This is a genomic window from Paraburkholderia sp. JHI869, assembly GCF_038900775.1.
In the GTDB taxonomy this organism is placed as follows: domain Bacteria; phylum Pseudomonadota; class Gammaproteobacteria; order Burkholderiales; family Burkholderiaceae; genus Paraburkholderia.
The window spans coordinates 1-53,448 of record NZ_JAYMSC010000047.1; the positions used below are offsets into that span (position 1 = coordinate 1).

A 53,448-nucleotide genomic window follows, 5' to 3' on the forward strand; every position below is an offset into this window, starting at 1 on the left:
GTCCCGCCCCTGCCGCCCTCGTCGATCGACGACGGCCCCACCGCCGACTCCCACGACGACGATCACCCCGACCCCACCCGCTACCGCACGATCTGGCTCTCCGATATCCATCTCGGCACGGGCGGCTGCCAGGCGTCGTATCTGCTCGATTTTCTGCGCCACAACGAGTCGGAGTATCTGTACCTCGTGGGCGACATCATCGACGGCTGGCAACTGAAGAAGGGCTGGTACTGGCCGCAGGCGCACAACGACGTCGTGCAGAAGGTGCTGCGCAAGGCGCGCAAGGGCACCCAGGTCATCTACATTCCGGGCAACCACGACGAGAGCGCGCGCCAGTTCTGCAATCTCGCGTTCGGTGACATCCACGTGCGCGAGGAGGCCTTTCACACGACGCTCACCGGCAAACGCCTGTGGGTCGTGCACGGCGATCTCTTCGACGGCGTGATTCAGCACGCCAAGTGGCTCGCCTATCTCGGCGACTCGGCCTACACGCTGATCCTGTTGCTCAACCGCTGGTTCAACCGCGTGCGCGCGAAGCTCGGCTTCCAGTACTGGTCACTCTCGCAGTACCTCAAGCATCAGGTCAAGAACGCGGTGAACTTCATCTCCTCGTTCGAGCGCGTGATGACCGACGAAGCGCGCCGCCGAGGCTGCGACGGCGTGGTGTGCGGCCACATCCACAAGGCCGAGATCCGCGACATCGACGGCATTCTGTACTGCAACGACGGCGACTGGGTGGAGAGCCTGTCCGCGCTCGTCGAAACGTTCGAGGGCGAGTTGCGCATCGTCTACTGGACGGTGAAGCGCGCGCCGGAGGCGCAGGTCTCGACGCGCAAGGCGCGTGTGAGCGCCGCTTGAGTGTCAACTGATACCGCTACGCAGCAGCCATAACCGCAGCGATAACCGCACGACGGAACAACAAGAGGGCCGACGACCGATGAAAGTAATGATCGTGACCGATGCATGGGAGCCGCAGGTCAACGGCGTGGTTCGAACGCTGAAGAACACGACGCGCGAACTGATCGCGCTCGGGCATCAGGTCGAACTGCTCACGCCGCTGGAGTTCCGCACGATTCCGTGCCCCACCTACCCGGAAATCAGGCTCTCGCTGTTTCCGAAGCGGCATCTGAAGGAGCGCATCAGCGCATTCGGGCCCGATGCGATCCACATCGCAACCGAAGGTCCGCTCGGGCTCGCCGCGCGCCGCTACGCGATCGACCACGACCTGCCGTTCACGACCGCTTATCACACGCGCTTTCCCGAGTACGTGCAGGCGCGCTTCGGCGTTCCGCTTTCGGCGACCTACCGCTTCCTGCGCTGGTTCCACAAGCCTTCGCTCGCGGTGATGGCGCCCACGCCGGTCGTCAAGACCGACCTCGAGAAGTTCGGCTTCACGAACGTCGTGCTGTGGACGCGCGGCGTGGATCTCGACATCTTCCGGCCGATGGAGTCGAAGGTGCTCAACACCGCGCGCCCCATCTTCCTGTATGTGGGCCGCGTGGCCGTCGAGAAGAACGTCGAGGCGTTTCTCAAGCTCGATCTGCCTGGCTCTAAGTGGGTGTGCGGCGAAGGCCCGGCGCTCGCCGAGCTGAAGTCGCGCTATCCCCAGGCGAATTACCTGGGTGTCCTGAGCCAGCCCGAACTGGCGAAGGTCTACGCCGCCGCCGACGTGTTCGTGTTCCCGAGCCGCACCGACACCTTCGGTCTCGTGCTGCTCGAAGCGCTCGCATGCGGCACGCCCGTGGCCGCCTACCCGGTGACGGGCCCGATCGACGTGCTGGGCACGGGCGGCGCGGGCTCGATGAACGAAGACCTGCGCGAAGCGTGCCTCGAAGCGTTGAAGATCGACCGCGCCGAGGCGCGCGCCTGGGCCGAGCGCTTCTCGTGGCGCGCCGCCTCCGAGCAATTCGCGGCGCATCTCAAGCCGCGCTCGGGCGCGTCGATGGAGCCTTCCAGCGCCGCGGCCTGAGCACGAGGCCGGCGATGGTCCGCGCTTCGATTGTTCGCGAACGCGCCGGGGATACGGACGGCCCCGGCGCAACCACCTCCCACGCGTGCGATACTGGGGTTCTACCTGGCACCACCATGACGCCACGTCCTCCGTCACCGCCGCATAGCGCCCATGGCGCACGCAGTAACAGTCCGCCAGCCCGCCAGAGTGCCGGCGCCTCGACGCGCGCCGCACGCGCCGCCGAAGCGCTCGATCCGCGCGCGCCGGCTTCTACGACTGTGGTGCCTGGCGTCGCGCCGCAAACCGCATCCGCAAGCGAGCCCGCCAGTCCCACAACGCCTGTAGCGCCGAGAGCAGCCGCACAAGAGCCGCCCGAGTCGCCGCACCTGCACGAACCGCTCGGCCCCGACGATCCGCTCGCCCCGCTGCCCTTCAACCCGTACAAGGGCAACCGCGGCATCACGCGCGCGTGGAAGGCGCTCAAGTACTCGATCAAGGGCTTTCGCGCCGCCATCCGCGAGGAAAGCGCATTTCGCCAGGAACTCACGCTCTCGGCCATCCTCGTGCCGATCGGCGTGTTCATTCCGGTCGAGCCCGTCGAGCGCGTGCTGCTGCTCGGCTCGGTGATCCTCGTGCTGATCGTCGAATTGCTCAATTCGAGCATCGAGAACGCGGTGGACCGTATCGGTCTCGAGCGCAACGAGCTTTCGGGCCGCGCCAAGGACCTCGGCAGCGCGGCCGTCACGCTCGCCTTGCTGCTCTGCGTCTTGACGTGGGGGCTGATTCTCGTACCCCGTTTCGGGCCGCTGCTGCTGCACGGCATCGGCGTACTCTAGCGCCCCGCACCCCCGCGTAGAGCGGGGGGCCCGCCCTTCCCCACGTTCTTGACGGACGCAAGCTGTCGGTGCGTGCGGGCCGTCGGTTTATAATCGAACGACAGTCTTATAACGACCAACCGCGTCCGGGCCGCGCGCACCGCAACATACGAGCGGGCGCCTGCGCCCGGCACAGCATTTTCAGGGCCGGACGACATGGATGCCAAACCTCCCCGCCGTACACGCGAACGGATTCTTGAGTTGTCGTTGAAACTGTTCAACGAGATCGGCGAGCCGAACGTCACCACAACGACCATCGCCGAGGAAATGGAGATCAGTCCAGGCAACCTGTACTACCACTTCCGCAACAAAGACGACATCATCAACAGCATCTTCAGCCAGTTCGAGCAGGAGATCGAAAAGCGTCTGCGCTTTCCCGAGGACCATCGCGCCACCATCGACGAGATGTGGGCGTACCTGCAGTACATGGTCGACTTCACGTGGCGCTACCGCTTTCTGTATCGCGACCTGAACGACCTGCTCGCGCGCAACCGCACGCTCGAGATGCACTTCAAGCAGATCATCAGCCACAAGGTGCACTTCGCGAAGCAGTTCTGCGAGCAGCTCATGGAAGACGGCGACATGGTCGCCACGCCCGCCGAGATCGACGTGATCTCGACCAACATCGGCGTGATCGCCACCTACTGGCTCTCGTACCAGTTTGTGATGAACCCGCGAAAGTACAACGACCAGGAAGCGATTCGCGACGAGCTGCACCAGGTGAGCGTGCAGATCGTCTCGCTGATGGCGCCGTATCTGCGCGGCCGCGCGCGCGAGCTGTTCGACGACCTCGTTTCGGGCAAGCTGCCCAAGCGCGAGTTCTACGATTACCTGCCGCCGCGCGAAGGCGCGGGCGCCGCCAAGGACAACCGGGAATAAAGGCCGAAGCCGAATGAAAGCAGTCTGCGTGTATTGCGGCTCCTCGTTTGGAGCCAATCCGGTTTATACCGAAGCCGCCCAAGCCTTTGGCCGCGCGCTCCTCGACGCGAACCTCGCGCTCGTCTATGGCGGCGGCAAGGTCGGCCTGATGGGTGTGATCGCCGACACCGTGATGGCAGGCGGCGGGCGCGCCATCGGCGTGATCCCCGAGCTGCTGGTGGACAAGGAAGTGGGCCATGCGGGCCTCACCGAACTGCACGTCGTGCCCGACATGCACCACCGCAAGAAGATGATGGCCGACCTCTCCGACGCCTTCGTCGCCATGCCCGGCGGCGCGGGCACGCTCGAAGAGCTGTTCGAGGTCTATACCTGGGCGCAGCTTGGCTATCACCGCAAGCCCGTGGGCGTACTGAACATTAGCGGCTTCTACGATCCGCTCATGGCGCTGCTCGACCACACGGTGCGCGAAGGCTTCATGCGCGAGACCTACCTCGACATGCTGCAAACCGACAGCGACCCTGTCGCGCTGATCGCAAAGATAAAGCGCTATCACGCGCCCGAGAAAGACAAATGGGCGGACTTGCGCGAGAACGTTTGATCTAGCCGCAAGGCGCTGCCCCTCGACAAACCGCAGTCACTACGATGAGTGCATCGCGATGAGCAAGGTTGTCCTGATCACCGGCGCAAGCCGCGGCATTGGCCGCGCGACGGCGCGTCTGCTCGGCGCGCACGGCTGGACCGTGGGCGTCAACTATCTGCACAACGAACCGGCCGCCGACGAAACCGCCGCCGAAGTGGGCCGCGCAGGCGGCCACGCGCGCGTACTGCGCGGCGACGTGGCGAGCGAAGCGGATGTCATTGCGATGTTCGACGCGCTCGAATCGTCCTATGGCCGCATCGATGCGCTCGTGAACAACGCAGGCATTGTGGCGCCCGGCAGCCAGGTCGCCGACATGAGCGCAGAGCGTCTGAAGCGCATGTTCGACGTGAACGTGTACGGCGCGTTTCTGTGTGCACGCGAAGCGGCGCGCCGCATGTCGAAGGATCGCGGCGGCGACGGCGGCGCGATCGTCAACGTGTCTTCTGCTGCCGCGCGGCTGGGCTCGCCTAACGAGTATGTGGACTACGCGTCGTCGAAAGGCGCAGTCGACACGATGACGATCGGCCTCGCGAAAGAACTCGGCCCGCAGGGCGTGCGCGTGAACGCGGTGCGCCCCGGCCTCATCGACACCGAAATCCACGCGAGCGGCGGCCGCCCGGATCGCGCCGCCGTGCTCGGTGCGCAAACGCCGCTTGGCCGGCCCGGCAGCGCCGACGAAGTCGCGCAAACGATCGTGTGGTTGCTGAGCGACGCAGCGTCTTACGTCACGGGCGCCCTGCTCGACGTGAGCGGCGGACGCTGAACAAGCTCGCCGGTTTCAGCTAGAACGACGAACCGCGCTCGCGCAGGAACGCAGTTTCCTCGTCGGTGGACGCGCGGCCCAGTTGCGCATTGCGATGCGGAAAGCGCCCAAAGCGCTCGATGATGTTCGCGTGCCGCACCGCGTAATCGTAGTAGCCCTTTCCTTCCGGATCTTTCCCCAGCTCGCCGAAGAGACGCAGCGATTCGCGCTGCGCTTCGGCATCTTCGGCATGCTCGAACGGCAAATACGCGAATGAGCGATGCTGCAGCGTGGGTAGCCGCAGATCTGCGCCGCTCGCCACCATCGCCCGTGCGATGCCGAGCGCCTTGTCGTCCGCTGAAAACGCTCGCGGCGTGCCGCGATGGCAGTTGCGCGAGAACTGGTCGAGTACGATCAGCACTGCGAGCGCACCCTCGGGCGTCTCGCACCACGCGTCGAGTTCGCCCGCGCACGCGGCGTCGAGCAGCGCGCCGAAGCGTTCACGCAACTTCGCGTCGAACGCTGCGTTCTTGCGGAACCACATCTTGCGCTCGCGGCCGAACTCCTCCGAGCCCGGCTCGCCGAACCAGAAGTCGAGCACTTCGCGGGCGCGAGGATCCAGACTCATTCGGCAAGTTCCAGCACGAGCCGCCGCGTACGCGCGCTCTTCTTTTCGAGCTTCGCCACGCGCAGCGCGCCAATTTCCTGCGTGTTGCGCACGTGCGTGCCGCCGCAAGGTTGCAAATCGACGTTATCGATACGCAGGAGGCGCACACGACCCAAGCCCATCGGCGGCTTCACGCTCATGGTGCGCACGAGTTCGGGACGTTGCGCCATCTCATCGTCGGTGATCCATTCGGTCGCCACCGCGTGCGCGCCCGAAACGAGTTCGGCAAGCCGCGCCTCCACCATGTCGCGCTCGATCGGCTCGACTGTCGCGAAGTCGAGGCGCGCATAGTCGGTCGTGATGCTGCAGCCGTCCACGGGGTATGGGAGGACCGCGCACATCAGATGGCTCGCCGTATGCAGGCGCATGTGCCGGTGGCGGCGCGCCCAGTCGATTTCAGCGCGCACGCGCGCGCCCGCGGCGAGACGCGCGAGCAGCGCTTCCTGGCCGGGCGCAGGAACGTGCAGCGCGTCGTCGGGTGTCGCGCCCTCGAACTTCGCCTTGCGCGTGTCGGCAATCTCGATGCGCGTGCCGTCGGCGAGCACCAGCGCGCCGGCGTCACCGGCCTGGCCGCCGCCGAGCGGATAGAACACGGTCTGGTCGAGCCGCACGCCGTCCTCGCCAACGGCAAGCACGGTCGCTTCGCACTGCGTGAGATAAGCGTCTTCGCGAAAGAGCGCGCGGGTGGTCGTCATTGCGGGTGTCTCCTTGTTTTGCTGATGGCTGCTCACACGAGCCAAAGAAACATTATGGCCGCGAGCCGAAACACCCCGCCGGACGGCCGCGATGCGCGAGTGCCTGACTGTACTGGCTCACGCACCGGCACAATCGAGCGCAACAAGTCAGCCGGGGTGATTGCGCATCCAGTCGGCGGTATCGAAGAACGAGTGCAGCAGGCGTTCGCGCAGCGGCTCCGGCAGGCCCACGTCTTCCATTGCCCAGGCCATGCAGCGCAGCCACTGGTCGCGCTCGGACGAAGCGATTGCGAACGGCAAATGGCGTGCGCGCAGGCGCGGATGGCCGAAGCGCTCGATGTAGTGGTCCGGGCCGCCAAGCCAGCCGCAAAGGAACCAGAACAGCTTGTCGCGCGAACCGTCGAGCGTTTGCGGATGCATCGCGCGGATGCCCGCGAAATCGGCCTCGAGGTCCATCAGGTCATAGAAACGGTCGACGAGCTCGCGCACACGCGCCTCGCCGCCGACGAGTTCGAAGGCCGTGGGTTTTTGCGGCGCTTCGTCGGCTGGATCGGTCATACGGTTGAATCAGAACAAAAAGAGGGACGGCTACACGTGCAAACGCGCTGCCGGAAACCAACAATTCTCGCATAGCGGCGCGCGGCGGGTTGCCGCGGGTTGCGGCACTACGCGTCGCGCAGCGACTGCAGTGCGGGCCGCGCGAGCACGTGCCGCAGGCTGATCCACCCGCCCACGCCCGCGCACACCACGCCCGCCGCGATGCCGGCCGGCAGGAGCCACGGATCGAACGGCAGATAGAACAGAAACACGTGCGTGGCGAGCACGGAGCCCACGGCCTGCGCACCGATCGCCGCCATGAGCCCCGCGAGCGCGCCCACGGAGACGAATTCGGCCACCTGCACTGCGCGCACCTGCTGGTGCGATGCCCCCAGCGCGCGCAGCAGCGCCGACTCGCGCATGCGCTCGTCGCGCGTGCCCGCGAGCGCCGCGTAGAGCACCAGCACGCCGGCGGCGAGCGTGAAAATAAAGAGGAACTGCACCGCGCCGATCACCTGCTCCAGCACGCGCTCGATCTGCGCGAGAATCGGCGCGATGTCGATCGCGGTGACGTTGGGGTAGCGGGCCACGAGACCGTCCACGACCTCGCGCTGCCCAGGCGGCAGGTGAAAGCTCGTGATGTACGTCGCCGGAAAATCGCGCAGCAACTCGGGCGGCATCAGCACGAAGAAGTTCACCTTGAACGAGCCCCAGTCGAGCTTGCGCACGCTCGTCACCGGCGCCGTCACTTCGAGGCCCGTCACGTCGAACTTGAGCACGTCACCGGGCTTCACGTTGATGAGCTTCGCCAGGCCCTGTTCGATCGAGAGTTGCGGCGTGCTCGAATCGCCGTACCAGGCGCCCGCCTCGATACGGTTGTCGTCGGGCAGCTTCGTCGTGTACGAGAGATTGAACTCGCGATCGACGAGCCGGCGCGCGTCCTCGCTCTTGTACGAGTCGGGATTCACGGGCTTGCCGTTGATCGAAATGAGGCGCCCGCGCACCATCGGCTGAAGATCGCTGTCGGCGCCGCCAGCAATGCCATGCGTGCGCAGCCAGGCGGCTACGGCGTCGCGCTGGTCGGGCTGGATGTCGATGAGGAATTCGTTGGGCGCGTCGGGCGGCGTGGATTTGCGCCAGCCTTCGACCAGGTCGTTACGCGTCATCGCGATCAGCAAAAGGCACATGAGGCCGATGGCGAGCGCCGTAATTTGCAGCGCACTCGCGCCCGGCCGCCGTTCGAGCGACGCGAGCGCATAGCGCCACCCCACGCCCGCGCGCGCCTGGCCGGAGAGACGCCCACTGCGCGCCACGCGCGCCGCACACCAGAGCGCCGCGCGCGCCACGCTGGCGAACACGAGCAGGCCGATCGCGAAACCGCCGGCGACGATGCCGCCCAGCTTCAACTCGCCCGCCGCGAGCACGAGCAGCCCCGCGAAGAGCGCAATGCCAACGCCATACGCTGCCCACGCGGCGCGCCCCTCGTCGCCCCACTCGCGGCGCAGCACGCGCACCGGCGGCACACGCGTGAGCGGCAGGAGCGGCGGCAGCGCGAAGCCCAGCAGCAGCACGAGACCCGCGGCGATGCCTTCGAGCACGGGCACCGGGCCGGGCTGCGGCAACACGACGTCGATGAGATTGCCGAGCCACGCCAGTAGCGCGAGATGGCCCGCGTAGCCGAGCGCGACGCCAACCGCGCCGCCCACGAGCCCGAGCCCGGCGAATTCCAGCACGAAGAGCGTGCGCAACGTGCGTTGGCTCGCGCCGAGGCAGCGCATGGCAGCACAGGCGTCGAGATGGCGGCGCGTATAGCGATGCGCGGCCATTGCGATCGCCACCGCCGCGAGCAGCGCCGTAAGGAGCGAGACGAGCGTGAGGAAGTGCCGCGCGCGGTCGAGCGTCTGGCGCACCTGCGGCTGGCCGTCCTGGAGCGATTCGAGCGCGACGCCGCGCATCTTGCCGCCATCCACGCGCGCACGCGCCCAGGACGCGAACTGTGCGACGGCCGGATCGGGGCCCGCCACGAGCAGGCGGTAAGTCACGCGGCTGCCATAGCCGAGCAGCCCGGTCGATGCGACTTCGTCCGCGCGCATCATGAGACGCGGCGAGAAGTTTACGAACGAAAAGCCGCGGTCGAGTTCTTTGGTGATGAGCGCGTTCACCGTGAAGGTGCGCGTGCCGACCTTCACCGTGTCGCCAATATGGAGCTTGAGCGCGTCGAGCAGTTCGTCGTCCACCCAGACTGTGCCTGGCGGCGGAATGCCTTGCGCCGGGTGATCGGGCGCGCCGGGCGCCGCGGCGATGCGCAGCGCGCCGCGCAGCGGATAGTCCGCCGAGACGGCCTTGACGGCGGCAAGGCGCGTGGCTGTGGCGCCCGGGGCGGCGGAAGCGCCCGCCGCTGCCGCAGCTTGCGGCGCCCCCGAACTCACCATGCTCGGAAAGATTGCCGTGGTCGCCGTGCGCAGCGCGAGCGATTGCGCCTCGTGCGTGAACATGGGATCGACGGGATGATCCGCGCGCACGATGAAATCGGCGGCGATCATGCGCCTGGCGTCGCGTTCGAGGCCGCGTTGCAGGCGGTCGGCGAGAAAACCTACGCTGGCGAGCGCCGCCACGGCGAGCACGAGCGCGAGCAGCAGCATGGTTAGTTCGCCCGCGCGCCAGTCGCGCGCCGTCATGCGCGCGGCAAGATGCACGAGATCGGACCAGCCTGGCGTGCTGCGCAAGGCCGCAGTCCCACGCGGGCCGCCTTGCCCGCCGGCGGCACCCGTCGGCTCAGCCTCGACGAAGCCCGGTCCGCCTTCGCTGCGCGGAGGCTTTGCGTTGGAAGAAGGCGCGCCGCCGCTCAATCGTGACGACCCCGCAGTGAAAGGCGCGAAACCATGTGCGTCGCCATGCCGCGAAAACCGCCCTGCACGCCGCGCCACAGACGCGGCAGCGCCCAGGCCGCGAGCACGAGGAACGCCACGAGCATGACGAGAAAGAGCAGCGGCACGAAGAACGCGAGCAGCACGCCCACGAAGGTCATGCCGTCCTCGGCGCTCGAGGTGACGACATTCGACACCGGTTCAGGCGAAAGATTGATGAGCGCGCGCGTGCCCGCCTTGGCGAGATGCGCTGTGCCAGCGAGCGTGCCGCCCGCCAGCGCGGCGACGGTCAGCAGCGCCGGATCGGCATGGCCGAGCGCGCCGGCCGCGAGCACGGCCCCGGCCGGAATGCGGATGAAGGTATGCACCGCGTCCCAGAGCGAATCGAACGCGGGGATCTTGTCGGCGAGGAATTCGAGCACCGTGAGCGCGGCGGCGATGCCGATCACCCACGGCGAAGCGAGCACGGCAAGCGTGTCGGGCAGGTGAATCAGGCCGAGACGTTGCAGTACGCCGGCCATCAACACCGTGAGATAGAGGCGCAGGCCGCTGCCCCAGGACAGGCCCGCTGCTAGCGAAAGTGGTTCCAGCATGGCTGCCTCCTCGCGCGGCGCGGCCGGGGCGCCAGCGCTCCACGCGTGAAGCGGGAGAGCAGGCGCGCAACGCGCACACGCTCGCCGCTCATGCGGCGCGGAGTGTTATCGGGTTATGACCGTTCCATTATAGCCACGCTCGCTGCGGTGCCGCAGCGGTGTTGCGCGGCCGCGGCATAGGGTCCGGACCGATGTATGCGCAGCGAATTTAATCAGGCGGCCGAAGAAAGCTTGAGGCCGATGAGGCCGAGCACGATGAGCGCGGCGCTCGCCACCCGCGCGGCGCTCACGGCCTCGCCCATCATGACGATGCCGAACACGAACGCGCCGACGGCCCCAATGCCCGTCCAGACCGCATAGGCGGTGCCGAGCGGCAGTTGACGCATGGCCATGGCGAGCAGGACGAAGCTGCCAAGCGCCGTGACCACGGTGAACACCGAGGGCCAGAGTCGCGTGAATCCTTCGGAAGACTTGAGACCGGCGGCCCACGCCACTTCGAGCAGGCCTGCGATGAGGAGAAGAAACCAGGACATGGGGAACGCTCCATTTGAAAAAATGGGGCCGTCCCCGATGACATAAGAGTCTGCAAGGCCGTCCTTACAGACCTGTAATTATAGCACCAAGGTCGTGCACGCTTACTGTACGCCGACCAGCCGATACCCCACGCCCGTCTCCGTAATGATGTGCTCCGGCTGCGCGGGGTCGCGCTCCAATTTCTGCCGCAGATGCGCCATATAGATGCGCAGGTAATGGCTGCTTTCCACATGCGACGGTCCCCAGACCTCGCGTAGCAGTTGCCGGTGCGTGAGCACGCGCCCGGCGTCGCGCACGAGCGTGGCGAGCAGGCGGTACTCGATGGGCGTGAGATGCACCGGCGCGCCTTCGCGCGTGACCTGGCGCAGCCCCAGATCGACGTTCACGGCGCCGAAGCTCACCTGCGGCGCCTCGTTCGCCCCACCGCGGTTGCGCCGGCGCAGTTGCGCGCGAATGCGCGCGAGCAGTTCGGAGACGCCAAATGGCTTCGTGAGGTAGTCGTCGGCGCCGGCGTCGAGCGCGGCCACCTTCTCGCTTTCCTGGGTGCGAGCCGAAAGCACGATCACGGGCAGATCGCTCCAGCCGCGCAGTTCGCGGATCACGTCGAGGCCGTCGGTGTCGGGCAGGCCCAGATCGACGATCACGAGGTCGGGCTTGCGCGTGGCCGCTTCGACGAGGCCCTGCTTGCCGGTCTCCGCGTCGTGCACGACGATGCCCTCGCCCTCAAGCGTTGCGCGCACGAATCGGCGAATCTGTTTTTCGTCTTCGATCAGAACGACGGCGATGCTCGGGTCACTCATTGGCGGGTTTGGGATCGACGTTATTTTGGGGGGCGGCCGGCATCTCGAGCGGCTCGAGCGGCTCAAGCGCTTCGTGTGCCTCCGTGACATCCGTCACATCGGCGGGCAGCGGCGGCGGCGATTCCACGGGCAGCGCGAACCAGAAGGTCGCGCCTTCCACACGGCCGTCGGCGGCGACGCGATTCGCCGCGCCGATTGTACCCCCGTGGGCCTCGACGATCGCCCGGCAGATGGCGAGTCCGAGCCCGATGCCGGGCTTAGCCGACTCCTTCTCGCCGCGCGTGAACTTCTCGAACACGCGCTCGCCCATGCCCGGCGGCAAGCCGGGCCCGTTGTCCTCGATCGAGACGCGCACGAACGGCTGGCCGCCCTCCTCCACGCGGCGCGCGGCGATGGTGAGCGGCGTGTCGGCGGGCGTGTACTTGGCCGCGTTCTCGAGCAGATTCGAGAAAAGCCGCTCCATCAGCACGGCGTCGAGCTGGAGCAGCGGCAAGCCCTCCTCCAGCTTCACCTGCACCGGATGCCGCGCGAGCACGCGGCGGCAGGCGGCGAGCGCGGCGCCCACGGTTTCCTCGAGCAACGTCCACTGGCGATTGAGCTTGAGGCTGCCCGCCTGCAGGCGCGCCATGTCGAGCAGGTTCGTGACGATGCCCGTCATGCGCAGCGCCTCGTCGTGGATCGCCTCGATCAGCTCGCCCGAGTGCGGGTCTTGCGCATCCTCGGGCTCGTGGGTTTGCGCGAGCATCGACGAGAATCCAACGATCGCCGTAAGCGGCGTGCGCAGGTCATGCGAGATGGCCGAGAGCAGCGAGTTGCGCAGCCGCTCCGATTCCATGTTGACGAGCGCATCGCGCGCGATGTCCACGTAGTGCACGCGCTCGAGCGCGAGCGCGATCTGCGCGGCGAACGCGTCGAGCATGCGCTGCTGCTCGGGCACCTGCAGCTCGCGCGCGTCGCGCGTCACGACGGCCAGTACGCCGCGCGTGCGCATCGGCGCCTTGAGCGGCAGGTAGCGCGCCACGGCCGCCGGCAGCGTATCGGTGCCGTTGCCCGCGGGCTTTTGCTGGTCGTACACCCACTGGCCCACGTCGATGTCGAGATTTTCGGCGTCGAGCATGATTTTCGGATCGGGCTCCTCGATCTTCTGCTGCACCTTGTCGGCGCTATCGGGCAGCAGCAGCGCCACGCGCGCGCCGAACACCTCGCTCACGTGGCGGCTGCCGATCGCCACGATCTGCTCTGTGGTGAGCGCCGCGGCCAGCTCGCGCGCCATCGCGTACATCGCGCCGGTGCGCTGCTCGCGCCGCTGGGCGACGCTCGCCTCGCGGCGCAGGCTCGACGTGAGATGGCTGATGACGAGCGAGGTGAGCAGCATGCCGACGAAGGTCAGCAGATATTGCGTATCGCTCACCGAAAGCGACATGCGCGGCGGCACGAAGAAGAAGTCGAAAGCCGCAACGCTCGCGAACGAGAGCATCACGCCCGGCCCGCGCCCGAGCTTCGTCGCCGCGAAGATCACGCCGAGCAGATACAGCATGACGAGATTCGCGAGGTCGATACGGTCGATCAACTGACTCGCGATGAGCGTCACGCAAGCGCAGATCACGAGCGCGGCCGCATAGGCGCGTGGCGGCGAGCGCTCGGCGCCGCCCGCCGCGAGCGCCTCGCGCCACGCGTTGGCGGCGCGGGTTGCGGCGCTTGCCGCGCCAGGCTCGCTGCCCGAGCGCACCGCGTCGCCCGCGCTCGCGCGCACGAGCGTGAGATCGACGTCGCCGGCTTTTTCGGCCAGGCGCTCGCCGAACGGGCGCTTCACCCAACGCGAAAAACCCGTGCGCAACGAGCCGCCCGCCACGAGCTTCGAGACATTGCGCAGCCGCGCGTAGCCGACTAGCGTGGTGGCGGCGTCCTCGCCGGCAAGCGTCGTCGTTTCGGCGCCCAGTTCAGAGGCGAGCTTGAGTGCGGCAAGCGTGCGCTCGCGCGTCGCGTCAGGCAAACGCTGGAGCTTAGGCGTCTCCACATACACGGCGATCCAGTCGGCCTTCAGGCTCGCGGCGAGCCGCGCGGCGGCGCGCACCAATGCACTCGCCTCGGGCCCCGGCCCCACGCAGACGAGCAGACGCTCGCGCGCCTGCCACACATGCTGGATCGAGCGGTCGGCGCGGTACTCGCGCATCTGCGCGTCCACGCGGTCGGCCGTGCGGCGCAGCGCCAGCTCCCGCAGCGCGATCAGGTTGCCCTTGCGAAAGAAGTTGCGCACCGCGCGCTCGGCCTGCGCCGGCATGTAGACCTTGCCGTCGCGCATGCGGTCGAGCAGCTCTTCGGCGGGCAAGTCGACGAGCGTGACTTCGTCGGCGCGGTCGAACACGCGGTCGGGCACGGTCTCCCAGACGCGAATGCCCGTGATCTGCCCCACCACGTCGTTGAGACTCTCGAGGTGCTGCACATTGACGGTCGTGTAGACGTCGATGCCCGCGTCGAGCAGTTCGTACACGTCCTGCCAGCGCTTCATGTGGCGCGCGCCAGTCACGTTCGAATGCGCGAGTTCGTCGACGAGCACGAGTTGCGGCTTGCGTTCGAGCGCGGCGTCGAGATCGAACTCTTCGAGCAGACGCCCGCGGTAGGCAATGCGCTGGCGCGGCATGACGTCGAGGCCGGCGGTGAGCGCAGCGGTCTCGCTGCGCCCATGCGTCTCGACGATGCCGACCACCACGTCCACGCCCTCCTCGGCGCGGCGGCGCGCGGCCTGCAGCATTGCATAGGTCTTGCCGACACCCGCTGACGCGCCGAAAAAAATCTTCAGCTTGCCGCGGCGGCGTTTTTCTTCGTCGCGCTGCAGCCGGTCGAGCAGTTCGTCGGGATCGGGGCGGTTCATGCGGAAGTCGGAATCAATTTCACGCGGGTTGTACCTGGGGCACGAAAGATCGTCTCACCGCGGCGCGGAAATGGCAAACCGCACGCTCGGCGCACGAGGCGTCGAGCGTGCGGGGCGGCTCAACGCTCTCGCTTAGCTAACCTCTTTGCCGTCGAGCGCGAGGTTCAGTTCGAGGACGTTCACGCGCGGCTCGCCAAAAACGCCGAACTGGCGGCCCTTCGTGTAGCGGTCCACGAGCGCCTGCACGTCGTTCGCGCTCAGGTGGCGCGCTTGCGCCACGCGCGCTACCTGGTAGGCGGCCGCGGCCGGCGAGATCTCGGGATCGAGCCCGCTGCCCGAAGACGTCACGAGGTCGGCGGGAATCGGCTGCGAGACATCGGTGCCCGCGGCCTTCAGGGCGGCGATGCGGCCTTTGATCTCGTCGGCGAGCGCCGGGTTGGTCGGCCCGAGGTTCGAGGCGACCGAGCCCGTCGGGTTGTACGGCATCGGCGAGGTTGCCGACAGACGCCCCCAGAAGTACTGAGGCGCATCGAACTGCTGGCCAATGAGCGCGCTGCCCACCACCTTGCCATCGACTTCGACGAGGCTGCCGTTGGCCTGGCGATGGAACGCGGCCTGCCCGAACGCGGTCATCACGGCCGGATACACGAGGCCGGTGATGACCGTCAGCACGGCGAAGATCACGATCAGAGGACGAAACTGCGATTTCATTTTGGTTTCCTATGTATCTATCCGTGTCTGTCCGTACGGCTCAGACCCAGCCGAACGCGGCGAGCACCATGTCGATCAGCTTGATGCACGGGAACGGCAGCAAAATGCCGCCGAGGCCGTAGATCAGCAGATTGCGGCGCAGCAGCGTCGCGGCGCCGAGCGGCCGGTACTTCACACCCTTGAGCGCGAGCGGAATCAGCATCACGATGATGAGCGCGTTGAAGATCACCGCCGAGAGGATGGCCGACGACGGCGAAGTCAGATGCATGACGTCGAGCACGCGCAGTTGCGGATACGTCGAAGCGAACGCCGCTGGAATGATCGCGAAGTACTTCGCCACGTCGTTGGCGATCGAGAACGTCGTGAGCGAGCCGCGCGTCATGAGCATCTGCTTGCCGATCTCGACGATCTCGATGAGCTTGGTCGGGTTCGAATCGAGGTCGACCATGTTGCCCGCTTCCTTCGCGGCCTGCGTACCCGTGTTCATCGCCACGGCAACGTCGGCCTGCGCGAGCGCCGGGGCGTCGTTGGTACCGTCGCCCGTCATCGCCACGAGCTTGCCTTGCGCCTGGTGTTCGCGGATCGTCGCGAGCTTGGTTTCGGGCGTGGCTTGCGCGAGGAAGTCGTCCACACCGGCTTCGGCGGCGATCGCGGCGGCGGTCAGGCGGTTGTCGCCCGTCACCATCACGGTCTTGATGCCCATCTTGCGAAGCTCGGCAAAGCGCTCCTTGATGCCGCCCTTCACCACGTCCTTCAGCTCGATCACGCCGAGCACACGTGCGGTGCCGTCATGCATTTCGGCCACCACGAGCGGCGTGCTGCCACGGCGGGCCACGTCGTCCACGGCGTTATCGACTTCGCCGGGAAAACGGCCGCCGTGCGTTTCGACGTAGTGCTTCACGGCGTCCGCGGCGCCCTTGCGGATCTCGCGGCCCGGCATGTCCACGCCGCTCATGCGCGTTTGCGCGCTGAAGGCGAGGAACACGGCGTGCAGCGAGTGCATATCGCGCTGGCGAATGTTGAAGCGCTGCTTCGCGAGCACGACGATGCTGCGGCCTTCCGGCGTTTCGTCGGAGAGCGACGAGAGTTGCGCGGCGTCCGCCAGCACTTCTTCGGTCACGCCGGGCGCGGGCAGGAACGTCGACGCCTGACGGTTGCCGAGCGTGATCGTGCCGGTCTTGTCGAGCAGCAGCACGTCCACGTCGCCAGCGGCTTCCACCGCGCGGCCCGAGGTCGCGATCACGTTGGCCTGCATCATGCGGCTCATGCCGGCCACGCCAATCGCCGAAAGCAGACCGCCGATGGTCGTCGGAATCAGGCAGACGAGCAGCGCCACGAGCGCCGTGATCGTGACCACGTGGCCCATCTTCGCGGCTTCGACCGAGAACATCGAGAACGGCAGCAGCGTGGCGGTGGCCATCAGCAGCACGATGCTCAGCGCGACGAGCAGGATCGTGAGCGCGATTTCATTCGGCGTCTTTTGGCGCTTCGCGCCTTCGACCATCGCGATCATGCGGTCGAGGAACGCTTCGCCCGGGTTCGCCGTGACGCGCACGACGATCCAGTCGGAGAGCACGCGCGTGCCGCCCGTCACCGACGAAAAGTCGCCGCCCGACTCGCGGATCACCGGCGCCGATTCGCCCGTAATGGCCGATTCGTCCACCGACGCCACGCCTTCGATCACTTCGCCGTCCGCCGGAATCGTGTCGCCGGTTTCGACCAGCACCACGTCGCCGCGGCGCAGGTCGGACGCAGTCATGATGCGGATCGGCGCCTTCGGATGCGGCTCGTTGAGCTTCTTGGCCATGACGTCTTTCTTGGCCTGCCGAAGCGACGCCGCCTGCGCCTTCGAGCGCCCTTCCGCGAGGGCTTCCGCGAAGTTCGCGAACAGCACCGTGAACCACAGCCACAGCGCGACCGCGAGGATGAAACCCGCGGGCGCTTCGGCCTGGCCCATGAGCGCCGCGATCCAGAGGATCGTCGTGAGCACGCTGCCCACGTAGACGCAGAACATCACGGGGTTGCGCAACTGCGTGCGCGGTTTGAGTTTTCGGAACGAGTCCACGATGGCCGGGCGCACCAGCGCCGGATCGAACATGGACCGAGTTGCACTATGCTGATTCATTTTCGTTTCGCTCATGTTGCGAAGGCCCCCGTTCAATGCACGCCCATCATGATCAGATGCTCGACGCCGGGACCGAGCGCAAGCGCGGGCACATAGGTGAGCGCGCCGACCAGCAGCACCGTGCCGAGCAGCAGCACGACGAAGAGCGGGCCGTGCGTGGGCAGCGTGCCGCCCGTCACTGCAATGCGCTTCTTGCTGGCGAGCGAACCCGCGATGGCCAGCACCGGAATGATCGTGCCGAAGCGGCCGAACCACATGGCGATGGCGAGCAGCCAGTTATAGAACGGCGTGCTCACGGTGAGGCCGGCGAACGCGCTGCCGTTGTTGTTGGCGGCCGAGCTGAACGCATACAGGACCTCGGAGAAGCCATGCGCGCCCGGATTGAATATCCCGGCCTTGCCCGCGTCGGAAAGCACCGCGATCGAGGTGCCGAGCAGCACGAGCAACGGCGTGAGCAGCACGACGATCGACACCATCTTCATCTCGAACGACTCGATCTTCTTGCCCACATATTCCGGCGTGCGGCCGATCATGAGACCCGCCACGAACACCGCGAGCAGTGCGAACACGAGCATGCCGTAGAGACCCGAACCGACACCGCCGAAGATCACCTCGCCGAGCTGGATGAAGAGCATCGGGACGAGGCCGCCGAGCGGCGTGAGCGAGTCGTGCGCCGCGTTCACGGCGCCGCACGAAGCCGCCGTGGTGGCGACGACGAAGATGCCCGTTTGCGCGATGCCAAAGCGCGTTTCCTTGCCTTCCATGTTGCCGCCGGCTTGCAGCGCGCTCGCGTGCTGGTCGACGTTGAGCGTCGTGAACATCGGATTGCCCGACTGCTCGGCGGAGAGCACGCAGCCCACCGCCACGACGAACGCAACCGTCATCACCGCGAGGACGGCCACGCCCTGCCTGCGGTCGCCCACCATATTGCCGAACACGAGACACAGCGACGCCGGAATGATCAGGATCGACAACATTTCGATGACGTTCGAGACCGGCGTCGGGTTCTCGTACGGATGCGCCGAGTTCGCATTGAAGAAGCCGCCGCCGTTGGTGCCGAGCATCTTGATTGCGACCTGCGAGGCGACCGGGCCCATGGCGAGCGTTTGCGACGTGACCTTCGTGTCGACCGTTTCAGGATTACCCTTCGCGTCCTTCACGGGGTTGCCCTGGGCGTCGAGCTTCGGCGCGGCGTAGGTCGTGGTTTGCAGCACGGGCACGTCCTGATACGCCTTGAAGTTCTGGATCATGCCCTGGCTCATCAGGAGCGCGGCGATGATCGCCGACATCGGCACGAGGATGTAGAGCGTCGTGCGCGTGAGGTCGACCCAGAAGTTGCCGATGGTTTGCACCGAGTGGCGTGCAAAGCCGCGGATCAGCGCGATCACAACGACGATGCCCGTCGCCGCCGAAAGGAAGTTCTGCACGGTGAGGCCGAGCATCTGCGTGAGATAGCTCACCGTTTGCTCGGGCGTGTAGTCCTGCCAGTTGGTGTTGGTGACGAAGCTCACGGCCGTGTTGAACGCGCCGTCCACCGTCATCGGGCCGAACTGCTGCGGGTTGCCAGGCAGCCAGCCCTGGATGCGCAGCAGCACATACAGAAAGCCCACGCCGAGCACGTTGAATGAAATGGTGGCGAGCGCATAGCGCTTCCAGTTCATCTCGGCCTGCGGATCGACGCCGGCGAAGCGATAGAGCAAGTTCTCGAGCGGTGCAAAGAGCCGCACGACGCGCGAGCGCCCGTCGAGCACGCGCGTGATGTAGCCCGAGACAGGCACCGCGAGCGCGAGCAGGATGACGAGGAAAATCCCCGTCTGGAGCAGATTGTTGGTGTTCATTCGATATCCTCCGCGCGCAAGAGCGCATGGACGAGATAAACGAACAGCAACAGCGTTGCCGCCCCCGATAGCCAGAAGATCCAGGTCATGGGCGCACCCCATTCGCACCTTGATCGCGGCGGTACTGCATCAACTTCTCGCAGCCCGCGATCAACGCGTATGTGAGCGCGGCGAAAACCACCAGCCCCCCGATGTACAGCACATCCATTGTCGTGTTCTCCATTCGCGGATGACGGATGGCTGAAAGTTACCCGCTAAGGCATTAAATCCGGATCAAAGGTTTTGGCGCGCGTATAAAAAACGTGTAAACGCGCTGACGCGCCATGCTGCGCAACGAAAGGAGCGGAAAAGAAAAAAGGCGCGCAACATGAGCGTTGCGCGCCTTGGTGTACGCCGTGGCGACGTAGGGTAAAGCTCGAATCAATACACCGGTGTCGATGGCACACCGCCTGCGGCGCGGCGGTTCATCAACTCATCCGCGCTGATTCGACCTAAGGCAGCAGAACCGTCGAACCCGTGGTCTTGCGCGATTCGAGGTCGGCGTGCGCCTGGCCAACGTCCTTGAGCGCATAGCGCTGATTGATCGACGTCTTGACCTTGCCCGAAGCCACCACGTCGAACAGTTCGGCCGCCATCGCTTCGTAGTCGGCGCGCTTCGCGATATAGCTGAAGAGCGTCGGGCGCGTGAAGAAAAGCGAACCGCGTCCCGCGAACTCCGACGAATCGATCGGCGGCAGCGGCCCCGAAGCATTGCCGAAGCTCACGAACATACCGAGCGGCGCGAGACAGTCGAGCGATTTCGTGTAGGTGTCCTTGCCGATCGAGTCGTACACCACGGGCACGCCCGCGCCATTCGTGATCTCGCGCACGCGCGCGGTGAAATCCTCGCGCGTGTAGACGATCGGATGATCGCAGCCGTGTGCCTTCGCAATCGCGGCTTTCTCGTCCGAGCCCACGGTGCCGATCACGGTCGCGCCCAGCGCCTTCGCCCACTGGCACACGAGCAGACCCACGCCGCCCGCCGCCGCCTGGATGAGGATGGTGTCGCCAGCCTTCACGCGATACGTGCGGCGCAGCAGGTATTGCGCCGTGAGGCCCTGCAGCATGAGCGAAGCTGCCGCTTCGTCGCTGATCGCGTCGGGCAGCTTGATCAACTGTTCGGCGCGCAGCACGCGCTCCTGCGCATACGCGCCCGGCGGCCGACCGACATACGCCACGCGGTCGCCCACCTTTAGCGCGCTTACGCCCTTGCCCACGGCCGTCACTTCGCCGGCTGCCTCCATGCCGAGCCCGGCGGGCAGCGGCTGCGGATAAAGCCCGGTGCGGAAGTACACGTCGATGTAATTGAGGCCGCACGCGCTCTGGCGCAAACGCACCTCGCCCTCGCCCGGCTCGCTCACGTCGACGTCCACCCACTTCATCACTTCGGGGCCGCCAGTCTTGTCGTAACGGATTGCCTTGGTCATCACGTCTCCTTGGTGTTGTGCTGAATTCGGGCTACGAGGCGCGCACCGCCCGCGCGCTTCAGACCGCGTCCTTCTGGCGCAGCGTGAGCACGTCGAGGAGCATGCGCGCCGTCGAGATGTTCGTCGCGCACGGCACATCGTGCACGTCGCACGCGCGCACGAGCGCGTTGATGTCGGGTTCGTGCGGCTGCGGGGTCATCGGGTCGCGCAGGAAGATCACAATGTCGATGTTGCCTTCTGCAAGTCGCGCGCCGATCTGCAGGTCGCCGCCGTGCGGGCCCGACAGCATGCGCTCGACGTTCAGGCCCGTCGCCGCCTCGATGCGCGAGCCGGTCGTGCCGGTCGCGATGATCTCGCAGTGACGCAGCGTCTCGACGTACTCGCTCGCCAGTTTGACGATGTCTTCCTTCTTGTGGTCGTGCGCGATCAGTGCGACCTGGGTTGGCATGGCGTAAGTCTCCTTGATGTGTGGTTTGCGTGCGTGGTTGTCGCGGTGCGGCGCCCGGGGCGCCGCGGCTGACTGTTACTCAATAAGTGCCCGGATAAGCCCCGCCGTCGATCAGCCAGTTCTGCCCGGTGATATAGCCGGCGTGCACGCTGCACAGGAACGCGCAGGCGCGGCCGAATTCCTCGGACGTACCGAAACGTCCGGCCGGAATCGCCTTCACGCGGCGTGCGCGCGCTTCCTCTTCCGAAATGCTGCTCGCCTTCGCCTGCGCGACGATGGTGGCCTGGATGCGGTCGGTATCGAACGCGCCCGGCAGCAGGCTGTTGATCGTGACGCCCGTCGAGGCGACCTGGCGCGCCACGCCCGCGACGAAGCCCGTGAGGCCCGAGCGAGCGCCGTTCGAGAGGCCGAGCACGTCGATCGGCGCCTTCACCGAAGAACTCGTGATGTTGACGATGCGCCCGAAGCCGCGCGCGATCATGTCGTCGATGGTGGACTGGATCAGCGCGATCGGCGTGAGCATGTTCGCTTCGAGGGCCGCGATCCACGCCTCGTGCGTGTACTTGCGGAAATCGCCCGGCGGCGGCCCGCCCGCATTGTTCACGAGGATGTCCGGCGAGGGACACGCGGCGAGCGCGGCGGCACGGCCCGCTTCGGTCGTGATGTCGCAGGCCACGGCCTTGACGTCCACGCCCGTCGTCTTGCGGATATGCGCGGCGGTTTCCTCCAGCGTCTGCGCGGTGCGCGCGACGATCGTCACGTTGACGCCTTCGGCGGCGAGCGCCTCGGCGCAGCCGCGCCCGAGTCCCTTGCTGGCCGCGCACACCAGCGCGGTGCGTCCTGCGATGCCCATGTCCATCGTTTTCGTGTCCTTTTTGCGTGGATGACCGTCCTGTGACAGGGCGGACGCGGCCAAGCCTTGCGCCGCGCCGCCCTGCGACCTTTTTGGGATTCTAGAAGAATCGGACGAAGCGCGTGGAAGGCCAGTGGCGACGAGGCCAGGCAGCGGTCCGCGAAGTGGCGCCACAAGGCGCCGGCGCGCACCGCCACGCGCCATGCGCGCGCCGGTGCGCGCGTGCTTACCGTATACTTGCGGCTGTAGCGCGGCCCGGCGCCTTCGCAAGCCATGAGCGCTTGCCGCGCGCGGCGGGCCGTGCTCGCCGCAACCGCACAATCCGGGCACGCCGCTTCGGACTCGCGCGGCAGCGGCACGACCGATTTCCCGATTCCCTTGCAGCCTTGTGCGCCCCGCCATGAAACAGGACAGCCGTTTCCCGAATCTCTTCATCCTCGATCACCCGCTGATCCAGCACAAGCTCACGCATATGCGCGACAAGGACACGTCCACGCGCACGTTCCGCGAACTGCTGCGCGAGATCACGCTGCTGATGGGCTATGAAATCACGCGCGACCTGCCGGTCGCATCGCGCCGCGTGCAAACGCCGCTCGTCGAAGTCGACGCGCCCGTGATCGCGGGCAAGAAACTCGCCATCGTGCCGGTGCTGCGCGCCGGCGTGGGCATGTCCGACGGCCTGCTGGAGCTGGTGCCCTCGGCGCGCGTGGGCCATATCGGCGTGTACCGCGCCGACGACCATCGGCCGGTCGAATATCTCGTGCGCCTGCCCGACCTCGAGGACCGCACCTTCATCCTGTGCGATCCGATGGTCGCGACGGGCTATTCGGCGGCGCACGCCATCGACGTGCTCAAGCGCCGCGGCGTGCCCGGCGAGCGCATCCTGTTCCTCGCGCTGGTGGCTGCGCCCGAAGGCGTGGACGTGTTCCAGAAGGCGCACCCGGACGTGAAGCTCTACGTGGCTTCGCTCGACTCGCACCTGAACGAGCACGCCTACATCATTCCGGGTCTCGGCGACGCCGGCGACCGGCTCTTCGGCACGAAGAACTAAATCCCGCGCCATCTGCGGCGGATGAGCGGCCGGGAGCACCGGCCGCCTGCCCCACCTTCCCGGCCGTCCCCGGCGCACACGCGATCCCGCCCCCTCTCCAGCCGGTGCAAGCAGCAATTCCCGGCGTTTCGTCGCGTAGGCAGGCGAAGCCGGACGGTCCCGCCGTGATAAAATTCAGATCCACCTGACCGGGCGCTGCGTCCCGTCCTGCCGGCACATGGTGCCGCACAGGCATTACGCGCGAGGTCGCGCAAGTGACGCGCGCCGCGCGAACGACGCACGAAGGCCGCCCGGGAACATCGCACGACAACAGCACATTGCACACTGCACGCGCATGGCGCGTGAGACGGAGAAAGGTATGGCGGGTCATTCGAAATGGGCCAACATCAAGCACAAGAAGGCTGCTGCTGACGCGAAGCGCGGCAAGGTCTGGACGCGGCTCATCAAGGAAATCCAGGTCGCGGCGCGCATGGGCGGCGGCGATGCCGATACGAACCCGCGCCTGCGTCTGGCTGTGGACAAGGCGTATGACGCCAACATGCCCAAGGACAACATCAACCGCGCCATCCAGCGCGGCGTGGGCGGCGTCGATGGCGCGAACTACGAGGAAATCCGCTACGAAGGCTACGGCATCGGCGGCGCGGCCGTCATCGTCGACACGATGACCGACAACCGCACCCGCACCGTCGCGGAAGTGCGCCACGCGTTCTCGAAGTTCGGCGGCAACATGGGCACGGACGGCTCGGTTGCGTTCATGTTCGATCACGTCGGCCAGTTCGTGTTCGCGCCGGGCACGCCCGAAGACGAACTCATGAACGCCGCGCTCGAAGCGGGTGCCGACGACGTCGTGACGAACGAGGACGGCTCGATCGAAGTGGTCTGCCCGCCGTTCGACTTCACGAAGGTGAAGACGGCGCTCGAAGCCGCAGGCTTCAAGGCGGAAATGGCCGAAGTCACCATGAAGCCGCAGAACGAGGTCGAATTCACGGGCGACGACGCCGTGAAAATGCAAAAGCTGCTCGACGCCCTCGAAAACCTGGACGACGTCCAGGACGTGTACACCAACGCGTCGATCGCCGACGAATAAGGCGTCGGCGCCGGGAGGCCGTGCTTTGGCCCCGCTTCCCGAATGCGATTTTCACGGCCGGCGCACTGTGCGCCGGCCGCAACTGTTTCTGGTCTTGGTCTTTCGGGGATTCTCATGAAGTTACTCGTCGTCGGTTCTGGCGGCCGCGAACATGCGCTGGCGTGGAAGCTCGCGCAGGCGCCGCGCGTGCAGCTCGTCTACGTCGCACCCGGTAACGGCGGCACCGCGCAGGACGAGCGGCTCGCCAACGTCGACATCACGGACATCCACGAGCTCGCCGATTTCGCCGAGCGCGAAGGCGTCGCCCTCACCGTGGTCGGCCCGGAAGCGCCGCTCGCCGCGGGCATCGTCAACGTGTTCCGCCAGCGCGGCCTGAAGGTGTTCGGCCCGTCGAAGGAAGCCGCGCAGCTCGAAAGCTCGAAGGACTTCGCCAAGGCGTTCATGAAGCGCCACAACATCCCGACCGCGGCGTACGAGACCTTCTCCGACGCCACGGCCGCGCACGCCTACGTCGAGAAGAACGGCGCGCCCATCGTCATCAAGGCCGACGGCCTCGCTGCCGGCAAGGGCGTGGTCGTGGCGATGTCGCTGGAAGAAGCGCATCAGGCCATCGACATGATGCTCGCCGACAACAAGCTCGGCGACGCCGGCGCGCGCGTGGTGATCGAAGAGTTCCTCGCGGGCGAGGAAGCGAGCTTCATCGTCATGGTGGACGGCAAGCACGTGCTCGCGCTTGCTTCGAGCCAGGACCACAAGCGCCTGCAGGACGGCGACCAGGGCCCGAACACGGGCGGCATGGGCGCCTACTCGCCCGCGCCCATCGTCACGCCGCAGTTGCACGCGCGCGTGATGCGCGAAATCATCCTGCCGACGGTGGCGGGCATGGAGAAGGAAGGCATCCGCTATACGGGCTTCCTCTACGCCGGTCTGATGATCGACGCGCAAGGCAACCCGAAGACGCTCGAATTCAACTGCCGCATGGGCGACCCGGAAACGCAGCCGATCATGGCGCGCCTGAAGGGCGACTTCTCGAAGGTCGTGGAGCACGCCATTGCCGGCACGCTGAACCAGGTCGAGCTCGAATGGGACCGCCGCACGGCGCTGGGCGTCGTGCTCGCCGCGCACAATTATCCGGAAACGCCGCGCAAGGGCGACCGCATCAGCGACATTCCCGCCGAGACCGCCGATTCGGTCACGTTCCACGCGGGTACGCAGATGATCGACGGCAAGCTCGTGACCTCGGGCGGCCGCGTGCTGTGCGTGGTTGGTCTGGCCGATTCGGTGCGCAGTGCGCAAAACGTGGCGTACGAAACCGTGAACCGCATCTCGTTCGACGGCATGCAGTATCGCAACGACATCGGCTATCGCGCCGCGGGGCGCAAGCAGTAAGTGCAGCGCTTACCTGGGGCCGCCAGTATTGATGCGACCCCAAAGGAAGCGGCCATGTGCAGCCGCCTGGCTGCACGCCGTAACCGCCGCGCAACGGCGCGACCACGGTTTTTTCGCCTGGCCGCGTACACGCGCCGCAAAGCGGTCCATCGCGAGCCAGCCCGCGCGGCCGCCATTGGCGCCGGGCGCCGCGCCAATCGGCGCTACACTGCCGCTGTCATGCCGCCGGGCGGCGTGCCCGAATAACCCGACGAATAACCCGATTCCAGCGCCAACGCGCTGGCGTCCCCATTTCATCGATGACCGAAACCCCTAACAGCGTCTCCCCCGACAGCGCCGCCGTTCGCACGTGGCTGGCCAGCCTGCAGACGCAGATCGCCGACACGCTAGGCGCCTTCGATGGCAAGCCGTTCGCCACCGACAACTGGCAGCGCGGGCCCGGCGAGAAGCTGCGCGGCGGCGGTTGCACGCGCATCATCGAAGGCGGCGAGTTCTTCGAGCGTGGGGGCATCGGCTTTTCCGACGTGTCCGGCGACGCCCTGCCGCCGTCGGCGACGGCCGCGCGCCCGGAACTCAACGGGCGCGGCTTCGAGGCGATGGGGGTGTCGCTCGTGCTGCACCCGCGCAATCCGTACTGCCCGACCGTGCACATGAACGTGCGCATGCTGCTCGCCACCAAGGCGGGCGAGGCACCGGTGTTCTGGTTCGGCGGCGGCATGGACCTCACGCCCTACTACGGCTTCGAGGAAGACGCGCAGCACTTTCACCGCGTGTGCCGCGACGCGCTCGCGCCCTATGGCGCGGACCTGTACCCGCGCTTCAAGCGCTGGTGCGACGACTACTTCTTCCTGAAGCACCGCAACGAAGCACGCGGTGTGGGCGGCATTTTCTTCGACGACTACGCCACGGGCGGCTTCGACGAAGCGTTCGCCATGCTGCGCAGCGTTGGCGACGGCTTCCTGAAGGCGTATCTGCCGATCATCGAAAAGCGGCGCGTCACGCCCTACGGCGAGGCCGAGCGCGAATTCCAGGCGTACCGGCGCGGGCGCTACGTCGAATTCAATCTGGTCTGGGACCGCGGCACGCATTTCGGCCTGCAAAGCGGTGGCCGCACGGAATCGATCCTCATGTCGATGCCGCCGGGCGCGACCTGGCGCTACGACTGGCAGCCGCAGCCCGGCACGCCGGAAGCGCGCCTTTACAGCGATTTCCTGCCCGTGCGCGACTGGGTCTGACGCCGTGAAGCAAGCTTTCACCGTCCCGCCCAACGCGCTCGAGCGGCGCGTCGGGCTGCTCGGCGGCACGTTCGATCCGATCCACGAGGGCCACCTCGCGCTCGCGCGCCATTTCGCGCGCGTGCTGGGCCTGAACGAGCTGATCCTGCTGCCCGCCGGGCAACCGTGGCAGAAACCGGGCGTGACCGCGGCGCAGCATCGGCTCGCGATGACGCGCGCCGCCGCCGGCTCGCTCGCGCTGCCGGGCGTGACGGTGACGGTGGACGCCGACGAAATCGAGCACAACGGACCGACCTACACGGTCGAAACGTTGCGCCGCTGGCGCGCGAGGAGCGAGAGCAATGCGCAAGCGGCGCTCACGCTGCTAATGGGCGCCGATCAACTGCTGCACCTCGATTCGTGGCACGAATGGCGCGAACTGTTCGCGCTCGCGCATCTGGGCGTGGCGAGCCGCCCCGGTTTCGACTTCACGGCGCTGCCGCCCGAGGTCGCGCGCGAAGTCACTTCGCGCCGCGCGAACGCCACGACGCTTGCGGCAACGCCGCACGGCCATTTGCTGGTCGACGAAACGCTCGCACTCGACGTTTCGGCGACCGAAATCCGGCGCGACCTGCCGGCCTGCGTGGCGAGCGGGCAACGTCGCGGCACAGCCGCCGACAAGCTTCCCGCAGCCGTGTGGGACTATATCCTTCAACATCATCTCTATCTGCATCACGGGTAACTATGGACATCCGCAAACTTCAACGCGCTATCGTCGACGGTCTCGAAGACGTCAAGGCACAAGACATCCGCGTCTTCAACACGAGCCATCTGACCGAGCTGTTCGACCGCGTGGTCGTCGCGAGCGGCACCTCGAACCGCCAGACCAAGGCGCTCGCCAACAGCGTGCGCGAGAAGGTCAAGGAAGCCGGCGGCGACATCGTCAGCACGGAAGGCGAGGACATCGGCGAATGGGTGCTCGTGGATTGCGGCGACGCGGTCGTCCACATCCTCCAGCCCGCGCTGCGCCAGTACTACAACCTCGAGGAAATCTGGGGCGACAAGCCGGTGCGCGTGAAGCTCGCCGCCACCACGGGCTTCGTGGGCGCGCGCCCGAGCGAGCCGATGGACGACGAGGACGAAGACGAGGAAATCGCACCGGCCGTGAAGAAGCCCGCGCGCAAGGCCGCGGCTCGCAAGACCGCGAAGTAAGCGCGGCGCGCTCACGAATCGCAGTCGCTTAGCACGATGAAACTGCATATCGTCGCCGTCGGCCACAAGATGCCGGACTGGATCGCCGAGGGCTTCGAGGAATATACGAAGCGCATGCCGCCGGAGCTGCGCATCGAGCTGCGCGAGGTGAAGCCCGAGCAGCGTTCGTCGGGCCGCTCCGCGGAAAGCGTGATGGCGGCCGAGCGCACGCGCATCGAAGCCGCGCTGCCGAAGAACGCGCGCATTGTCGCGCTCGACGAACGCGGCAAGGACTGGACCACGATGCAGCTCGCCAAGGCATTGCCGCTCTGGCAGCAGGAGGGCCGCGACGTCGCGTTCCTGATCGGCGGCGCGGACGGCCTCGACCCCGAGCTGAAGTCGCGCGCCGACACGCTCCTGCGCCTCTCGTCGCTCACGCTGCCGCATGCGATGGTGCGCGTGCTGCTGGCCGAGCAGCTTTACCGCGCCTGGACCATCACGCAGAATCACCCCTATCATCGCGTGTGATGCAGGTGTGAAGCGGCAGGTGCAAAGCGCGTGCGCCTGCGCTTTGCTGGCAAGCGCACACGTCAACCCGAAGTCCGTAACGACAAAGACGCTCCGATGCCCACCAACGCGACCTATCCGTTCGTCTATCTCGCCTCGCAAAGCCCGCGCCGCCAGGAGCTGCTGCAACAGCTCGGCGTGCGCTTCGAGCTGCTGCTGCCGCGCCCCGACGAAGACGCCGAAGCGCTCGAAACCGCGCTGCCCGGCGAGCAAGCCGCCGTCTACGTCGAGCGCGTGTGCGCCGCGAAGGCCGACGCCGCCCGCGCGCGCCTCGTCGCGGGCGCGCACAAGCATGCGCCGATTCTCACCGCCGACACCACGGTCTCCATCGACGGCCATATTCTCGGCAAGCCGCATGACGCCGCCGAAGCCTATGCGATGCTCGAACGCCTCGCGGGCCGCGAGCACGAGGTGCTCACGGCGGTAGCCGTGGTCAACGCCGAAGGGGTGTGTCTTCCCGTCGCGGTCTCGCGTTCGCACGTGCGCTTCGCGCCCGCGCTGCCCGCCGCAATCGCGCGTTACGTGGCGAGCGGCGAGCCGTTCGGCAAGGCCGGCGCATATGGCATTCAGGGCCGCGCGGCGGAATTCGTCGAGCGAATCGACGGGTCCTATTCGGGTATCATGGGTTTGCCACTATTCGAAACGGCCGCCCTCCTGCGCGCCGCGGGCATCGACTTCTAGAACAAATCATGAACGAAGAAATCCTGATCAACGTCACGCCCCAGGAGACGCGCGTCGCATTGGTCCAGCAAGGCGCAGTACAGGAGCTTCACGTCGAGCGCACGCTGTCGCGCGGGCGCGTCGGCAACGTCTATCTCGGCAAGGTCGTGCGTGTGCTGCCGGGCATGCAGTCCGCGTTCATCGACATCGGCCTCGAGCGCGCCGCGTTCCTTCATGTGGCCGATATCTGGCACCCGCGCATTGCCGGCGAAGCGCATGCGAGCGTGCATCATCAGCCCATTGAAAAGACCGTGTTCGAAGGGCAATCGCTCATGGTGCAGGTCGTGAAGGATCCGATCGGCACGAAGGGCGCGCGGCTTTCCACCCAGGTGAGCATTGCGGGGCGCACGCTGGTCTATTTGCCGCAGGAACCGCACATCGGCATCTCGCAGAAGATCGAGAGCGAGGCCGAGCGCGAAGCGGTGCGCGCGCGCCTCACGGCCGTGCTGCCCGCCGATGAAAAAGGCGGCTATATCGTGCGCACGATCGCCGAAGACGCGACGAGCGAAGAACTCGCGGCGGACGTCGCGTATCTGCGCAAAACGTGGGCGACGATACTCGCTCAGGCGCAGCGCGTGCCCGCCACGAGCCTGCTCTATCAAGACCTGAATCTCTCGCAGCGCGTGCTGCGCGACTTCGTGAACGACGAGACCTCGCGCATTCAGGTCGATTCGCGCGAAACGTTCCAGAAGCTCACCGAGTTCGCCGGCGAATTCACGCCCGCCGTGCTGCCGAAGCTGCATCATTACTCGGGCGAGCGGCCGCTCTTCGACCTCTACAACATCGAGGCCGAAATCCAGCGCGCGCTCTCGCGCCGCGTGGACCTCAAGTCGGGCGGCTACCTCGTGATCGACCAGACCGAGGCGATGACGACCATCGACGTGAACACGGGCGGCTATGTCGGCGCGCGCAACTTCGACGACACGATCTTCAAGACGAATCTCGAAGCGGCGCATACGATCGCGCGGCAATTGCGTCTGCGCAATCTGGGCGGCGTGATCATCATCGACTTCATCGACATGGAGAACGTCGAGCATCGCGACCAGGTGCTCGGCGAACTGAAGAAGGCGCTTTCGCGCGATCGCACGCGCGTGACCGTGAACGGCTTCTCGCAGCTTGGGCTCGTGGAGATGACGCGCAAGCGCACGCGCGAGTCGCTCGCGCACGTGCTGTGCGAGCCGTGCCCGACTTGCCTCGGCAAGGGGCAGGTGAAGACCGCGCGCACCGTTTGCTATGACGTGCTGCGTGAAATCTTGCGCGAGTCGCGGCAGTTCAATCCGCGCGAGTTTCGCGTGGTTGCTTCACAGCAGGTCGTCGACCTCTTTCTCGAGGAAGAGTCGCAGCATCTCGCGATGTTGATCGACTTCATCGGCAAGCCGGTTTCGTTGCAGGTGGAATCGAATTTGAGTCAGGAACAGTACGACATCGTGCTGATGTAGCGCGACGCCGTTGCAGGCATCACCGGAGCATCGCAGTTGAATCACCAGCGCGTCACCATTGAACAGATCGGCGAATTCGACGAGATCGTCGACGTTCGCACGCCGCTCGAATTCGCCGAGGACCACGTTCCCGGCGCGATCAACGCGCCCGTGCTCAGCAATGAGGAGCGCGTGATCGTCGGAACGATGTACAAGGAATCGCCCTTCGAGGCGACGCGCGTGGGCGCGGCCATGGTGGCGCGCAACATCGCCATGCATCTGGACACGCTGTTCGCCGATCGTCCGAGCAACTGGCGTCCGCTCATCTACTGCTGGCGCGGCGGCAAGCGCTCCGGCTCGATGACGGCGTGGTTCAACATGATCGGCTGGCGCGCGCGTCAGCTCGATGGTGGCTACAAGGCGTACCGGCATACGGTCGTTGAGGCGCTTGGTACGTTGCCCGAAGCGTTTCGCTATATCGTGCTGGCCGGGCCGACCGGCAGCGGCAAGACGCGCCTCCTGAAGGCGCTCGGCAGCGCTGGCGCGCAGATGCTCGACCTCGAGGGTCTCGCCGCGCATCGAGGCTCGCTGCTGGGCGCGCTGCCCACGCGAGCGCAGCCGTCGCAGAAGTCGTTCGATACCGCGCTAGTACAAACGCTGAGCGCCTTCGACGCCGCACGCCCCGTGTTCGTCGAGGCGGAGAGCCGGCGCATCGGCGTCATTACGCTGCCGCCCGCGCTCGTGGAACGTCTGCACGCCGCGCCTTGCGTCGTACTCGATGTGGCGCGCGAGGAACGGATCGACTTGCTGCTCGAGGAGTACGGACATTTGTTCAGCGAGCGCGAGTATTTCCGCGAGCAACTGAACAAGCTCACGCCGCTGCACGGGCGCGAGCGTATCGAATCGTGGTGCAAGCTGCTCGACGAGGATCGAAGGGCGGAGCTTTACTCGATGCTCGTCGAGCAGCACTACGATCCCGCCTACACGCGCAGCACGCGGCGCAACTTCGCGAAGCTTGAAAAGTCGCTGCACTTCGCGTTCCAGCCGATGAAGAGCGACACGCTCGTGCAAGCCCGCACGCTGCTCGCGCAGCTCGAGGAAACGTCGTACGCCGCAGAACCGGCGGGCAACGAAGCCGAAGCGCCTCGCGCTGTCTGACGTATCCCCTTCCCTTCGCGCACTTCAAAAAAAAACACGCACGCCGCGATGGCTTAGCGCGAGTACATCGCGTTCCAGTCTTCAGGCGAAACCGTGGCGCGGCCGCCCGATTGCGAGGCGTTCGCCACGCCGCCGTAGCCGCTGTTTGCGCCATTCAATGCGGCGACCTTCGCCTGAGCGGCCTGGATCGCTTCGGGATAATGGGCGTTGTCGCCATCGCCAACGCGGTAGCCCACTTGCTGAAGCTGCACGAGTTCGGCGCGCACCTGGGCGCGGGTGATGGTCGAGTGCGACTGCGCGAACGACGCGGTGGGAAGAGCGGCAGCGGCAAGAGCGGCGGCGACGGCAACGGCCTGGATCAGGGACTTCATGGTTACGACCTCCAATTGGTTTCGGCGGTCGACGTGCGACGGTATGTGCATGCGACCGATGTACGCATCGTATGCTCATGGCTTCCAAGGGTTAACCCCTAGAAACCTAAGGCACTGTTCCAATTCGAGGCAAAGTCTGCGCGATCGGTCGCCGCAGGGCGCGGCCGGCGTTAGCGCGATGACTGGCGCGGCGTGGCGCTTTGCGTCACCGAAGCCGTGTGCTGAAGCTGTGCGGGCAGATCGGGCTCCCACGCTTCGAGATCTTCAGTCGGGTAAAGGCCGAACGCGTACATCACCCGCTTGAGACGGCTCATGAAGTTGGGCCGCGGCACGTTGGGAAGCGTGCCCGGCGCGGCGTCGGCCGTGCGGGCCATGTAGTTGTACTTGAAATCGCGCTGCGTCACGCCCCACTTCATGAGGAATTCGCGGCCGCCGCGATTGCGGCGGATGCGTCCCGTCGTACGGGTGCCGAAATGGTAGATCCGGCTCGCGCCAACCGAGCGGAACGTGCGGCAGCCGACCAGCCAGAGCTTCATCAGGAAGTCGTCGTCGCTGCTCATGCCCGGCCCGAACTCGATGCTGTAGCCGCCCACGCGCAGCCAGAGCTCGCGGCTCACGAGCGTCGGCTGCAGCGCGATGCCGTTGCGGTCGGCCGTATTCATCTTCGCGGCGAATTCGAGCAGCCCCGCCTCGTTGAAGTCCGCTGGACCGGTGCCGAAGTGCGCGACCGTCACGAGGCCGTTGCCGGTGTCGGTCGGCTCGATGATCTGCGAGGCGAGATACGCAGGCGCGCCGCCGATTTTGCGCAATGCGTCGACGAAGGCCGAATCCCAACCGGGCGTGCAGAACATGTCGTCGTTCATGAACAGGATCCACTCGGTCGAGGCGAGGCGCGCCACGTCGTTCACGGCGAGGCACACGCCTACGTTCCCCTTGCTCCACGTATGGCGGATGCCCTGTTCGCGGACCCAGTCGAGCGTACCGTCGCTGCCGTCGTTGACGTGCACAAGAATTTCGTGCTCGAACGCAGAGTGTCGCCGGATGCTGTCGACGCACATCTTGAGGTACGGCAGGTTATTCCAGGTCGGGATCAGGATACTGAACATGAAGGTTTGCCCTAGAAAGGGTCAGATTTGATAGGTCGAGAACCGCAATATTGTACGCATACATTCCCCCACCCGAACTTGCCGCAGAAGTTCGCATCGCGGAGTGCCCGCCGATATCACCGACCCCAATTCTTCGCGCGGCGCACGGGCCAGCTTTCATGTGATAATAAGAGGTTATTTTGAATCATAGCCAGACCCGTGTTTCAGCAGACCAACTCAAACACTTCGTGGGTTTCGCCAGCAAAGTGGCTCGAGCGCGCCGTTTCCCGGTCCTGCATGATCCCCTATCCGGGCGTGCCTTACGAGCCGGAGGCGTTTCTTCGCAGCACCAGCCGCCTCAAGATCGCGAAGAAATACCTGCACAAGCAGCTTCTTCTGAAGGCGCATGGTCAGTTGCGCCTCGAACAGGCGCATCTGGACCCTTCGCAGCGAATCCTGTGGGTCTATGCCAAACGCAACTTCGGCGACGCGACGATGGACATGGCCGGGCGCGCGCTGCTCAAGGGTCTGGGCATGCGCATCGATTTGCTCGCCCTGCCGTCGCTCGTCCCGCTTTTCAACGAAGACGACGTGTTCGGCAAGGTCTACGGTGACCCGCGCGAGGTCGACGCGAGCCGCTACGACGCGATCCTGCTCTCCGAGTACAACCTGCCCTCGATTCGCATCAAGACGGAGCACTTCGCGAAGCTGCCCTACGCGGGCCTCTTCCGTCACTTCAACGGCCCCGACCGCAATCAGACCTGCTTCAGCTTTGCGAGCGTCAACGACGTGTTCTCGCTCGGCCACGACGCCGACACGCTCGCCGCGATCAGCAAGCCTTATCTCGCCAGCAAGCCGGCCACGCGCGACTCGGTGCGCGGCCTCTTGCCCGCGCGTCCGTTCATCGCGATCGCGGCGGGCGGCGTGGACCCAGAACGGACCTACAACCACTGGTCCGAAGTCATCGAATTGCTGAGCAAGTACGACAGCGCAAGCGCCGCGAAGGAAGTCGTCGTGCTCGGCTCGGACAATGGCACGCAAATCGCGGATCGGTTGTGCGCGAGCGCGCCCGCCAACGTGCGCATCCGCTCGCTGACCGGCAAGCTCGCGTTCCTTCAGGCGCGCGAGATCGTTGCGCACGCCGAACTGTTCGTCGGCGCGGACGGCGGCCTGATGCACGTCGCCCATACCACCGGCACGCCCAGCGTCTCGCTCTTCAGGCGCGAGGAGCCGCCCTACCTGCGCTTGACCAAAGCCTGCCGATCCATCGGCCTGCGGGGCAGCGGCACCGTGGACACCATCGCCCCCGCGCAGGTCGTTGGCGCGGTGCTGCGCCAACTCGCGGCGCATGCCCCCGCGGCCGCGCCTGCGGCCGCCTGATCGCCCCTAACGCAGCTGCCTGAGCCCACGCCACGCGCGGGCCTGGCTTCACGACCGCGGCGCGCTTGAACTCGCGCGCCGCGTGATCGCCCCGAAGGATCAGGCCGCGCTCTGCTGATACTGGATCTTGTGCAGGTGCGCGTACATGCCGCCCTTCGCGAGCAGTTCCTGGTGCGTGCCCGATTCGACAATATGGCCGCCATCCATCACGAGGATGCGGTTCGCGCGCTCGATCGTCGAGAGGCGGTGCGCGATCACGAGCGTCGTGCGCCCGCGCATCAGCGTTTCGAGCGCCGCCTGCACATGGCGCTCCGATTCCGAATCGAGCGCCGAGGTCGCTTCGTCGAGAATCAGGATCGGCGCATCCTTGTAGATCGCGCGGGCGATCGCCAGGCGCTGGCGCTGGCCGCCCGAGAACTTCATGCCGTTGTCGCCGATCAGCGTGTCCACGCCTTCGGGCAGCGCCGAAATCGTCTCCCACAGGTTCGCGGCGCGCAGCGCGCGCTCCACGCGCTCGCGGTCGGCCGTCTGGCCATAGGCGACGTTGTTCGCGACCGTGTCGTTGAACAGCACCACGTCCTGGCTCACCATCGCGATCTGGTTGCGCAGCGCATGCACGTCGTAATCGGCGATCGAAACGCCGTCGACCATCACCTGGCCACCGCTCGGATCGAAAAAGCGTGGCAACAGATTCACGAGCGTGGTCTTGCCGCTGCCCGACGGACCGGCGAGCGCCACCATTTCGCCGGGACTGATGCGGAACGATACGTGGTCGAGCGTCACGCGATGGCTCGCGCCGTAGGCAAACGACACGTCGCGGAACTCCACCTCGCCGCGCGCGCGTTCGAGCGGCAAGCCGCCGCCCACGGGCTCGGGCGGCTCGTCGATCAGACCGAAAATCAGCTCAGCCGCGGTCATGCCGCGCTGCAGCGGCTGGTTCACGTCGATCAGGTGCTTGAGCGGCGAGATCACGAGCAGCATCGACGTGACGAACGCCACAAAGCCGCCCACCGTCGTCTGGTCGTTCGAGGCCTGCACGACCGCAATGGTGATGACGATCGCCAGCGCGATCGAAGCAAGGAACTGCGTGAGCGGCTGCGCGAGACCGCCCGACACCGTCATGCGCATCTGGTAGCCGCGCAGGCGGCGGCTCATTTCGCCAAAGCGATCCTTCTCGTATTTCTCGCCGTTGTGAACCTTGACGACCTTGTAGCCGCCAACCGTCTCCTCGACGATATAGGACAGGTCGTTCGTGAGCATCTGATGCTCTCGGTTCAGCCGGCGCAGACGCCGGTTGATCTTGCTGACGAGCCAGCCGATAGCCGGCAGCAGCACCGCGACGATCAAGGTGAGCCGCCAGTTCAGATAGAACAGGTAGCCGAGCAGGAAGATCACGGTGAGCGAGTCGCGCACGAGCGTGACCAGCACGCCGAGCAGCACGCCGAGAATCTGGTTGACCTCGAACACGATCGCGTTGATGACCGTGCTCGCGGTTTCGCGCTGGAAGAAGCCGACGCTCGCGTGAATCATGCGCTCGAACATCTTGAGCCGCAGCGCGAGCAGCACGCGGTTCGACACGTATTGCAGCAGGTAACCGGAAGCGTATTGCGCGAGGCCGCGCACGAGCGCGAGGCCAATCACCGCGATCGGCACCAGCCATCTCGCTTTCGGGTCGCCGCGCGTGCCGAAGCCGTGATCGAGCAGCGGCTTGAGCAGCGCGGGAATGCCGGCTTCGGTGGCGGCCACCACTGCCATGGCTAGCACGCCTGCGAGGAGCACCCACATAAGCGGCTTCACATACGGCCACAGCCGCCGGCCAATGACAACCGGCGACGACTTGGTGTCGGAGCCGATCGGCTTGCTCAAGGTTGATCTCTCGCCCAAAATTTCCTCGAAAAAAATGCGGGTAATCTGCCCGCCCCCTGGCAAACAGGTACGCCATTGTAAACGTTCGGCCCAGGAGGCGATGTATCCGCCCCGCCGGGCCTTCCGCCGGGGCGGTTTCGTAGCCGCCGGCGTTTTTGTATATACTCAGCGATTCGGCTTCGGGGCTCGAACGCGTGCGCATTCAGTTCACTGCGAGCTTGCGCGCGAAGTGCGCTCCGAAAGCAAGGCCAGCGCCAGCCGGCTCCCACCTTCTTCACCTTCTTCCAGCCATCGCGAGCCAGCGCCGATGAACGACAGCGCCAAACCCGATGCGATCAGTGTCATCGTCATCGTCAAAAACGAAGCACACGATATTCGCGACTGCCTCGCATCCGTGCACGGCTGGGTCGACGAAATCGTCGTGCTCGACTCGGGCAGCACGGACGGCACTCAGGCCATCTGCCGCGAGTTCGGCGCAACGGTCGTCGAAACCGACTGGCCCGGCTTCGGACCGCAAAAGCAGCGCGCGCTCGACACGGCCCGCGGCCCCTGGATCCTCTCGCTCGACGCCGACGAACGCGTCTCCCCCGCGCTGCGCGACGAGATCCTCGCAAGCGTGAAGGCGAGCGGCGCCGACCTGTTCCGCTTGCCCCGCCAGTCGAATTACTGCGGCAAGTGGATCCGTCACTCGGGCTGGTCGCCCGACTATGTGACGCGGCTCTTTCGCCGCGACGCGGCGCGCTTCTCAAATGACCTCGTGCACGAACGCGTGATCGCCGCGCCCGAGGCGCGCGTCGGCACGCTCACTCAGGCGCTGATTCACTACAGCTTCCGCGACTTCTCGGAAGTGCTCGGCAAGATCGACAGCTATTCGACCTACGGCGCGACCCAGGGCGCGGCGCGCGGCAAGCGCGGCGGCCTGCGCAAGGCGCTGCTCCACGGCTTCTGGTCTTTCGTGCGCAGCTGGATCATCCAGCGCGGCTTTCTCGACGGCAAGATGGGCTTCGTGCTGGCGATCTCCAACGCCGAAGGCACCTACTACCGCTACCTGAAGCTCATGCTCATCGAGACACAGCAGACCGCCGCCGCCAAAGCCCGCGACGCCGCACCGGAGAGCCGATGAACGCGCGCCGCGACATGCTGGTTTCGGTGATCGTCAGCACCTATAACCGGCCCGATGCGCTCGAACGGGTGCTCGCCAGCCTGAGCGCACAGTCCGACACGCACTACGAAATCATCGTCGCCGACGACGGCTCGGCCAACGCGACCCGCGAGACCGTGGAGCGCTGCGCGGCGTCGAGCCCGGTGCGCATGGAGCATGTGTGGCACCCGGACGATGGCTTTCGCCTCGCCGAAATCCGCAACAAGGGCATCGCGCAGACCCGCGGCGATTACCTGATCTTTCTCGATGGCGACTGCGTGGCGCAGCACGATTTCGTTGCGCGCCACCGGCAGCTCGCGAGCGAGCGCGCCATCATCACCGGCAGCCGCATCCTGCTCGACGAAGCGCTCACGCAGCAGGTGATCGGCCAGACGATTCCGCTTGCGGACAAAGGCTTCGGCTTCTGGGTGCAGCAACGCCTCGCTGGCCACGTCAACAAGATCGCGCCTCTCTTCGTGAAGCTGCCGGATCGCAACTGGCGTGTGATCGAGCAGTTCAAGTGGCGCGGCATCAAGGGCTGCAACATGAGCGCCTGGCGCAGCGACGTCGAGCGCGTGAACGGATTCGACACTAGCTTCACCGGCTGGGGGCACGAGGACGCCGATTTTGTGGCGCGGCTCGCCAATGGCGGCGTGCACCGCAAGCTCGGCGCCTATGCCACGGAAATCTTCCACCTGTGGCACCGCGAGCAACCGCGCTCGCAGGCTAGCTCCAACGAGGAACGGGTGAAGGTGCGCATCGCGGATGGCACCGTGCGCGCCGAACGCGGTCTGGCCGAACTCGCGAGTTGAACGCGCACTGCGGGCACGGCGGCACGAAAACCTCCATGCCGCCCGCCACCCTTTCCCGTCAGTAAACGATCTCGATCTCGCTGCCCGCAAATTCGCCGCGCAGCGCGGCGAGCAAGTCATCGGTGGGCTTGACGCGCCAGGCGTCGCCCAGACGCACCTCACCTTCCGCCCGATCGTTGCGGTAAGCGATCTGCACCGCGAGCCCGTTCGGAATGACCGCTTGCGCACGCTCGCCGCGATCGCGACCGAAGCCGCCGCGGCCGCGCGTTTCCGTGGCAGGCGCCGGCAGCGAGTCGTCGGGCTTCGCGCGATACGCTTCGAGCACCGAGCGCAGTGCGCCTGCATTGGCATTGCCGTTCATCTGCAGCTTCACGGCCTGCGCGTAGCGGCTGCGCGCGCGCTCAAGATCCATCACCGTATCCACGGTGAAGCGAATGCCACCCGTGAACGCGTCATTGCGCGCCCCGCCCTGCACGACGAGCAACTCGTCTTCCTTGAAGAGCGCCTTGTGCGCTTCGAACTGCTCGTTGAACACGGTCACCTCGCACTGGCCGGTACCGTCGTCGAGCAGCGCGATCAGCATCTTGCCGCGCTGGGTCATTTGCGTGCGCAACGAAGCGATCACGCCCGCAATCAGCTTGTCGCGCCCTTCCTTCAGCTCGCCGATCTTCTGGCGCACGAAGCGGCGCACTTCGTCCTTGTAGGCGTCGAAGAGATGGCCCGAAAGGTAGAAACCGAGCGCCGCCTTCTCTTCCTGCAGCTTGCGCTTTTCGCCCCACGCGGGCTCATCGACCAGTTCGTGCGCGGCGAGCGGCGCGTCGCCCATATCGAAGAGGCCCGCTTGCATGGCGTTGGCGCTTGCCTGATCGGCGGCTTCCATTGCCATCGGTACGGAGGCGAGCAGTTGGGCGCGGTTTGCGTGAATCGTGTCGAACGCGCCCGCGCGAATCATCGCTTCGATCGTGCGGCGATTCACGAGACGGCGGTCGATGCGCTCGCAGAAGTCGAACAGGTCCTTGAACGGACCACCCTCTGCACGCGCGCGCAAGATTTCTTCGATGGCGTTCTGGCCGCTGCCCTTGATCGCGCCAAGACCGTAGCGGATCGTGCGCGAGCGCTTGCCTTCGGCCACGTTAGCGTCGGGTACCGGCTCGAAGCGGTACGCCGAGGCGTTCACGTCCGGCGGCAGCACGACCATCTTGTTGGTCAGGCAGTCCTCGAAGAGGATCTTCACCTTGTCGGTGTCGTCCATGGCGAGCGACATATTCGCCGCCATGAATTCCGCCGGATGGTGCGCCTTGAGCCACGCCGTGTGATAAGCGAGCAGCGCGTAAGCGGCCGCGTGCGACTTGTTGAAGCCGTAGCCCGCGAACTTCTCCATCAAGTCGAAGGTCTCGTCCGCCTTCTCGCGCGTGAGGCCGTTCTTCGCCGCGCCTTCCGCGAAAATCTCGCGGTGCTTGGCCATTTCCTCGGGCTTCTTCTTGCCCATCGCGCGACGCAGCAAGTCGGCGCCGCCAAGCGAATAGCCGCCGATGATCTGCGCCATCTGCATCACCTGCTCCTGGTAGACCATGATGCCGTAGGTCTCTTTCAGAACAGGTTCGACGCGCGGATCGGGATACTCCACCACTTCGCGGCCGTGCTTACGCGCGCAGAAGCTCGGGATCAGGTCCATCGGGCCCGGACGATACAACGCCACGAGCGCGATGATGTCCTCGAAGCGGTCGGGCTGCGCGTCTTTCAGCATGCCCTGCATGCCGCGGCTTTCCAGCTGGAACACGGCGACCGTATTCGCTTTCTTGAGAATCTGGAACGACGGCGCGTCGTCGAGCGGCACTTGCGCGAGCGACCAGTCCTTCTTCGACGGATCGAGCATGCGGATATAGCGCTCGGCCCAGTCGAGAATCGTCAGCGTCGTCAGTCCCAGGAAGTCGAACTTCACGAGGCCGACGGCTTCCACGTCGTCCTTGTCGTACTGGCTCACGACGCCGCTTTCGTCGCCCTGCGTGTAGAGCGGGCAGAAGTCGGTGAGCTTGCCCGGCGCGATCAGCACGCCACCCGCGTGCATGCCCACGTTACGCGTGAGACCTTCCACGAGCTGCGCGAGGTCGAGCAGCTGGTGCACTTCGTCTTCGTTGTCGTAGCGCTCCTGAAGGAGCGGCTCTTCCTTCATCGCGTCAGCAATCGTGACGTGCTTGCCCGGCTTGAACGGAATGAGCTTGGCCACGCCGTCGGTGAAGTTGTAGCCGAGGTCGAGCACGCGGCCGATGTCGCGCACCGCGGCCTTCGCGGCCATGGTGCCGAAGGTCGCGATCTGTGAAACCGCGTCGGCGCCGTACTTTTCCTTCACGTACTGAATGACGCGGTCGCGCCCGTGCTGGCAGAAGTCGATGTCGAAGTCGGGCATCGACACGCGTTCCGGATTCAGGAAACGCTCGAACAGCAGGTTGTAGCGCAGCGGATCGAGGTCGGTAATACCGAGCGCGTACGCGACCAGCGAGCCCGCGCCCGAACCCCGGCCTGGGCCCACCGGCACGCCGTTGTTCTTCGCCCAGTTGATGAAGTCCGCAACGATCAGGAAGTAGCCCGGGAAGCCCATCTTGATGATGGTTCCGCACTCGAATTCGAGACGCTCGTTGTAGCGCGCGCGCTCCTGCTCGCGTTCGGCCGCGTCCGGATAAAGCTGCACGAGGCGCTTTTCGAGGCCTTCTCGCGAAAGCTGCACGAGGTAGTCGTCGAGCGACATGCCGTCGGGCGTCGGGAAGAGCGGCAGCTTCGGCTTGCCGAGTTCGAGCGTGAGATTGCAGCGCTTGGCAATTTCAATGGTGTTCGCGATCGCCGAGGGAATGTCCGCGAAAAGCGCGGCCATTTCTTCCTGCGTGCGAAAACGCTGATCGGTCGTGAAGCGCTTCTGGCGGCGCGGATTCGCGAGGATATCGCCTTCCGAGATGCACACGCGCGCTTCGTGCGCGGTGTATTCCTCGTCGGTCATGAACTGCATGGGGTGCGTGGCGACGACCGGCAGCTTCAGTTGCGATGCGAGCGCCACCGCCTGCTCGACATATGGCTCGCCGCCGGGCTGGCCGCAGCGCTGCAACTCGATGTAATACGCGTTCGGAAACAGCTTCGCCCAGCGCTGCGCATGGCGCTTTGCGCTTTCGGCGTTGCCTGCCGCGAGCGCGAGACCCACGTCGCCCTGTTGCGCACCCGAGATCGCGAGGAGACCCTCGGCCAGACCTTCTTCGAGCCACGCAACGTCGACTTCCGCGCGGCCACGATACTGGTTCGTGAGCCACGCCTTGGAAAGCAGCTCGCACAGATTCAGGTAGCCGCGCTTGTCCTTCACCAGCAGCAGAAGGCGCGAAGGCTTGTCGCGGTCGTCGGGATTCGTGATCCAGACGTCGCAGCCGGCAATGGGTTTGACCCCTTTGCCACGGGCTTCGGTGTAGAAACGGACGAGGCCGAATGCGTTGCCGAGGTCGGTGAGCGCGAGCGCGCCCTGGCCGTCTTTGGCCGCCGCCTTGACGAGGTCGTCGAGGCGCACGATGCCGTCGGCAATCGAGAATTCGGAATGGACGCGGAGATGGACGAAGCGGGGATCTGACATGGCCGTCATTGTACCTTCAGGGGCACGCGATTTTCGGCGCTCGCTCGCGACGTTAGCTGTCTGGACAAGACCTTGAGCGAGCGCAGGGCCGCTGCACAGCGTGTCGACTACGCCGCAGGCGGCGCGAGGCGCGATTGAGGGATAATAGCGGATTGCGCCCGCCGCGCGCCCTGCCCCAATTGCCGTTTTCGTGGGGCCGGAAGTTGCCAGCTAGCACGCGCGCCCGGCTCCGGTTTCACGCGCTTTTTTAGCGCCTTTCCAGTTGCACCATGCGTATCCTCAATCTCTCCGCTTACCAGTTCGCCACGCTCGAGAAGACCGCCGAGTGGCGTCCGCTCGTGCTCGAGCGCTGCCAATCGCTCGATTTGCGGGGCACGATCCTGCTCGCGCCGGAAGGCATCAACCTGTTCGTTGCCGGCGATGAAGGCAACGTGCGCGCCTTCATGGACTACATCAACCACGATCCGCTCTTCGAGGGCAAGTTCGCGACGCTGCGGTTCAAGGAAAGCTTTTCCGAAACGCGGCCCTTCAACCGCATGCTCGTGCGCCTGAAGCGCGAGATCATCACGATGAAGAAGCCCGCAATCCGCCCCGAAGAAGGCCGCGCGCCTTCCGTGGCGCCGGTCGTGCTCAAGGAATGGCTCGACCGCGGCTTCGACGACGATGGTCGCCCCGTCGTCATGCTCGATACGCGCAACGCGTTCGAAATCGACGTCGGCACGTTCGACAAGGCGCTCGACTACCGCATCGACAAGTTCAGCGAATTCCCCGGCGTGATCGAGGCGAACCGCGCCGACCTCGAAGGCAAGACGGTCGTGTCGTTCTGCACGGGCGGCATTCGCTGCGAAAAGGCGGCCATCCACATGAAGGAAGTGGGCATCGAGCACGTGTATCAGCTCGAAGGCGGCATTCTCAAGTACTTCGAGGAAGTGGGCGGCGCGCACTACAACGGCGATTGCTTCGTGTTCGACCAGCGCACCGCGCTCAATCCGCAGCTCGAAGCGACGGACACCGTCCAGTGCTTCGCGTGCCGCGCCGTCGTCACGGCGCAAGAGCAGGCTTCGCCGCTCTATGAGGCGGGCAAGAGCTGCCCGGCGTGCCATCCGGAGCGCGCAAGCGCGGCGGGTGCAACGCCAGCGGCCCAGGCTGCCGCTTAAGCCGCGCGCGTGAGCGCATCGCTGCAAGGGTATCGCGGGCGCTTCGCGCCCTCGCCCACTGGCCCGCTGCACTTCGGCTCGCTCGTTTCGGCGCTCGCGAGCTGGCTCGATGCGCGAGCGCATGGCGGCGCATGGCTCGTGCGCGTGGAGGACATCGACGGCCCGCGCACCGTGCCGGGCGCGGCCGGGGACATACTCGCGACGCTTGCGGCCTTCGGCTTTCACGCCGACGAAGCACCCGAATGGCAGAGCCGCCGCACCGATCTGTACCGCGCGGCGCTCGACCGGTTGATCGCTTCCGGCCACGTCTATCCGTGCGGCTGCACGCGCAAGGAAATCGCGGATTCGCAACTGCGCGTGCACCAACGCAATACCACGCTGATCTATCCGGGCACCTGCCGCGACGGCCTGCACGGCAAGCCCGCGCGCGCGTGGCGGCTGCGCGTGCCTGATCACGAAAACGCGGACGAGCCTGCCGAAGCGCATGGCCATTCCCCACTGATCCGCTTCGACGATCGCTGGCAAGGCCCGCAGCACCAGGACCTCGCGACCGAAGTCGGCGATTTCGTGCTGCTGCGCGCGGACGGCCAGTGGGCCTACCAGCTCGCCGTAGTCGTGGACGACGCCGAACAGCGCATCACGCATGTGGTGCGCGGCGCGGACCTGCTCGACTCAACGGCGCGGCAGATCTGGCTCCAGCAGTGTCTTGGCGTGCCAACGCCCGCGTATCTGCACGTGCCTGTCGTCACGAACGCGCAAGGGGAAAAACTCTCGAAGCAGACCGGCGCGCAGGCGCTTGACGCGTCACGCCCGCTTGACGCGCTGATGGCCGCGGCGCGACACCTGGACCTCGAATTGCACGACCGCGCGCCCACGACGCTCAAAGCGTTCCAGCTAGACGCGATCGATGCGTGGAAGCGGCGGCTCGCGCAATTGCATAAATTGCCGGCCGCATAAACAAAAACGGCATGCCGCCAGGAGCGACATGCCGTTTTTTCTGTGTTGCGCGACGATCTCGCGCTCAAACTCAGCTCGACGAAGACGACGTCGGCTTGTTGCGCCACGACGCGCCGAGTCCGCCGAGCAGCGCCGCGAGCGGCTGCTTCGACTGCTGTTTTTGCGGCGCGGCGTTAGCGGGCTTGTCTTCGGCCTTGCTACGCGCATTCGCCGAAGGCTCGTAAGGCTTCAGGAAAAAGTCGTCGACGGGCTGCGAACGATGATGATGCGGGCGGTCGAACGACGCCGCGCGGCGGTGCGTGCCGCGCTCGCCACGTTCACCGCGGCCTTCGCGGCTTTCATGGCCGTCGCGCTCGCGGCGGCGGCTGCCACCTTCGTGATGCGGCACCGGCACGTCGACCACGAGGCGCTCCACGGTCAGCGGACGCTTGATGAGTTTCTCGATATCGGCGAGCTGCTTCTTCTCGTTCGGGCTGCACAGCGACAGCGCGTCACCCGAGGCGCCCGCGCGGCCCGTGCGGCCGATACGGTGCACGTAGTCTTCGGCGTTGAACGGCAGGTCGAAGTTGATGACGGCGGGCAACTCGGCGATGTCGAGGCCGCGCGCGGCCACGTCGGTCGCCACGAGCGCTTCGATTTCGCCGCGCTTGAAGGCGTCGAGCGCCTGCATGCGCTCGTTCTGCGAACGGTCGCCGTGAATCGCCGCCGCGACGATGCCCTGCTTTTCGATCTGGCGCGCGAGGCGGCTCGCGCCGATCTTGCTGTTGCAGAACACGATCACCTGCTTCAGGCCCCGGTCGCGGATCAACTGAACGACCGCGCCGGTCTTGTCGCCTTCGGCAACTTCGTACACGACCTGGGTGACGTTGGTCGCGGTGGAGTTGCTGCGCGCGACTTCGATGGTCTGCGGCGAGCGCAGATAGGTCGCGGCAAGCTTCTTGATTTCGCCCGAGAACGTGGCCGAGAACAAGAGCGTCTGGCGCTCCTTCGGCAGCAGGTTCAGGATGCGCTGCAGGTCGGGCAGGAAGCCCATGTCCAGCATGCGGTCGGCTTCGTCGAGCACGAGCATCTGCACCTGACCCAGGTTCGTGGTCTTTTGCTGCACGTGGTCGAGCAGACGGCCAGGCGTCGCGATCAGGATTTCCACGCCGCGGCGCAGCTCGTCGGACTGCGGATTCATGTCGACGCCGCCGAACACCACCGCGCTGCGCAGCGGCGTGTGCTGCGCGTAGGTGCGCACGTTGTTGGCGACCTGGTCCGCCAGCTCGCGCGTAGGCGTGAGTATCAGCGCGCGCACGGGATGGCGTGCGGGCGAGGCGCTCGTGCTCGCCATCGGCAAGAGGCGTTGCAGGATCGGCAGCGAGAAGCCCGCCGTCTTGCCCGTGCCAGTCTGCGCTGCAGCCAGCACGTCGCGGCCCGTGAGCACCACGGGAATCGCCTCCGCCTGGATCGGCGTGGGCGTCGTGTAGCCCTGCTCCTTGATGGCCCTGAGAATTTCGGGGGCCAGACCAAACTGGTCAAAGTTCGCAGTGCTGGGCGTGACGGCTGTGTCGGACATGGTGGCTTCGCTATAAAGGCGCTATTCGCGCAAGGCGCGGGAGCGCCTCAAAAGGTCACTGCTGGGCATTGCAGGTCGATGCAAAGGCGCCTGACAAGATGCAAGGCGCCCTGCTGCGACGGGCGGAACACACGCCCGCGAGGGCCTCCCGGCAAACGGATGGCCCGGGATGGCCCGTGGACGACGAGAAAATCTGCCGGGGACGGGGCGCTGGCTCCATCGCCGCGCTCGCTCGGGTTCAACCCGGCCAGACTCGCTCGATTCCAGATGGTTCCGGCGCCGCCCGGTCTATCGACTGGCGCGCGCACCGGATTTGTCAAAACGGCTCGATCGGCTTTTCAGGCCAATCCAGCAAGCGTCGGGGCGGCTTGCTACCTGCTTGCTGCCCGCCCTCTGCGGCAGGCGCAAAGGGCCGAAAGGCCGGTATTGTAGCACCTTGGCATAAATCCCTATGGCAGCAGGCCAAGTGTTCTGCAACGCTGCGCACGAGAAAACCTCGTGCGCCATGCGACGAATCATCGCGCCCTTTTTATACGACCGCGCCTCACCACGTCTCGCGCATCACCATCAACCGCAGCTCGGTCATGTCCTCGATCGCGTAGCGCACGCCCTCGCGCCCGAGGCCCGAGTCCTTCACGCCGCCGTACGGCATGTTATCGACGCGAAATGACGGAATATCGTTGATCACGACACCGCCCACGTCGAGGCCGTCCCACGCGCGGTGCGCGTTGGCGAGCGAATCCGTGAATACGCCCGCCTGCAGGCCGAAATCGCTGTCGTTGACGATTTCGAGCGCACGGCCGAAGTCGTCGAAACGCTCAAGGATCGCGACCGGCCCGAACGCCTCCTTGCGGTAGAGGTCGGTGTCGCGGCGCACGTCTTCGAGCAGCGTGGCCTCGAACATCGCGCCGTCCACCTTGCCGCCCGCGACGATCTTCGCGCCCGCGAGCACCGCGCTCTCCATCCAGCCGGCGAGGCGCTTCGACTCGGACTCGGAGATCATCGGCCCAACGAAGGTTGACTCGTCCTTCGGGTCGCCCATCTTGAGCGTCTTGACCTTGGCGATGAGTTTCTCGCGCAGCGCGTCGTAAATCGACGCGTGCACCAGAATGCGCTGCACGCCGATACAGCTCTGCCCCGACTGATAGTACGCGCCGAACGCCAGGCGATCGACCACGTAATCGAGCTTGCCGCCCTGATCGCCGTCGACGATCGCGGCTGCGTTACCGCCGAGTTCCAGCACGACTTTCTTCTTCCCGGCCTTCTTCTTGAGGTCCCAGCCCACCCCCGGCGAGCCCGTGAACGAGAGTAGCTTGAAGCGCTCGTCGGTCGTGAAGAGGTCGGCGCCGTCGCGGTGCGCGGGCAGGATCGAGAACGCGCCCTTGGGCAGGTCGGTTTCCGCCAGCACCTCGCCGATGATGAGCGCGCCCACCGGCGTGCGGCTCGCGGGCTTCAACACGAACGGCACGCCCGCGGCAAGCGCCGGCGCGACTTTGTGCGCAGCCAGATTGAGCGGGAAATTGAACGGCGAGATGAACGAGCACGGCCCGATTGGCACGCGCTTCACGTAGCCGTGATAGCCCTTTGCGCGCGCCGAAATCTCGAGATTCACGATCTCGCCGTCGATGCGCACGCTCTCTTCAGCGGCCACGCGGAACGTGTCGATCAGGCGCGTGGCCTCGCCGCGCGAATCGTTGATCGGCTTGCCCGCCTCGATGCACAGCGCCATCGCCAGCTCGTCGAAGCGCTCGCGAAAGCGCGCCACGCAATGATCAATCACGGCCTGGCGCTTGTACGGCGGGAACGCGCGCATGGCGGGCATGGCGGCTTCGGCTGCGGCGATGGCCTGGTCGATGGCCTTCGCGTCCGCAAGCGCGACGCGCGTGGCGACTTCGCCGCTGTATTTGTCGGTGACTTCGAGGTCGGTGTTGGCGGCGACGGCCTCGTTGGCCAGGTAGTACGGATAGGTCGGTTTGAGCATGACGGGTTCTCCGTAAGTGCAGCGTCAAAGCTGCGCGCTCAGGCGCTTGATATCGCGATTGAGTACGCGCTCGTTGTCCGAATAATCGATGGGCACGTCGATCACGTGCACGCCCGATTGCGCCAGACACTGCTCGACGAGCGGCTTGAATTCGTCCGCCGAGCCCACGCGGTGGCCGTGCGCGCCGTAGCTCTGCGCATAGTCGACGAAGTCGGGGTTCTGCAGCGTCATCCCGTAGTCGGGGAAATTCATGTTTTCCTGCTTCCAGCGGATCATGCCGAACGCGTCGTCGCGCAGCAGCAGCACGACGAGATCGAGCTTCAGGCGCACCGCCGTCTCCAGTTCCTGCGAATTCATCATGAACCCGCCGTCGCCGCATACCGCCACGACCTTGCGCTGCGGATGCACGATCTTCGTGGCGATGGCCGACGGCAGCCCCGCGCCCATCGAGGCGAGCGCGTTGTCGAGCAGGATCGAATTGGGCTCCCGTGCTCGGTAGTAGCGTGCGAACCAGATCTTGTACATGCCGTTGTCGAGGCACAGGATGCCGTCTTCCGGCATCGCGCCGTACACGTCGTGCACGAGCCGCACCGGATACATCGGAAAACGCTCGTCGTGCTGGCCCTTGGCGAGATGCGCCTCGAAATGGCGCTTGATCTCCTCGAAGCGCGTGAAGTCCCACGCGTGCTCGCGCGGTTTCAGGCTCTCCTTGAGCTGCCAAACGGCGTTGGCGATGTCGCCCACCACCTCGATCTGCGGGAAATACACGGGATCGACTTCCGCGCCGAGAAAATTCACGTGGATGACGGTTTTCTCTTCCGCGCTGCGCATGAAGAATGGCGGCTTCTCGATCACGTCGTGGCCGACATTGATGATGCAGTCGGCGTGCTCGATCGCGCGGTGCACGAAGTCGCCGTCCGAGAGCGTCGCGTTGCCGAGCCAGAGCGGATGCGATTCGTCGATCACGCCCTTGCCCATCTGCGTGGTGAAGAACGGGATGCCGGTTTCGTCGACGAATTCGCGCAGCACGTTGCGCGTGGTCTTGCGATTTCCGCCCGCGCCGATCATGAGCAGCGGATGGCGCGCCTTGCAAATGGCCCCGACCGCATGCGCGACGGCCTTTTCCTCGGCCACGGGCCGGCGGCTGAAGCTCTTGGGAATGGGTTTGCCGTCGCCCTCTTCGTCGGCCACATCCTCGGGCAGTTCGAGATGCACGGCGCCGGGCCGCTCCTGCTCGGCCTGGCGAAACGCCTCGCGCACGAGCGCCGGAATATTGCCGATGGAGACGATCTGGCGCGCGTACTTGGTGAGCGGCTCCATCATGCGCACCACGTCGACGATCTGGAAGTGGCCCTGCTTGCTCGACTTGATGGGCTTCTGGCCCGTGACCATCAGCATGGGCATGCCGCCCAGCTGGGCGTAGGCGGCGGCGGTCACGAAGTTGGTGGCGCCCGGGCCGAGCGTGGCCAGACACACGCCGGTGCGGCCCGTCAGCCGTCCGTAAGTGGCGGCCATGAAGCCCGCGGCCTGCTCGTGGCGCGTGACGATCAGACGAATCTTCGAGCGGCGCAGCGATTCGAGCAGATCGAGATTCTCTTCCCCTGGAATACCGAACACATACTCGACGCCTTCGGCTTCCAGCGCCTTCACGAACAGATCCGATGCTTTCATCGACCACCTCGTTGGCAAGAGCGTGGCAGGCGGCGCGGACGGCAGCCGGCCTTCGCGAACAGGCCGACAGGTTACTCCCGCAAGGCGGAATGTGCTGTGAAGCGTGCGTTCGGCGTCAGCGCATGATCGTCGCGCAGCCGGAGAGCACCGGCTTCGGACTCGCGTCGGACGTGACGTCGTAGAGATCCGCGCCCGGGCCCTTGGTCCACCACGTGTAGCGCTCGGCGACGTACTTCACGCCCGAAGCGGCGATCACGCCGACGAAAAGGAGCTTGCGGCCGTCCACGGGCACGAGTGCGAAGCTCTGCCCATTGGCGGCGTTGAGATAGGTGACCTTGAAGGTCTTGCTGTTCGAGCAGGTGTAGCTGAACGTGTGGCGCGATTGCACCTGGATGTCGCGCACTTCGAGCGGGGCCGCATTTGCCGCGCTGGCGCAGAGCGCGGCGGCAAGACCGCACGCTGCCGCCAACCGGATTGCGCCGCTTCGACCATCGATCATCGTGTTCTCCGTGTGTTGCGTTGCCCCCGCGCCTCACGCCACATGTCGCACGCGGCTCACGCGCGAAGGGATGGCTCACACGATAACCCGGCACGAGCGACGGCCGCCTTGCGCGCGGCCAACGCAGCGTGCCGGTTATACGATCACTACGCGCTTACTGCGCGGCGTCGCCCGGCACCGGACGCACCGCCGCGGCCGCTTCGCGGGCGCGCGAACGGGCCTCGTCGGTGTCGGCGCCCGTGGCGAGCGCGACGCCCATGCGGCGCTTGACGAAGCTCTCGGGCTTGCCGAAGAGGCGCAGGTCCACGCCCGGCACGGCCAGCGCCTGAGCGACGCCCTCGAACGCGATGCCGCGCGCGTCCATGCCGCCGTAGATCACGGCCGATGCGCCCGGACCGCGCGCCGTCGTATCGACCGGCAGACCGAGGATCGCGCGCGCGTGCAGTTCGAACTCGGAGAAACGTTGCGAGGCGAGCGTGACGAGCCCCGTGTCGTGCGGACGCGGGCTCACTTCCGAGAACCACACCTCGTCGCCACGCACGAACAGCTCGACGCCGAACAGGCCACGCCCGCCCAGCGCCTCGGTCACCTTGTGCGAGATCTCGCGCGAGCGCTCGAGCGCCTTTGCGCTCATCGGCTGCGGCTGCCACGATTCGACGTAGTCGCCGTCCACCTGGAGGTGGCCGATCGGATCGCAGAAGTACGTTTGCACCTGGCCGCTCGCCGGATCGATGGCGCGCACGGTGAGCTGCGTGATTTCATAGTCGAAGTTGATGAAGCCCTCGACGATCACGCGCCCGCGATTCACGCGGCCGCCCGCGAGCGCATATTCCCAGGCGCGCTCGACGTCGGCGTCGCTGCGCACGACCGACTGCCCCTTGCCCGACGACGACATCACCGGCTTGACCACGCACGGATAGCCGACCTTGGCGACGCCCGCCTTCAGCTCGTCGAGCGAATCGGCGAACGCGTAGGGCGACGTGGCGAGGCCGAGTTCCTCGGCAGCGAGGCGGCGGATGCCCTCGCGGTTCATCGTGAGCTGCGCGGCGCGCGCGGTGGGGATCACCTCGGCGACGCCTTCGGCTTCGACTTCGGCGAGCGCGTCGGTGGCGATCGCTTCGATTTCGGGGACAACGAGATGCGGGCGTTCGGCGTCGATGAGCGCGCGCAGCGCCTTGGGATCGGCCATATCGATCACGTGCGCGCGATGCGCAACCTGATGGCCGGGCGCGTTTTCGTAACGATCGACGGCGATCACCTCAACGCCAAGACGCTGCAGCGCGATGATCACTTCCTTGCCAAGCTCGCCCGCGCCGAGCAGCATGACACGGGTGGCGGAAGCGGAAAGCGGCGTGCCGATGCGGGGGCGGGTTTGCATGATGTCTCCAGAATGATGACGGTAATGCGCAATTGCGTGAGAGCGCCGATGTTAACACGCGGCATTGCCGCAGCGAGGCGCGCTGGGGCGCCGGCGGCGGCTCAGTTCAAGGGCGCCGCACGCACGTTTGCGCTCGCATGCTGCAGCGCGGTGCGTTACGCTTACGCCTTCGTTGATTACGAGGAACGATGCGATGCATAACAGCCAAACGCGGAGCCAGATGCCGAGCCAGGCGCCAAGCCAGAGTGCGCGCGTGAATTTGCGCCCTGCCCGAGGCGTATTCGCGCGCAAGCTGACCTCGCGCACGGCGATGCTCGCGGCTGCCCTGCTGGTATGCGCGTGCAAGCTGCCGGTGCACACGGACGCCTCCGCGCCGCTGCCCGATCCGTTCAACCCCGCCACGACGCAGTTGCTCGACAACACGCACTGGCAGCTCACGGAATGGAAGCGCGCCGACGGCACGTTGCGCGCCCTGCCGGGCCCGAACGCCGACGCCGGCAACACCGAAAACCCCGACGCCCGCCCCATCACGCTCGACCTCTCGACCGAGAGCGGCCAGCGCCGCGCAAGCGGCTTCTCGGGCTGCAACCGCTATTTCGGCGCCTATACGCTCAAGAACGGCCTGCTGTCGTTCAGCCAGCTCGGCGGCACGCGCATGGCGTGCATCGGCGCGGGTGGCGACATCGAGGGCGCCTATCTGGAGGCGCTCTCGCATATCACGCGCTCGGGCGTGCAGATGCGCCATCCGCAATCGCTCTTTCTCGTGCTCGAAAACGGCGACCGCCTGACTTTCGCCGAGCAAAGCGCCGAGCCTGGCGCCAAGCCGGATGCAGCGCCCGGCGCCGCCTCCGACGCCAAACCGGCGCAGTGAACGCTGCGCGCATCAGCCGCCGCGCCCTTGCCCGGCGCGGCTCTTTTTTTGTTGCGCGCGAACCAAAGCGCCGCGCGCCGGGTCTTTGGCGTGTCGGGCGCGCAACGCTCGCCGTGCCGCGCGCAACACCGTCCTCAAGTGGATGGCGGCGCGCAGGGGCCGAGCGGTTACACTCCACACGTCGCACACCTTCTCTACGTACATCTTTGGCATGCACACGGTAGTTCCTGGCTGGTTCGGCATTTCGGCCGTCTGGTTCATCCCTCTGATCTGGCGTCTCGTCAAGTCCGTGCTGCCGGGCGGCGCAGGCCTGCGCGGCCCAGGCACGATCCGGCTCTGGCTCGGCTTCATTGGCGTGCTCGTGGCGAGCTGCGCGCTCGAGGCGACGCTTCTCGACATCGCCGGTTTCGACGCGCTCGGCCATGCGCTTGCGGGCGGGCTCGGCAAGCTCATCGGCCACGTGGCCGCGCCGCTCGCGATGACGGCGCTTTTCCTCGTGAGCTTGCCGTGGCTGCTCGACTTCCATTGGCGCGAATTCCTCGCCTGGGCCGACATCTCGCTCGGGCTCGGCCTGAACATCCGCGCCGCACGCGAGACCGAAGACAGCCCGCGCCGCGAGCGCCGCAGCCGCCGCGCCGCGGCCGAGGAAGGACTTCCCGCGCATAGCGCCGCAACCATTACGCCGCCGATGCCGGGTGACAGCGCGCGCCGCAAGCGGCCGACGATCTGGCGCCCGCCAGCGCGCGAGGGTCGCGACGGTCGCGACAATCGCGATAGTTCGCGTACGGCAGGAGCGATGGCTGCGGGACTTGGCGCAGCGTCGACTGCCGTCGCCGCACAGGACGCTTTTGCGGATACAGCTTCGTGGCGGGCCGAACCGGGCTTGCGTGGCCCCGCCGATCCCGCCACGGCATGGGCGCGCACCGAGCCGACCGCAGCCGCCGACTGGCTGCGCGGCACGCGTGCGCCAGTGCAAACGCCGCCCGCAGGTACGTCGCGCGCACCGATGGAGCCACCGCGTGCGCCGTTGCAGCAAGGCGCGCCGCTCGGCGAAGCACGCCGCCAGCCGGCGCGCAGTACGAACGCCGCGTCAGAGATGGCGAGCGCGCATGGCGTCCCCGCGCACCCCAAGGCGCCGTGGCGCGCTGAACCGAACCATGCCCGGCCTGCCATGGCCGCGGCGATGGCGGGTGCGCGAGCGGCTTCGGCTGCGGTGCACGGTGCAC

47 protein-coding genes and 1 pseudogene are annotated in these 53,448 nt (G+C 66.3%); 23 read left to right on the forward strand and 25 right to left on the reverse strand.

Annotated features, from left to right (window positions below):
* The 6 genes from VSR72_RS40505 to VSR72_RS40530 form a co-directional block, all read left to right on the forward strand.
* A partial coding sequence (locus VSR72_RS40505; protein ID WP_342957806.1) for a UDP-2,3-diacylglucosamine diphosphatase occupies positions 1-858 on the forward strand: 858 nt, incomplete at its 5' end.
* A 79-nt stretch (positions 859-937) separates the two neighbouring features.
* Entirely contained in the window at positions 938-1,969 is a 1,032-nt protein-coding gene (locus tag VSR72_RS40510) for a glycosyltransferase family 1 protein (RefSeq protein ID WP_342957807.1), read from the forward strand.
* A 116-nt stretch (positions 1,970-2,085) separates the two neighbouring features.
* Complete coding sequence (locus VSR72_RS40515; protein WP_342957808.1) at positions 2,086-2,787, forward strand: diacylglycerol kinase; 702 nt, start codon at positions 2,086-2,088, stop codon at positions 2,785-2,787.
* 195 nt (positions 2,788-2,982) lie between these two features.
* Positions 2,983-3,705: a TetR/AcrR family transcriptional regulator gene (locus VSR72_RS40520; RefSeq protein ID WP_254336471.1), complete on the forward strand. Its 723-nt coding sequence runs from the start codon at positions 2,983-2,985 to the stop codon at positions 3,703-3,705.
* A gap of 13 nt (positions 3,706-3,718) precedes the next feature.
* Positions 3,719-4,303 carry a TIGR00730 family Rossman fold protein gene (locus VSR72_RS40525; protein ID WP_342957809.1) on the forward strand — a complete coding sequence of 195 codons (585 nt, stop codon included), beginning with the start codon at positions 3,719-3,721 and terminating at the stop codon, positions 4,301-4,303.
* A 58-nt stretch (positions 4,304-4,361) separates the two neighbouring features.
* Positions 4,362-5,108 (forward strand): SDR family oxidoreductase, encoded by a 747-nt coding sequence (locus VSR72_RS40530; protein WP_342957810.1) that lies wholly within the window; start codon positions 4,362-4,364, stop codon positions 5,106-5,108.
* Between the two features lie 19 nt (positions 5,109-5,127).
* Here the strand turns inward: VSR72_RS40530 and VSR72_RS40535 are convergent, their stop codons facing one another.
* From VSR72_RS40535 to VSR72_RS40610, 16 genes are all read right to left on the reverse strand, one after another.
* A complete protein-coding gene (locus VSR72_RS40535; RefSeq protein WP_342957811.1) occupies positions 5,128-5,715 on the reverse strand; it encodes a DUF924 family protein in 588 nt (195 codons plus the stop codon).
* Entirely contained in the window at positions 5,712-6,449 is a 738-nt protein-coding gene (locus VSR72_RS40540; RefSeq protein ID WP_342957812.1) for an alanyl-tRNA editing protein, read from the reverse strand. Before VSR72_RS40540 ends, VSR72_RS40535 begins: the two co-directional genes overlap by 4 nt.
* A gap of 147 nt (positions 6,450-6,596) precedes the next feature.
* Positions 6,597-7,007 (reverse strand): group II truncated hemoglobin, encoded by a 411-nt coding sequence (locus VSR72_RS40545; RefSeq protein WP_158757369.1) that lies wholly within the window; start codon positions 7,005-7,007, stop codon positions 6,597-6,599.
* A 107-nt stretch (positions 7,008-7,114) separates the two neighbouring features.
* A complete protein-coding gene (locus VSR72_RS40550) occupies positions 7,115-9,664 on the reverse strand; it encodes an FtsX-like permease family protein (protein ID WP_342957842.1) in 2,550 nt (849 codons plus the stop codon).
* A 167-nt stretch (positions 9,665-9,831) separates the two neighbouring features.
* Complete coding sequence (locus VSR72_RS40555; RefSeq protein ID WP_042272294.1) at positions 9,832-10,446, reverse strand: DUF4126 domain-containing protein; 615 nt, start codon at positions 10,444-10,446, stop codon at positions 9,832-9,834.
* Between the two features lie 212 nt (positions 10,447-10,658).
* Positions 10,659-10,979 carry a quaternary ammonium compound efflux SMR transporter SugE gene (gene sugE / locus VSR72_RS40560; RefSeq protein WP_254319094.1) on the reverse strand — a complete coding sequence of 107 codons (321 nt, stop codon included), beginning with the start codon at positions 10,977-10,979 and terminating at the stop codon, positions 10,659-10,661.
* Positions 10,980-11,081: 102 nt separating this feature from the next.
* Entirely contained in the window at positions 11,082-11,780 is a 699-nt protein-coding gene (gene kdpE, locus VSR72_RS40565; protein WP_028205706.1) for a two-component system response regulator KdpE, read from the reverse strand.
* Positions 11,773-14,652: a sensor histidine kinase KdpD gene (locus VSR72_RS40570; RefSeq protein ID WP_342957813.1), complete on the reverse strand. Its 2,880-nt coding sequence runs from the start codon at positions 14,650-14,652 to the stop codon at positions 11,773-11,775. The genes kdpE and VSR72_RS40570 overlap by 8 nt, the downstream gene beginning before the upstream one ends.
* Positions 14,653-14,784: 132 nt before the next feature.
* Positions 14,785-15,363, reverse strand: coding sequence for a potassium-transporting ATPase subunit KdpC (gene kdpC / locus VSR72_RS40575; protein WP_342957814.1), 579 nt, complete (start codon positions 15,361-15,363; stop codon positions 14,785-14,787).
* Positions 15,364-15,403: 40 nt separating this feature from the next.
* Positions 15,404-17,488 carry a potassium-transporting ATPase subunit KdpB gene (gene kdpB, locus VSR72_RS40580; protein WP_342957815.1) on the reverse strand — a complete coding sequence of 695 codons (2,085 nt, stop codon included), beginning with the start codon at positions 17,486-17,488 and terminating at the stop codon, positions 15,404-15,406.
* A gap of 32 nt (positions 17,489-17,520) precedes the next feature.
* Positions 17,521-19,326: a potassium-transporting ATPase subunit KdpA gene (kdpA, locus tag VSR72_RS40585; RefSeq protein ID WP_342957816.1), complete on the reverse strand. Its 1,806-nt coding sequence runs from the start codon at positions 19,324-19,326 to the stop codon at positions 17,521-17,523.
* The gene (gene kdpF, locus VSR72_RS40590; protein WP_027819619.1) at positions 19,323-19,415 is read right to left on the reverse strand and encodes a K(+)-transporting ATPase subunit F; all 93 of its coding nucleotides are present in this window, start codon (positions 19,413-19,415) and stop codon (positions 19,323-19,325) included. Before kdpF ends, kdpA begins: the two co-directional genes overlap by 4 nt.
* Positions 19,412-19,534, reverse strand: coding sequence for a potassium ABC transporter ATPase (locus VSR72_RS40595; protein ID WP_110386768.1), 123 nt, complete (start codon positions 19,532-19,534; stop codon positions 19,412-19,414). Before VSR72_RS40595 ends, kdpF begins: the two co-directional genes overlap by 4 nt.
* 283 nt (positions 19,535-19,817) lie before the next feature.
* The gene (locus VSR72_RS40600; protein WP_342957817.1) at positions 19,818-20,792 is read right to left on the reverse strand and encodes a quinone oxidoreductase; all 975 of its coding nucleotides are present in this window, start codon (positions 20,790-20,792) and stop codon (positions 19,818-19,820) included.
* A gap of 58 nt (positions 20,793-20,850) precedes the next feature.
* On the reverse strand, positions 20,851-21,240 hold the full coding sequence (locus tag VSR72_RS40605) for a methylglyoxal synthase (RefSeq protein ID WP_342957818.1): 390 nt from the start codon (positions 21,238-21,240) through the stop codon (positions 20,851-20,853).
* 79 nt (positions 21,241-21,319) lie between these two features.
* Positions 21,320-22,099 carry an SDR family oxidoreductase gene (locus VSR72_RS40610; protein WP_342957819.1) on the reverse strand — a complete coding sequence of 260 codons (780 nt, stop codon included), beginning with the start codon at positions 22,097-22,099 and terminating at the stop codon, positions 21,320-21,322.
* 394 nt (positions 22,100-22,493) lie between these two features.
* Between VSR72_RS40610 and upp the strand changes: the two genes are divergently transcribed.
* The 10 genes from upp (at position 22,494) to mnmH (ending at position 31,888) form a co-directional block, all read left to right on the forward strand.
* A complete protein-coding gene (gene upp / locus VSR72_RS40615; protein ID WP_110856382.1) occupies positions 22,494-23,144 on the forward strand; it encodes a uracil phosphoribosyltransferase in 651 nt (216 codons plus the stop codon).
* A gap of 358 nt (positions 23,145-23,502) precedes the next feature.
* Entirely contained in the window at positions 23,503-24,231 is a 729-nt protein-coding gene (locus tag VSR72_RS40620) for a YebC/PmpR family DNA-binding transcriptional regulator (protein ID WP_342957820.1), read from the forward strand.
* A gap of 114 nt (positions 24,232-24,345) precedes the next feature.
* Positions 24,346-25,620, forward strand: coding sequence for a phosphoribosylamine--glycine ligase (gene purD / locus VSR72_RS40625; RefSeq protein ID WP_342957821.1), 1,275 nt, complete (start codon positions 24,346-24,348; stop codon positions 25,618-25,620).
* A gap of 299 nt (positions 25,621-25,919) precedes the next feature.
* Positions 25,920-26,855: an oxygen-dependent coproporphyrinogen oxidase gene (hemF, locus tag VSR72_RS40630; RefSeq protein ID WP_342957822.1), complete on the forward strand. Its 936-nt coding sequence runs from the start codon at positions 25,920-25,922 to the stop codon at positions 26,853-26,855.
* Between the two features lie 4 nt (positions 26,856-26,859).
* Complete coding sequence (locus VSR72_RS40635) at positions 26,860-27,576, forward strand: nicotinate-nucleotide adenylyltransferase (RefSeq protein WP_342957823.1); 717 nt, start codon at positions 26,860-26,862, stop codon at positions 27,574-27,576.
* Between the two features lie 2 nt (positions 27,577-27,578).
* Positions 27,579-28,046 (forward strand): ribosome silencing factor, encoded by a 468-nt coding sequence (gene rsfS / locus VSR72_RS40640; RefSeq protein WP_342957824.1) that lies wholly within the window; start codon positions 27,579-27,581, stop codon positions 28,044-28,046.
* A 36-nt stretch (positions 28,047-28,082) separates the two neighbouring features.
* Positions 28,083-28,553 (forward strand): 23S rRNA (pseudouridine(1915)-N(3))-methyltransferase RlmH, encoded by a 471-nt coding sequence (gene rlmH / locus VSR72_RS40645; RefSeq protein ID WP_342957825.1) that lies wholly within the window; start codon positions 28,083-28,085, stop codon positions 28,551-28,553.
* 96 nt (positions 28,554-28,649) lie between these two features.
* Positions 28,650-29,273 carry a Maf family protein gene (locus tag VSR72_RS40650; protein WP_342957826.1) on the forward strand — a complete coding sequence of 208 codons (624 nt, stop codon included), beginning with the start codon at positions 28,650-28,652 and terminating at the stop codon, positions 29,271-29,273.
* Between the two features lie 8 nt (positions 29,274-29,281).
* Positions 29,282-30,751: a ribonuclease G gene (rng, locus tag VSR72_RS40655; RefSeq protein ID WP_342957827.1), complete on the forward strand. Its 1,470-nt coding sequence runs from the start codon at positions 29,282-29,284 to the stop codon at positions 30,749-30,751.
* Between the two features lie 36 nt (positions 30,752-30,787).
* Positions 30,788-31,888 carry a tRNA 2-selenouridine(34) synthase MnmH gene (gene mnmH, locus VSR72_RS40660; protein WP_342957828.1) on the forward strand — a complete coding sequence of 367 codons (1,101 nt, stop codon included), beginning with the start codon at positions 30,788-30,790 and terminating at the stop codon, positions 31,886-31,888.
* Between the two features lie 53 nt (positions 31,889-31,941).
* Here the strand turns inward: mnmH and VSR72_RS40665 are convergent, their stop codons facing one another.
* Positions 31,942-32,259 (reverse strand): DUF4148 domain-containing protein, encoded by a 318-nt coding sequence (locus VSR72_RS40665; RefSeq protein WP_342957829.1) that lies wholly within the window; start codon positions 32,257-32,259, stop codon positions 31,942-31,944.
* A 170-nt stretch (positions 32,260-32,429) separates the two neighbouring features.
* Positions 32,430-33,365, reverse strand: a complete 936-nt coding sequence (locus VSR72_RS40670; RefSeq protein WP_342957830.1) for a glycosyltransferase — start codon at positions 33,363-33,365, stop codon at positions 32,430-32,432.
* A gap of 276 nt (positions 33,366-33,641) precedes the next feature.
* Between VSR72_RS40670 and VSR72_RS40675 the strand changes: the two genes are divergently transcribed.
* Positions 33,642-34,724 (forward strand): glycosyltransferase family 9 protein, encoded by a 1,083-nt coding sequence (locus VSR72_RS40675; protein WP_342957831.1) that lies wholly within the window; start codon positions 33,642-33,644, stop codon positions 34,722-34,724.
* A 99-nt stretch (positions 34,725-34,823) separates the two neighbouring features.
* Here VSR72_RS40675 and msbA read toward each other — a convergent pair whose 3' ends face one another.
* Positions 34,824-36,608 (reverse strand): lipid A export permease/ATP-binding protein MsbA, encoded by a 1,785-nt coding sequence (gene msbA / locus VSR72_RS40680; RefSeq protein WP_342957832.1) that lies wholly within the window; start codon positions 36,606-36,608, stop codon positions 34,824-34,826.
* A 289-nt stretch (positions 36,609-36,897) separates the two neighbouring features.
* Between msbA and VSR72_RS40685 the strand changes: the two genes are divergently transcribed.
* Positions 36,898-37,713 carry a glycosyltransferase family 2 protein gene (locus VSR72_RS40685; protein ID WP_342957833.1) on the forward strand — a complete coding sequence of 272 codons (816 nt, stop codon included), beginning with the start codon at positions 36,898-36,900 and terminating at the stop codon, positions 37,711-37,713.
* Complete coding sequence (locus VSR72_RS40690) at positions 37,710-38,543, forward strand: glycosyltransferase family 2 protein (RefSeq protein ID WP_342957834.1); 834 nt, start codon at positions 37,710-37,712, stop codon at positions 38,541-38,543. Before VSR72_RS40685 ends, VSR72_RS40690 begins: the two co-directional genes overlap by 4 nt.
* Before the next feature lie 58 nt (positions 38,544-38,601).
* Here VSR72_RS40690 and dnaE read toward each other — a convergent pair whose 3' ends face one another.
* The gene (gene dnaE, locus VSR72_RS40695) at positions 38,602-42,159 is read right to left on the reverse strand and encodes a DNA polymerase III subunit alpha (protein WP_342957835.1); all 3,558 of its coding nucleotides are present in this window, start codon (positions 42,157-42,159) and stop codon (positions 38,602-38,604) included.
* A gap of 260 nt (positions 42,160-42,419) precedes the next feature.
* Here dnaE and VSR72_RS40700 point away from each other — a divergent pair, with 260 nt between their 5' ends.
* Both VSR72_RS40700 and gluQRS read left to right on the forward strand, forming a co-directional pair.
* Complete coding sequence (locus VSR72_RS40700; protein ID WP_342957836.1) at positions 42,420-43,307, forward strand: sulfurtransferase; 888 nt, start codon at positions 42,420-42,422, stop codon at positions 43,305-43,307.
* Between the two features lie 21 nt (positions 43,308-43,328).
* Positions 43,329-44,264 (forward strand): tRNA glutamyl-Q(34) synthetase GluQRS, encoded by a 936-nt coding sequence (gene gluQRS, locus VSR72_RS40705; RefSeq protein ID WP_342957843.1) that lies wholly within the window; start codon positions 43,329-43,331, stop codon positions 44,262-44,264.
* A 70-nt stretch (positions 44,265-44,334) separates the two neighbouring features.
* Here the strand turns inward: gluQRS and VSR72_RS40710 are convergent, their stop codons facing one another.
* The 5 genes from VSR72_RS40710 to purT all read right to left on the reverse strand — a co-directional run bounded on the left by VSR72_RS40710 (position 44,335) and on the right by purT (position 51,351).
* Positions 44,335-45,822: a DEAD/DEAH box helicase gene (locus VSR72_RS40710; RefSeq protein ID WP_342957837.1), complete on the reverse strand. Its 1,488-nt coding sequence runs from the start codon at positions 45,820-45,822 to the stop codon at positions 44,335-44,337.
* 544 nt (positions 45,823-46,366) lie between these two features.
* On the reverse strand, positions 46,367-47,803 hold the full coding sequence (locus tag VSR72_RS40715) for an aldehyde dehydrogenase family protein (RefSeq protein WP_342957838.1): 1,437 nt from the start codon (positions 47,801-47,803) through the stop codon (positions 46,367-46,369).
* A gap of 24 nt (positions 47,804-47,827) precedes the next feature.
* Complete coding sequence (locus VSR72_RS40720) at positions 47,828-49,474, reverse strand: acetolactate synthase large subunit (protein ID WP_342957839.1); 1,647 nt, start codon at positions 49,472-49,474, stop codon at positions 47,828-47,830.
* A gap of 115 nt (positions 49,475-49,589) precedes the next feature.
* Positions 49,590-49,973, reverse strand: coding sequence for an MliC family protein (locus tag VSR72_RS40725; protein WP_342957840.1), 384 nt, complete (start codon positions 49,971-49,973; stop codon positions 49,590-49,592).
* A 154-nt stretch (positions 49,974-50,127) separates the two neighbouring features.
* Positions 50,128-51,351, reverse strand: a complete 1,224-nt coding sequence (gene purT, locus VSR72_RS40730; RefSeq protein ID WP_342957841.1) for a formate-dependent phosphoribosylglycinamide formyltransferase — start codon at positions 51,349-51,351, stop codon at positions 50,128-50,130.
* A 310-nt stretch (positions 51,352-51,661) separates the two neighbouring features.
* Here purT and VSR72_RS40735 point away from each other — a divergent pair, with 310 nt between their 5' ends.
* Positions 51,662-52,222: an META domain-containing protein gene (locus VSR72_RS40735; RefSeq protein WP_342957844.1), complete on the forward strand. Its 561-nt coding sequence runs from the start codon at positions 51,662-51,664 to the stop codon at positions 52,220-52,222.
* Between the two features lie 211 nt (positions 52,223-52,433).
* Positions 52,434-53,448 (forward strand): annotated as a pseudogene (locus VSR72_RS40740) (cell division protein FtsK); the annotation flags it as partial.

Bases quoted from the DNA above. Each gene is read 5' to 3' on its own strand.
- VSR72_RS40510 (WP_342957807.1), top strand. From the start codon at position 938: ATGAAAGTAATGATCGTGACCGATGCATGGGAGCCGCAGGTCAACGGC.
- VSR72_RS40515 (WP_342957808.1), top strand. From the start codon at position 2,086: ATGACGCCACGTCCTCCGTCACCGCCGCATAGCGCCCATGGCGCACGC.
- VSR72_RS40520 (WP_254336471.1), top strand. From the start codon at position 2,983: ATGGATGCCAAACCTCCCCGCCGTACACGCGAACGGATTCTTGAGTTG.
- VSR72_RS40525 (WP_342957809.1), top strand. From the start codon at position 3,719: ATGAAAGCAGTCTGCGTGTATTGCGGCTCCTCGTTTGGAGCCAATCCG.
- VSR72_RS40530 (WP_342957810.1), top strand. From the start codon at position 4,362: ATGAGCAAGGTTGTCCTGATCACCGGCGCAAGCCGCGGCATTGGCCGC.
- VSR72_RS40535 (WP_342957811.1), bottom strand. From the start codon at position 5,715: ATGAGTCTGGATCCTCGCGCCCGCGAAGTGCTCGACTTCTGGTTCGGC.
- VSR72_RS40540 (WP_342957812.1), bottom strand. From the start codon at position 6,449: ATGACGACCACCCGCGCGCTCTTTCGCGAAGACGCTTATCTCACGCAG.
- VSR72_RS40545 (WP_158757369.1), bottom strand. From the start codon at position 7,007: ATGACCGATCCAGCCGACGAAGCGCCGCAAAAACCCACGGCCTTCGAA.
- VSR72_RS40550 (WP_342957842.1), bottom strand. From the start codon at position 9,664: ATGACGGCGCGCGACTGGCGCGCGGGCGAACTAACCATGCTGCTGCTC.
- VSR72_RS40555 (WP_042272294.1), bottom strand. From the start codon at position 10,446: ATGCTGGAACCACTTTCGCTAGCAGCGGGCCTGTCCTGGGGCAGCGGC.
- sugE (WP_254319094.1), bottom strand. From the start codon at position 10,979: ATGTCCTGGTTTCTTCTCCTCATCGCAGGCCTGCTCGAAGTGGCGTGG.
- kdpE (WP_028205706.1), bottom strand. From the start codon at position 11,780: ATGAGTGACCCGAGCATCGCCGTCGTTCTGATCGAAGACGAAAAACAG.
- VSR72_RS40570 (WP_342957813.1), bottom strand. From the start codon at position 14,652: ATGAACCGCCCCGATCCCGACGAACTGCTCGACCGGCTGCAGCGCGAC.
- kdpC (WP_342957814.1), bottom strand. From the start codon at position 15,363: ATGAAATCGCAGTTTCGTCCTCTGATCGTGATCTTCGCCGTGCTGACG.
- kdpB (WP_342957815.1), bottom strand. From the start codon at position 17,488: ATGAATCAGCATAGTGCAACTCGGTCCATGTTCGATCCGGCGCTGGTG.
- kdpA (WP_342957816.1), bottom strand. From the start codon at position 19,326: ATGAACACCAACAATCTGCTCCAGACGGGGATTTTCCTCGTCATCCTG.
- kdpF (WP_027819619.1), bottom strand. From the start codon at position 19,415: ATGACCTGGATCTTCTGGCTATCGGGGGCGGCAACGCTGTTGCTGTTC.
- VSR72_RS40595 (WP_110386768.1), bottom strand. From the start codon at position 19,534: ATGGATGTGCTGTACATCGGGGGGCTGGTGGTTTTCGCCGCGCTCACA.
- VSR72_RS40600 (WP_342957817.1), bottom strand. From the start codon at position 20,792: ATGACCAAGGCAATCCGTTACGACAAGACTGGCGGCCCCGAAGTGATG.
- VSR72_RS40605 (WP_342957818.1), bottom strand. From the start codon at position 21,240: ATGCCAACCCAGGTCGCACTGATCGCGCACGACCACAAGAAGGAAGAC.
- VSR72_RS40610 (WP_342957819.1), bottom strand. From the start codon at position 22,099: ATGGACATGGGCATCGCAGGACGCACCGCGCTGGTGTGCGCGGCCAGC.
- upp (WP_110856382.1), top strand. From the start codon at position 22,494: ATGAAACAGGACAGCCGTTTCCCGAATCTCTTCATCCTCGATCACCCG.
- VSR72_RS40620 (WP_342957820.1), top strand. From the start codon at position 23,503: ATGGCGGGTCATTCGAAATGGGCCAACATCAAGCACAAGAAGGCTGCT.
- purD (WP_342957821.1), top strand. From the start codon at position 24,346: ATGAAGTTACTCGTCGTCGGTTCTGGCGGCCGCGAACATGCGCTGGCG.
- hemF (WP_342957822.1), top strand. From the start codon at position 25,920: ATGACCGAAACCCCTAACAGCGTCTCCCCCGACAGCGCCGCCGTTCGC.
- rsfS (WP_342957824.1), top strand. From the start codon at position 27,579: ATGGACATCCGCAAACTTCAACGCGCTATCGTCGACGGTCTCGAAGAC.
- rlmH (WP_342957825.1), top strand. From the start codon at position 28,083: ATGAAACTGCATATCGTCGCCGTCGGCCACAAGATGCCGGACTGGATC.
- VSR72_RS40650 (WP_342957826.1), top strand. From the start codon at position 28,650: ATGCCCACCAACGCGACCTATCCGTTCGTCTATCTCGCCTCGCAAAGC.
- rng (WP_342957827.1), top strand. From the start codon at position 29,282: ATGAACGAAGAAATCCTGATCAACGTCACGCCCCAGGAGACGCGCGTC.
- VSR72_RS40665 (WP_342957829.1), bottom strand. From the start codon at position 32,259: ATGAAGTCCCTGATCCAGGCCGTTGCCGTCGCCGCCGCTCTTGCCGCT.
- VSR72_RS40670 (WP_342957830.1), bottom strand. From the start codon at position 33,365: ATGTTCAGTATCCTGATCCCGACCTGGAATAACCTGCCGTACCTCAAG.
- VSR72_RS40675 (WP_342957831.1), top strand. From the start codon at position 33,642: ATGATCCCCTATCCGGGCGTGCCTTACGAGCCGGAGGCGTTTCTTCGC.
- VSR72_RS40685 (WP_342957833.1), top strand. From the start codon at position 36,898: ATGAACGACAGCGCCAAACCCGATGCGATCAGTGTCATCGTCATCGTC.
- VSR72_RS40690 (WP_342957834.1), top strand. From the start codon at position 37,710: ATGAACGCGCGCCGCGACATGCTGGTTTCGGTGATCGTCAGCACCTAT.
- dnaE (WP_342957835.1), bottom strand. From the start codon at position 42,159: ATGACGGCCATGTCAGATCCCCGCTTCGTCCATCTCCGCGTCCATTCC.
- VSR72_RS40700 (WP_342957836.1), top strand. From the start codon at position 42,420: ATGCGTATCCTCAATCTCTCCGCTTACCAGTTCGCCACGCTCGAGAAG.
- VSR72_RS40710 (WP_342957837.1), bottom strand. From the start codon at position 45,822: ATGTCCGACACAGCCGTCACGCCCAGCACTGCGAACTTTGACCAGTTT.
- VSR72_RS40715 (WP_342957838.1), bottom strand. From the start codon at position 47,803: ATGCTCAAACCGACCTATCCGTACTACCTGGCCAACGAGGCCGTCGCC.
- VSR72_RS40720 (WP_342957839.1), bottom strand. From the start codon at position 49,474: ATGAAAGCATCGGATCTGTTCGTGAAGGCGCTGGAAGCCGAAGGCGTC.
- VSR72_RS40725 (WP_342957840.1), bottom strand. From the start codon at position 49,973: ATGATCGATGGTCGAAGCGGCGCAATCCGGTTGGCGGCAGCGTGCGGT.
- purT (WP_342957841.1), bottom strand. From the start codon at position 51,351: ATGCAAACCCGCCCCCGCATCGGCACGCCGCTTTCCGCTTCCGCCACC.
- VSR72_RS40735 (WP_342957844.1), top strand. From the start codon at position 51,662: ATGCTCGCGGCTGCCCTGCTGGTATGCGCGTGCAAGCTGCCGGTGCAC.